This is a genomic window from Flammeovirga pacifica (assembly GCF_000807855.2).
Taxonomy (GTDB): Bacteria; Bacteroidota; Bacteroidia; order Cytophagales; family Flammeovirgaceae; genus Flammeovirga; species Flammeovirga pacifica.
On record NZ_JRYR02000001.1, the window covers coordinates 2,770,628 to 2,828,298 of the forward strand.

Here is a 57,671-nt window from a genome sequence, read left to right on the forward strand (position 1 = left end):
ACCTCTCCGTCTATGACAGCTTTAATAGTTGCCATGTAAACATCTTTTTCATTAGAAGCAATTTTCAGAGAGTCTAAAGACCTTTCCATCTCTATTAGCTTTCTATCAGTTTCACGATAAGCCACTCTTGGATCAAAAATCTTAGACAACAAAGTCGTTGCAAGAAAAAAACTCAATACACCTAAAACAGAAAAAATCATCCCTAATACCAATAGTATCTTTACATAACTAAATCTATATGCGGCCCTTTCTGCGAAGGTTTCTTCATCCCTTACTACTAAAACAAATCGAGTGGTCAGCCACTCCGATAACGTCTTTCCTTGTTTTTTCATTAATTTTTCTTCTTGTTTAAGAAGGATACAAATTGTAAAATTACAATAAATCGTCACTTTATATACATTTTCTATCAACTATTGAATTTTTATAACTTTTTGGATGATAAAAAAATGTAAATTTGATGGTAAGAAGGATTTTTCATAATCCTCACAATATTTCATTTCACATTAAAATTGCACTCGATTTTAATCAACTTCTAGTTTATATAAAAGTAAATTGATGTAAAATGAAAAGAAAGCAAACAAAAAAGCTTTAATAAAAACAATCATAATTATAGATTTTATCTGCTCATCATAATGACGCATATTTTTTCACATAGAGCTTATTTTTTCGTCCTTAAGGTCGTTTTATTTCTGATGCTAGGTGCTACTACCTCTTGTCATTATTATCATAATACTGCCACTCATTACAATTCTTACTTTTTGGCAAGAGAAGGGATGAATAAATTTGAAACAGAACTTTTTCAAGCACATCAAGATGATTATAATGATGTATTATCCATTCTAATCCCGATAGATACAACTGTTACTCTTACCTATAAAGAAGATCTTGATTACGTAATCACTAAAGCTTCACGCCCTATCAAATTTCATAAATCAAGCGATTTTATTGATGAGTGTTATTTATTAGTTGGATGGGTACGTCTGTACAAAGGTGATTACGAAAATGCTTTGACCACTTTTAAGTTTATCAATTCAAAGTTTCAAGATGAAAATAGTCGACATGCTGCATTAAATGCTCTTCTTAGAATGTTTATTGAAACAAAAGAAGAAGCCAATATGAATTTAGTTCTCGACATCATCAAACAGCAGAAAACACCCTACAATAAAGAAAATACAAAAAACTATCATTTAAATCTTGCTCACTATTTTAGAAACAACAACTTCTATCCAGAGGCTATCAAACATTTAAGAGTCGCGGCAGATTTAGAGGATAAAAAAATATACAGGTCTAGATACTACTTTATTCTTGGTCAACTTCATGAAAAAATTGGAGACATAAACAACTCTTATGTCTACTACAGTAAATCAAGGAAAATCTCAAAAACCAATGAATTAGATTTTCAATCAGACATTAGTGCACGTAGTATGCAGCCTGTGAATTTCGATGATCAAAAGCAACAAAAGAAAATTGATAAATACTTCGAGAAAAAACTGAAGGATCACAACTATTGGGACTATCGTGATAAAATTTACTACGAGAAAGCTCAATTCGAAATGAGAAAACCTGATTATGATAAGGCTTTACATTTTTTTAATGAGTCGGTGCAAGTAAGTACTACAAACCAAACACAAAAAGGGCACTCTTATTTAGAGTCAGGGAAGATCTATTATGATCAAAAACAAGATTACATAAAAGCTGCTGCATACTATGATAGTGCTGTGCAGAACTTTAATGAATCGGTGTATGGTTTTGAAGATATTAAAGCTCGTTCAGAAAACCTTCAAGAATTAGCAAAATACACTGCAATAGTTGAAGAAAACGAAAGACTATTAAAGCTATATGATATGAATGAAGAGGAACGTAAAGAGTTCCTTGAAAAAGAAATAGAAGAGGAAAGAGAAGAAATCATTCTAAGGCAACAATATGCTGTAGAAAATGAAAAAAAGAAACAAAAACCTGCCACTTCTTCTTCTGGATCATTTAGTAATCAAGAATCTAAAGAATTTTACTTTTATAATACAAATGCTATTGCTCAAGGTAAAGCTCAATTCTTGAGAAATTGGGGATCAAGACCTCTCGAAGATAATTGGAGACGTTCTAATAAAATGGATTTCAACGACAACCAAGTTAATTTAGGAAATCAGAACGCCAATAATAACAGAAGAAACGCTCAAGGGGAAAAAAATAAAGAAGGTAATGAGGAAGGAGAAAATGAAGGAGACCTATTTGCTGACTTAAAGTCTTTAGATGATAGAATTGCTGAAATTCCAACTTCCGACGATGAATTAGCACAAATAAACACAAAATTAGGTGATGGTGTATTCGGCTTGGGTAAAACCTACTTGTATAGAATGAAAATGAATGACCTCGCTCTAGAGAATTTCTTTAGAATGGTCAAACAACATCCACAACATGAAATGGCTCATGAGGCTGCCTACCTCATTTATGTTATATGTAAAACCGATGATAGCTGCGATGAAAATGTAGCAAAAAATTATCTAATTAGTCATTATCCCGATTGTTTGTATTCTAAGATTTTGGTCAATCCAAACTATATCAAAGAAACCAACGAAAGAGAATTATATATCGAGAAATTATATACTGATGCTTATAAATTTTATAACCAAGGTAATTACAATGAATCAGATATTAAGTTAACTGAACTATTTACTAATTATCCTGAAAGTGATTTCGAAATTAAAGGGCGTTTCTTAAGGGTATTATTGATAGGGAGAACAACAAAATATTACAAAATCTTTAAGAAGGCTTTAGAAGATTATCTTGAAAAATATCCTGATAGCGAATTCGATGAAATAGCGAAAGGTATGTTACAAGAAATTAATGAAACACGACTCAAAAATGGATATATTCCTGGCAGGTATCATGAATATAATATTACTATAGAAGAATAATTTGAAGTTAATCTCTCTAAAAACCATCATTAATTCATAATTTGAGTTTAAATTTAAACGATTTTATCTCAATTTAATTCGTAATAATTCAATTAATAGGTCACTTTTTTTTAATTGATTAAATTGCCGAAAATTTTAAAATTGATAAATATAGACTAGAAAAAGATCTGAACTTTTTAATATATGTACTTAAAAACGATTAAAGCACTCTGGATCCTCTTTATTGTAGGTATTATATCTATTATATTCTTTGGAGTATCTCTTAAAAACAACTGGTTTAACCTTTATGGTAAATTACCTGACCCTAGTGTATTAGAAAACCCTGATCGTAATGAAGCATCAGAATTATACTCTGCGGATGGTGAACTCCTAGGTAAATATTTCCGTGAAAACAGGAAAAAAGTAGAATTTGAAGAATTATCTGAAGATTTGAAAAACGCTTTAGAAGCTTCTGAAGATGTTCGTTTTTATGAACATTCTGGTATCGACTTTAAAGCAACTCTAGCAGTACCTTACTATTTAGGTAAATACATTTTAGCCGGAGGTAAAAAACGTGGTTCATCTACTATCACGCAACAATTGGCTAAAAACCTTTTCAAAATCCGTCGTGATGAAGACCTAGAAGGACGCCTTTCTAATGTTAAAGGTATCAATCTAGTAATCAATAAGTTTAAAGAATGGATTGTTGCTGTAGAATTGGAAACAGCATATACAAAAAGAGAAATCTTAACTATGTATTTAAATACTGTTGATTTCGGATCAAACTCTTTTGGTATTCATACTGCGGCTCAAACATTTTTTGCTACTACTCCTGATAGTCTGAACATTCCCCAGTCAGCTTTATTGGTAGGTATCTTACAAGCTCCTTCGTTTTTTAGCCCTGTATACAATCCAGATCGTGCAATTACTGTTCGTAATAATGTAATTGCTCAGATGGCAAAATATAACTTTATTTCAGAAGCAGACAGAGATAAATATATCATTACAGATTTAAACCTTGAATATAATGTAGAGAACCATAACAAAGGTTTGGCTCCTTACTTTAGAGCAGAGGTTGTAAAAGATATTCAACGTTTCTGTAGAGAAAAAGGACTTGACCTTTACGGTGATGGTCTAAAAATATATTCTACTATTGATTCTAGAGTACAAAGATATGCTGAAGCTGCTATCGAGAAACATATGATCGAGCAGCAAACATTATTTGATGAACACTGGAAAGGAGAAGGTGATCCTTGGAGAGATAGAGAAGGCGAGGTTATTCCTAACTTTTTACCAATGTCTATTCGTAGAACTCCAGTTTATAAATCGTTAAGATCTCAATATGCTGGTGACTCATTAAAAATTGACAAAGCATTAAAGGTGAAGAAGAAAATGAGAGTATTCTCATGGAACAGCCCGAACTACGAAAAAGATACCGTAATGAGTTCGTATGATTCTCTTCGCTATTATAAAATGTTCTTACAAGTAGGTATGATGTCTATGGAACCTAAGACAGGTAATATAAAAGCTTGGGTTGGTGGTATCAATTATAAATACTTTAAGTACGATCACGTTCGTTTAGGTTACAGACAACCTGGTTCTACATTTAAGCCTTTCCTATATGCTAAAGCGTTAGAAGATCGTTTCCAACCTTGTTCTCCTGTTACTGATTTGCCTATCACTTTTACGGCAGAGGAAGCAATGGCTGACAAACCTTGGACACCAAAAAATGCTGATAGCTATAGTGGTAAAACTTATACTTTAAGACAAGCAATGTCTCGTTCTATCAACACTGCTGCAGCTTACTTAGTAAAAGAATTAGGTGCTCCTAACCTGTCAAGATATGCCCGTGATAAATTTGGTTTCAAATTCATTAGAGATAAAATGTTTAATTACATGGTTTCTGATGATGATAGAAAACGAGGAATCACAGGATATGATAAAAAACCAATTGCAGGTGTTCCATCACTTTGTTTAGGAACGGAAGATGTTTCTGTTTACGAAATGGTTACTGCTTATTCTGTCTTCATTAATAAAGGAACTTGGACTGAACCACAATTCTTGACTCGTATAGAAGATAAATACGGTAAGGTATTAAAAGAATTTACTCCTAAAAAAGAAGAAGTGCTTAACGAAAAGACTGCTTGGTTAATGACTTACATGTTAAGAGGTACGTCTGAAGAATCTGGAGGTACAGCTTTACGTTTAAATCGTTATAAATTCAAACACAATAGTCACGTAGCTGGTAAAACAGGTACAACAGCCAATTTCTCAGATGCTTGGTTTATGGGCTTCACTAACGATTTAGTTACTGGTGTTTGGTGTGGAGCTGAAGATCGTTCGGTGCACTTTAGAAGTATTAAATACGGACAAGGAGCTAGACAAGCCTTACCTGCATTTGCCTATTTTATGGAAGATGTATATGAGGATAAAAAATTATGTAAAGAATTAAATTATTATAAAGGATTCTTCCCTGAACCTTCTATGAGTTTAGGTGTAGAATTAGACTGTAGCAAATACAATCCAGATGTTTTTGGAGAGTTTGGAGCAGAACCTGATTCTACTTTAGAAGAACAATACGAAGCTCCTACAGAAGTTGGAGATGGTATTTTGTAATTGAATTCTTTTTCAAAAAGCGAGGCAATCATAAATTGTCCTCGCTTTTTTTTTCTTTTTTTGATGATCAATGTTTAATCATATCAAACAATGGAGTTACGTACGAAAAATAAAATTGATAATAACTTAGAAATTAAAATTGAACCTTTTCGTTCTGGTATAAGAAAAACTAATCCTCATAAACATCATAAATACATGGAAATTGTGTATTTATTTAAAGGAGAAGGAAGCCATACTATTGATTATGATTGTTATCAAATCGATCAACCTATCTTATTTTTTATACAAAAGGATCAGATGCATCATTGGGATTTAAAAAGTGATCCTGAAGGGTTTGTCATCATTATGAAAAAAGGTTTTTTAGATAATAGTACTGATAAAGATTTAATTGATCTAATAGGTGCTTTGAGTCATCACCCTTCCTTGCAAATAAAAGATACGGTTACCATTAATCAACTGTTTGAGCTTTTGACAAAAGAAGTTAAAGCTATTGGTCCATACCAACAAGGAGTGATTGAAGGTCTATTAAAAGCTTTGTTTTCAAAATTTCTGTCCGAATCCTCTCCTAAACTAGAGAATCAATCGAATTACTCTTCTACTTTTATTGTTTTTAAAGAGTTGTTGGAAAGTGGAGAAAAAGTTATCAATAGTGTCAATCACTATGCGGAAGAAATGAACACTACCCCTCAAAATTTAAATACAATAGTAAAGAATGCTTGTGGTATTTCTGCTTCTGCTTTTATAGGTGAATACATCATTAAAGAAGCTAAACGTATGCTTCTTTATACCAATATGACAGCAAGTGAGATCGCCTTTCATTTAAATTTTAAAGACTCTTCTCACTTCACAAGGTACTTTAAAAGGAAAGTGGAAATCACTCCTGTACAGTTTAGAAATGCTTAACAAAAATCAATACGACCCTTACCCTTTCAAAATGTACATTTTTAATCGTGATCTTTTTCAAATGTACAATTAAGCTATCCGTTATTTTCCTCAAATTTGCAATGTGATATTAAAATCATTTATCTATTCAAGTGATTTTGACTACTTAAAATAAACCAATTAAATACTAAACTAATAAAATGAGACTTATCTTATCCTTCATTTTCATGTTTATGAATGTGGCTTTGTATGCTCAAAATTTTCAAATTAACGGTCAACTGATCGATAAAGAGAATAATGAAAGCATCCCTTATGCTACTGTTAAACTGTTAGACGCAAAGAATGAAATTATTACATTCAGTAGCTCCGATTTCGATGGTAATTTTGAACTACCAAAAGTAAAAAAAGGCGATTATCAAATTGAAGTTTCTTTTGTAGGTTATCATACACTAGAAAAATCAATTCAGGTGGATAATAACATCAACATTGGTTCGATATATCTTTCCCCTAATGTTCAAGAATTAGATGAAATTGTAGTAAAAGACCTAAAAGAAACTGTACAAACCAAAATTGATAGAAAAGTCTATGATGCTGCAGATTTTGAAACTGCAAGAAGTGGTACAGCTACTGATATGTTGAATAAACTTCCTCAAATTTCTGTATCTCCTGAAGGAGATGTTTCTGTGCGTGGCACACAAGGATTTATGGTTTATGTCAATGGAAAACCTACACAAATAGATCCTTCTACTCTTCTATCACAAATCTCTGCAAGTTCTATTGAAAATATTGAGGTCATTACTGTACCTTCTGCAAAATATGATGCACAAGGAAAGGCTGGCATTATCAATATCACCGTAAATAAATCCGAATTAGAAGGCACCTCTGTAACTGCTGGTGGTATGATCGGTGGTTCTCCTTGGAGAGATGGTGCAGAACCTGTTCGTGGTGGAGGTAATTTCAATATTACACATCAAAAAGATAAATGGACTTTCAATGCTAGTGCTAATTATTTGAGTAGAAATGTAGATGGTCGCCGTGAAGGTGAATCTGAAATCACTCAAAAAGATGAAAACGGTAACAAAACGGGTACTTACCATATGGATGCTGCAGGTGATCGTCCTGAATGGCATGTTAACTACTCTGCAAACGCTGGTGTAGGGTATGATTTTAACGACAACACATCTCTAAAAGCTTCTTATTTCTACGGACACAAGAGTAATAAACGTACAGCAAATTATGTATATCATAACTATTACAAAGACTTAGATGGTCAGATGATCGACGGGGCTGAAGAATATATTTACAATCCCAATACTCATAATCGTTTTGGTGATTTCCATACAGCGAATTTAGATTTTTTCCATAAGTTTGATAATCAATCAAAATTAAACTTAGGGTTAGTTTATGAACACTCTATCCTTGGTGATGATTTGGATAACAAAAACCAAGTATATGATAAAGGCACAGAAACGCCTCAAGAAACTATACTGACACATTACACTCAAACTACTGATCAGCCATTACATGCCATTCGTTTTTCTTTGGATTACGAAAAGCCAATAAGTGATAATCAAAGTGTCTCTTTTGGTGTACAGCCTCAATTCCTTACTCAAACAGGTAATTATAATTACGACACTTTAAATCTAAGCAATGGAGCATGGGAACAACATCCTTATTCTAATAGCTATGAATTAAAACGTAATATTTATGCGGGTTATGTTGACTACTCAGCTAGTTTCGGGAAACTAAGCTTAAAAGCTGGTCTGCGTTTAGAATATACAGATCAAGTGATGACGGTTGGCAATTATGAAGTCTTCCCAATAGTTGATGTACCTGAACAAGATGAATTTGTTGTTCAACAATTAAATGCCTTTCCATCATTGAACTTAGATTATGAGTTTAATGAAAATAATAGATTAATTTTTGGGGCAAGTAGACGTATCAACCGTCCACCAACAAAAAGTATGGCTCCTTTCCTTTATAGAAGACATTTTGAAGTGTATGAAGTAGGTGACCCGACGCTTCAGCCTGAATTTGTTAACCTAGCTGAAATTACTTTTGATAAGAAAATTGGTAACCAAAACATTGGTTTAACAGCTTTCTATAGAGGAGTAGAAAATGCAGTATTTCGTGTAAATGTAGTCAATGAAGGAGAAAATGTATTGATGCGATCTTATACCAATGCTGGTGATGATCAATCTTTAGGTTTGGAATTAAACTCTAACTTCAATATTGCTAAAAGAGTGAAATTATTTGTTGGAGGATCCTTGTATCACTATGCGATAAATGGTTCTATTTATGGCCAAACAATTGATCAAAGCAGCTTAAACTGGAGCTTAAAGTCTACTCTAAATACTGAGCTATCAAAAACTTTAAGTTTTGTATTTGATATAGATGTTCAATCGGCAACAGTAACAGCTCAAGGACAAAATGATTTATTTTATATGTCAAACATCGCTTTAGTCTACAAACCAACTACAATACCTAATTGGACATTTACAGGTAGAGCGAATGACATATTTCAATCCAATATTAAAGGTTTAGATACTACCGGTAAAGATAGAAACTCAAACGAGAACACATTTTACCAAAGAACAACGTATTATCGATACGGACCGATTGTGGAATTTAGTGTGAATTACACGATGAATGCTAAACCGAAGAAAAAAGGTAAGAAAACAGAATTTGACAAACAGTTCTAATCAAGAAATAATTGAATAAGAACTGAAGTGTTATCATCAGTACATGATGAAAAAAGAAAAGGCTGTCACTATAGAAGTGGCAGCCTTTTTACTGAATTACTTTTCAAACAGGAGAAATAAGTCTACTGTTTAATGAATTTCTTAATATATCGTGATCCGTCTTCCATATCCATTTGAATGATATATAAACCAGGAGTTAAATCACTAATATCTAACTGATTATTAATTAAATCTACTGAAGATTTTACCGATTGCCCCGTTGTTTTCATCAAACTTAATTGACCGATATTCTTTTGAGAAGAAAAATAAAGCATATTCCCATTGTTTGGATTAGGATATAAAATTGGTCCTAAAGATTGTATTTCATCTTCCAAAGAAGTAATTGAAGCGTCTACCCTAACTGCGTTACTAAACTCAGTCTGTACATTCGTTCCTACGGCAAACATCACTATATCTTTACTTCCTTCTTCAGCCCATTCTACTTCATGAGGTCCTTCTCCAAAAATAATTGAAGGAGTGGCATCTCCATCCTCTCCAAAATACCAACCAATTAGAGTACTATCGGTATCAGAGGTATTAGTAAATGTTACAGGAGAGTTTAAGCCTACTTCATTTTTATCAGAAGTATACCTTAAAGCTGTGATTGAAGGTGTATAATCTACTACCCTAAAATCATCCATAGCTAAACCTATACCTCCAGATGAATCTTGATTGGCCCCTACAAAGAATAATCTAAAAGCAATTTGTTCACCTTCAAACCCTGCCAAAGGAATATATTTAGTTACCCATTCATCGTTGGTACTTCCTGTCATCAATGGTAAACCTTCACCTCCCCAGTAATCTTCAGAAGAAAGTTCATTGTGCCATGATGGATCTGTAAAACCTCCTAAGTAACGCCATGAACGTCCAAAATCATTCGAAAATTCTACGTACATACCATCAACTTTATCTTTCACATCTTGTTTCAAATTGAAAGAAAAACGTTGAGTATTAGATGTGGTAGCTGTTGATGCAGGTAAATCAAAAACAGAGGTATATAGATAAAATCCTGATGGTACTCTATAGCCTGCAGTATCTACTCCTAGAACATAAGCTTTACTTCCAGATGTTGTTCCAGATTTTCCTGCAATGGCAGAATTGCCTAATTCTAGATCTGTTCCTGCTAAATTCATTGCATAAAAAAGTAACTCATCTGATTCTAGATCACCACCATCTGCTAGGTCAAATGGAACCGACTTCGTTCCTAAGATTGGAATTGTATCTTTATGATTGTTCATTTGATCACCATTGATGTATAATTCTACTTCAAATTCACCTGTAGTATCAACATAAATATGAGTTGGACTTTGATCTGTAGAAGTATTACCATCTCCAAAATCCCAGTTGTATGATGTTGCTCCACCAGAATTATACACAAATTGAACCGTACGATTAGTGTATTCTACATCAGAAGTAATATTAAAATCTGCAGTTGGATCTACTTTAGTCACTCCAAAGTTTCTCACCATAAAACCATCATCAGTATCTTCTATTTGGAAAGCGGCTTCATATCTGTATACAAATCGGAATCGTACATTATTCCCTGCCAAAAAGGATACATTATATTCTGTAGAGTCATTTTCAAAAATTCCTAACCAACCTGTTTGATCTTCGAAAATAATAGGATGAATAGCACAAGCGTCTTCTGGAGATTTATTGTACCATCCTGTTCCTAGACCATCATTGGCCTCACCAAGTAATTGCCAAGTTCCTCCGTTATCTATGGTATATTGCATCTGACATGCTGCTGGAGCATTACAGTAAGTAATATCCATACTCTTTATGAAATTAATCTTGTATTCTTTAGACTTTTCAGTCATATCAAAAGTAGGCGTATACAGCATGGCTGCATAAGATCTATTCGGTACTCCTCCTTGTGCTGTTGTGATCCACACGGTAGAGTCTCCACTAGATAATTCATCGCCTCTAGCTCTTGCCCATTCCCAAACATCATTTCCAGTTCCTCCATCTAAATAGGCTGTTTCTGTAACAAAACCACCTGTATCAGTTAAAAAGTCTGTCGAGAAAGGTAAAGATTCTAAAGGACCAGCTGGGGGCCCATCGGTCATTCTCAAGCCTCTTCTATATGTATTTGATCTACCATCAGCATCCGTCACTTTTAATGTGATGATATAAGATTCTAACTCTGGTATTTCTGAATAAGTATGTTCTATTGTATCCGCTGATGATGTGCTTATTTGACTATCACCAAAATTCCATTCATAGGTAGCCCCTGTTGCATAAGATAGGTTGACAAACTTAATTCCTTGATTCACTATTCCGTTATCTGATAAAATATCAAAAGCTGCAATTGGTCTACTAGATAATAATGCATCCATAGCTCCATCCATATTAATCCTTCCGGCTCCTAAGCTATTTTGATAATTTGGATTTCTTGGGTTGATATCTGTAGCTGTTCCTTTTAGTAAAGCAGCCATTTGCAAAGGTGAAATCGTAGAGTCTTGAGTTAACAAAAATGCTGCTGCTCCTGCCACCATCGGGCAAGCCATTGATGTACCCGTATAAGGAGCGTAATCTCCAGATGGCGAACCATTATCTGCTGCTACTGTACTAATAATATCTGTACCTGGCGCTGAAATATCAATCCAAGGACCATATTGTGAAGAAGGTGCTTTCACATCATTACTAGTAGTATTAGCTACTGCCATCACATTATCATACCCTGCAGGATAACTTGGTAAGTTGACATTATCATTACCTGCTGCAGCTACAAAGAACATTCCGTAGTCTTCTGTTGCTTCTCGAATCATTCTTGATACTGTTGCAGAATAGAAATAACTGCCATATGACATACTCACAACATTCGCTCTCATTTCTATCGCATACATTAATGCTTCAGTTGCATGAGTAATTAATCGAGCATTAGGAGTATCATCAGAAGTAGCTTTAACAGCTAAAATTTTCACTCTATTATTAGATATTGAAGCTCCCCCAACACCATTATCGGTAACAGCCGCTGAAATACCCGCACAGTGCGTTCCATGAGAAAATATGTATCGACTCGCTTGATCAGAAGGTGGATTAGGATCAGGATCTCCATTAATATATTGATCGCCTGATGCATCCCAACCTTGATAATCATCGATAAATCCATTTAAATCATCGTCTTTTCCGTTGTTAGGAATTTCACCTTCATTTATAAAAATGTTTCCTGCTAAATCTTCATGAGTAATCAGTACACCATCATCAACGATGGCTACTACAATATCATTTTGAGGTGTATTCGGATTGTCTGTTAACTTAGTCCATGCATCAATAGCTCCTACTAGATTAAGATGATATTGTGAACTAGCTAAAGGATCATTTGGATTGTTAAATGATTGAGGTAATGGAACATTTTCTACATATAAAACATTAGGGTCCGCTTTTAACTCTTGCATGTAACGATACAAATCATTCTCATTGTTTAAGGTGATTTGTAATACATCTGAGACAGAATTCTTTAACACCTTCATAGGTTCTAACACAGAAGCAACTCTGCTATCTGTAAGCTGTCTGTATAAATTCCTTTTTGATGCTTCTACGAATATATCTTGGTTGGCCTCCATAAAGGCCATATCAATATCAGTAGGGTTTTTAAGTCTAACAAAAAGTTTATTGGGAGATGAAATTGCCTTATCAGTAATTAACTTTGGCTGAGGTTTCCCTATTTGTTTAATATTTTGTGCCCATCCGTTATGTACTAAAAACAGACAGGAAATAATCACTAAAGAGATGTTTATTTTTTTCATGATGTCTAATTTTTAGTTAAGAATAAAGTCCATTGCCTTGTGGTAATCCCATCTGAAAAAAGGACATCCAAACTTATTTTCCCATCCGATGATGTAGTACCTGAAATTGTAATATAATCATCAGAAGGACCTAAAAATTCACCACATTGATCAATAATCTGAAAAGGTATATCCTGTAAATCTCCTGCTACATTTGATATTTCATACAACCCCCATATGTTATCAGGGTTAGAACTATCTGCTGTTTTTGTTATGGTCACATCGGGAACATCAACAATACCTTCATCTTTTGTAATTTGAGCACTATACGTACCATCCAAATCTGATGGGCAATGAATATCTCTTATCAATAAGTTATATTCCTTCTTAATTCCTCCTTGTCCAACAGTAACCACTGTATTATCGTCTAAGTTTTTTGCTTTAGTAAGTACCACATTAAGCGTCTTACCATTAGGTTTATCAACCCCTTGGACCACTAAAGGAGAAATTTCAATGGTTGCAGTATTTCTGGTGTTCGTAAAACTTTGTTCACCAGATTCATCCTGAGTTTTTTCTCTATTTTTTATAATAAATGTCCCACCGTTTGCCGTTGCAAATTTTTCTACAACAGCAGAAGAATTTGCATCATTTTTTTCGATCGCTTTAGCTGTGAAATCTGTTCCAAATGTTGCGTCTCCTTCAAATTCATAAGTAACTTCTACTCCTCTTGAAGTTTGAATAGCATAAGGCATTTCCACTTCTAAGCTTAATGGAATAGAGTTCTCCCTAACAGAATCGGGAATTGTTGTAGCTGTTTCAAAAGAAACTGTAGAACCGATAAATTCTGCATTTACTTCATCGGCATATGTATCGTATAGTTCACATCCCTGAAAGGATAGACTGATTGATACAATGACTATATATAATAATCTTTTCATGTGCTTTTGTTAGTTTGAGTTCATAAACCACATCGGTGCATCCAATGTTTTCTGACTCGGGTTATTAGGATTTGAACTAATCTCACTTGGAGAATAAGGTAACCTAGTGATATGATCAGATAAAGTTGCGTCTTCTGGAAGAGGTCTATTAGAAGGATATCCTGTTCTTCTAACATAGGTCCATGCATCAATACCTCTTTTAAAAGTCTCAATATACCCTTGCTGATGAACCGCTAAGAGTGCATTTGCATTAGATAAGTTTTGAAGATCTGGTAAGGAATTATTGTAATTTTCAAAGCCTTGTACCGTTACACCTTTCCCTGAAGCTTGAACAGTAGACATATTATTTAAATGAACGATGTTGAGTAATATACCCTCTCTGTAATAATCATTCGCATCTTCGGTTGTTCCATTAATCCAACCTCTTAGTATTGCTTCTGCTCTTAAAAACTTTAATTCTGCAGCAGTTATCCAATAATCTGGGGAGGTTGCTGAAATATAATGCAAGCTTAAAACTGAAGTAACTGTAAATGCTGACCTTGATCCGGGAGCAACTCCTCTATGAGGAACTTGATCTGAAGTACCACTAGGTCTATCATAAAATATATCAATTCTAGGATCATTACTTCCTCTTAATAGATCAATAAAAGGGTTGGATGCATAGAAGAATAAACTCTGACCTCCTGCAAACTGAAAATGTAGTTTGTAAAACTGATTGGCATTAGTTAGATCATCGTAATAATCTAATTTTACTTCGTTGCCTAAATCTTGAACATGAGGTGAATTAAATGCCGTTTCCAATCTAGAACCAGCATAACCTGAATCTTTTTCGGCAAGAACCATTAAAACTTTTATTTTAATTGAATTGGCAAATAGTTTCCACTTATTCATATCACCTTTAAACAATAAATCTTCAGAAGATATTTTGTTAGGATCCCCTTCATTGATACTAGACATCGCATTATCTAACATGGTAACCACTCCTTTTAATATGGTTTGTTGGCTATCACTATTAGGGAATAAAATATCGGTATCTAAAGCCTCAGTAAATGGAACATCCTCAAACATCAATGTTAAATGATAAAAACAAAAGGCTTGAATTATTTTGAATTGTGCAGCGGTATTAACTTCTCCATTTCTATTGGCTAATAATTCTCCTCTACTTGCATTTTTTAATGCACTCACATAAAATGTAGACCATGTATTGGTCTGTGGAAAAGTAGGTACAGAAAAATTATCTGCAGTTGAAAAAACATTTGCTCCTGCACCCACATAATGCTGTGCCCATCGGTTAAACACATCTGTTTCCATCACTTTATCTGATGAAACACCAGTGATTACCGTTGTCATAAGTAAGCCGGGCTGTTCTGCCAGCTGTTCGTCGCCTGCAGCAAAAGGGTCTTTATTAATATCCAAGATGCTGTCGCAACCTCCCATTAGAAAAGTCAGGCATAAGGATAGACCAACAATGTAATTATAGGTTTGAGTCTTTTTCATCTTAGAATACTAATTTTATGTTACCACCAAAACTTCTAGTAGAAGGTAAACTGCCCATTTCAACAGCTCCTGAAGCATCACTAGCTGATTGGAATAAACTTGTTTCTGGATCTATATGAGGTATTTTACTATAGATCAACCAAAGGTTTCTTGCTTCAAACCCTAAGGATACCGTTTTTATAAATCCTGACTTTTGAACAATGGAAGAAGGTAAAGTATAAGCTAAGCTCACTTCTCTCAACTTCACATAAGTTTTATCAAACACCACCCCTTCTGCTATACCACTAGAAGAGTAAGCTTGCCAATAATCTTGATGTGATACTGCAATATCATTAGGTCGAACATTTCCATCACTACTTTGTATGTAAGCGTTTCTATCTATAAAAGATTGTTCTCTATTGACTGCTGTCTCTTCTGCAAGACCATCAAACCTCAAATCACCTACTGTTCTTGAAATCATTTTTCCACCTTGATTCCAATCAATTAAAAAGTTTAAAGTAACTCCTTTATAAGTAAAGCTGTTTTGGAAGCCTAATAAGAAATCTGGTTGTATTTCACCAAATGTTTCTTCATCACCTTGCATTCTTAAACCAGTATTAGGGTCGACAAGTATCTCTCCTGAATCGGCTCTTTTAAAGCCTACACCTTGTAATTGTAAAGATTCTCCAGGAACTGCTTGTACAGAAACGCCATTAAACCCAGAGGCAATTTGAAGCTTATCCAACCCTTCTATCAACTCTGTGACTTTATTTTGATTTCGTGTAAAGTTGATGAGAGAGTTCCATTCAAAAGCACTTGTTTTTAAAGGAACAAAAGATAGTAGTAACTCAATACCTTTATTTTGTACCGCTCCTGCATTTACTCTTTTGGTATTATACCCTGTTGATTCTGGTGTTGGCACTGCCAATATTTGATTTTTTGTCTCTATCTGATAGTAAGTAAAATCTACTCCAATTTTACCATTAAAGAAACTCAATTCAGTACCAATCTCCCATGAATTTTGTCTTTCCGGAATCAAGTTTTCTGGTGGAATCACATTGGTTGCACCATAAGCTGTTTGTCCGTTAAAAGGATAATTATTAGAAGTACCATATTGACCAAAGTAGGACGATCTAGGATAGTAGTAATAATCTAATTGATAAGGGCTTGTATCGTTACCTACTTGTGCCGCTGATAACCTCAACTTACCATAAGAGAAGAAATCATTATGAATTTCAAATGCTTCAGAAAAGATAAATGATAAACTTGCTGAAGGATAAAAATAAGAGCGATTGTCCTTAGGTAATGTAGAGGACCAATCATTCCTCATTGTCATATTTAAGGTCAAGTAATTGTTGTATGTAAGTGATATATCACCATACAGTCCTAGTAATCTTTGCTCGACAAAGTCTGTAGTACTTATAGTATTTTTAGCATTGGTAGGTGTATATAAATCCGAAACAGACAATTCTGAAGCAGACAATGTATTTCTTTTAAAGACTCTTTGGTTGTATTCGTGACCAATAATTGCCGTGAGCTTAAACTTCTCTCCAAAATCTTTCTGAATAGTAGCCATCAATGATGTTGTCAATTCAGTTCTTTCCATATCATCATTCGAGAAAGAACCATTGATCGCTCCTAATGTTCCTTTTGCTGATTTTGTAAATCGTTTATCCACTCTGTAATCTAAACCTGCACGACCTCTAAAGGTTAACCAATCTGTTGCTTTGGCTTCTAACATACCAAAACCAAAGAAACGATTTACATTTACATCATTACCATTTTTTTCTGCGACCCAATAAGGAGAATTTGAAAAACGTCCGATGGGATTTTGTTCTCCATCTACTAATTGTAGTCTTTCGAGAGGAGTTGTTCTTGGTATACCATTAATAATTGATGTAAGAACGTTTGGTGAATTACCTCCTTGAGATACCGAACCTCTGATCTGAGATTGTACGTAATTCATACCTACTCTCGAACTGATTACCTTATTTAGTTTATGTCCAGCGTTTACTGCAAAAGTATAACGGTCTAGACCTGCTCCAGGTACAATACCCTTTTGATTCATTGATGTAAAACCTAAACGGTAATCCCCTTGTTCTGTTGCCGAAGAAACATCTATTGAATTAATAAATAATGAACCTGTTTGATAAAAATCTTTTACATTATCAGGATAAGCAGACAATGTTTGAAGAGGCCATTGGCTTTCAGGCAAATTGGCTGTATCCGAGTAAAAATCATACATCGGAACTACTTGTCCATTTATAATGGGACCCCAACCATTTTCTGAGTTCTTATCATATTTACCATGAAAACCTTGAGCATATTTATTTTGGAAAGAAGGAAGTCTATTGGGTTTTTCAAAACGAACACTGGAGTTTATACTTACTTTAGGTCCATCATTTGATTTACCTCGTTTAGTGGTAATAATAATCGCCCCATTGGCTGCTCGTGATCCATACAACGCCGCAGCTGATGCTCCTTTTAATACTGTTACAGAAGCAATATCTGCGGGATTTATTTCACCTGCACCATTTCCTGCGTCAAAAGCACCTTGAATACCACTACCTGTAGAAACATTCGTATTACTCACAGGAATACCGTCTACAACAATTAATGGCTGATTACCGCCACTTAATGAGTTTGTACCTCTAATCACAATTCTTGTTGAACCTCCAGGATTAGAAGAAGCTTGAGAAATCTGTACACCCGGTACTTTACCAGATAATGAATTTAAGAAGTTTGTAGATTTTACTCTATCTACTTCCTCTCCATCTACAGATGTTACGGCGTACCCTAAAGTTCTTTTTTCCCTTTCGATGGCATTTGCAGTAACTACAACTTCATCGAGTTGTTCGGTATTTTCTTTCATGGTTACATTCAAACTGGTTTGATTACCAATTTCAACCAATTGAGATCGCATCCCGATAAAATTAAATTCTAGTTTTTTATCGTCGGCTTGAAGGGAAATTTTAAAATTACCGTCGATATCAGATACAGCCCCTCTTCTTGTCCCTTGTACTACAATAGTGACCCCCGGTAAAGGTTTCACTCCATCAGTAACAGTACCCGAAAGTATTCTTTCTTGTGCGTTCAGATGAGTTAAAGAGATAATAGAAAGTAGTATAAACCAAAGAGTCTTAGTTAATCTCATTCGTTTTATGATATTTTTTGTTTTAGTTTATTCACTGCCAGAAAATTATAGTGATAAGAATTTAGAAAGAGTCAGTTATTAGGGCATTCGCTAGATTCAAAGTTTAGAAAGAGTTGCGATCGCATATTTGTTGTTAAATCACTAAATCTTATGTGATTACTCTCAGTTCATTTTTTGGCAATGAAGAAAAAACTAATTTTCTTCTATAATATTACGTATAATAATTCTTTTTTCGAACTGTTTTATAAAGAAAAAATTATATTATTTTAAGAATATTGAACTTTCAGAGACATCTATCTGTTTAAGTAAATTGTTATAAAAAAAGTCCTTGCTAATTAATTTAACAAGGACTTAGAAGTAGTGTCTTTATTTAAAAGATACTATTATAGAATATATTGAGATAAATCTCTGTTTTTCACAAGACCTGATAATCTTTCGTTCACCATTTCTTTAGTAACTACTATCTGAGCATTAGCTCCAATTACATCAGGAACATCAAATAATAAATCATTTAATAAATGAGACATTACTGTATGTAACCTTCTTGCACCAATATTTTCTACTTCCATATTGATCTCATGAGCGATTACTGCAATTTCATCTAAAGCATCATCATTAAATGATAATTGTACGTCTTCTGCTCCTAATAATGCTTCATACTGTTTTGTAAGTGCATTTTTCGGTTGACGCAAAATTACTTTAAAGTCCTTGTCAGTTAAGCTTTGTAATTCCACTCTGATTGGAAAACGACCTTGAAGCTCTGGAATCAAATCACTTGGTTTTGATAAGTGGAATGCACCAGCTGCAATAAATAAGATATGATCCGTTTTTACTACACCATGTTTTGTATTCACAGCAGAGCCTTCAACTATTGGAAGTAAATCTCTTTGTACACCTTCTCTAGAAACGTCGGCTCCTTGTTTAGAACCTCCGCTAGCTACTTTATCAATTTCATCGATGAAAATAATACCTGAGTTCTCTGCTAATTTCACAGCCTCATCTTTCACTTCATCCATATCGATTAGTTTTGCACTCTCTTGATCTACCAAGATCTTACGAGCATCCTCAATCGACATTTTACGCTTCTTACTTTTCTTATTAGGCATCATACCGTTGATCATCTCTTGGATGTTCATCATTGATCCCTCATCTATAGGAGAACCACCTATAAAACCAAGGTTACCAGAGTTTTTATCTACAGTAACATCAATTTTTCTATCTTCTAATTCTCCTGCTCTTAATTTTTCTCTGAAACGCTCACGAGTTTTTTCATTCAACTCATGATCAGAATTGATATATTCTCCTGCATTATTTGTTGTAGGTGCAGATTTTAATGGTGGAATCAATGCATCAAGAATTGCATCTTCTACAGCTTGAGCTGTTTTTTCTTCTACCAATGCTTTTTTCAACTCCTTGATCATGCTAATCGATTGTTCTACCAAATCTCTTACCATGCTTTCCACATCACGACCTACATAACCAACCTCAGTAAATTTAGATGCTTCGACCTTTACAAAAGGAGCTCTAGCTACTTTTGCTAATCGACGTGCGATTTCTGTTTTACCCACACCTGTAGAACCGATCATAAGAATATTGTTAGGCATAATCTCTTTTCCAAGATCTCCTTTAACATTCATTCTTCTCCATCTATTTCTCAAGGCAATAGATACATTTTTCTTCGCATCGTTCTGACCGATAATATATTTATCTAATTCTGCTACAATTTCTCTTGGGGTTAAGTAATTTGAGCTCTCTAGCATAATTTCTTGATTTTTTAAGTTAATATTTAATCGATAACAGTTTTCTTTCTCTTATCCCAACCTGTTGTTGCTACCGATAAGCTCAAACTATTGGTCGGACCTGCTACATGGTACCAAGCCACACTGTAACCGAAATCTATGTGTTTTTTAATCTTTAATGCCGCTCCTAAAGACATGCCTGCAAGACCTTTTACATTCTGTGCTACCATCTCTTTTCGTCTCATGACGTTATAGCCGGCTCTAATGTTCAACACTTTGCCTAATACAAATTCACCTCCAAAGGCGAAATGCCGTGACAATTTGTCAGTAAATGAAGGTTCTTTATACAGATCATTACCAAAAGCGTCTTTTTCTCCTTTTAAAGAAGTGTCTGTATAAGTAATATCAAATTGATGAATGTGATGATAAGTCAAAGAGAAACGTAAAGGCATACGATCTGGCTTAAATGATATTCCTAGTTGGGTGTCAAATGGTAATTCACTTTCATCATTTGGTTGATATTGTTTCATAACAAAACCTGCATTTTTCATCACCAAACCTACCACTAAATCTTTAGTAGGATGAATAAAAGCTCCATTCAAATCCATCATTAATGCATTAGCAGAAAAGCTTTCAATTCTTGAGGCTGCAAACTTTAAATTTGCTGCCATAGAGAACACTCCTACTTTATGGGTATAACTTCCTTGAAACCAATAATCATTTGCTGTGTAAGTGCCATTATAATTTCCATTTTGGTCGAAACCATCAAATTGTCCGTAGCCCATGTAAGACATACCTACACCAACAATTCCATCACCTACTTTTTTAGCATAACCTAAAGAAGTCATTCCTGCTGTCATATGATAATCATAATAGTTTAGAAATGCTTTCTGAGTAGATTTTTCTGACAGTAATGCCGAATTGTAGAACATTGCATTTGGATCATCAGTACCTGAAGAAACCAAAAAACCTCCTAATCCTACTTGCCTCGCATTATTCGGAACATTCAAAAAATTAAAAGCTTGATGCCCTCCTAATTGAGCAAATAGTGGAGAAGAAAAAAATAATATGCTTATGAATAGACGAAGGTGTAATTTCATTATTTAGATGACTTATAAAAAAGTGTGGAGCATCTCTCTTGAGTTAGTATTGATTTTGCTTTATTCATCACATCATCAAGTTGAACATTTCTAAGTAATTCTTCTTCTTCATTAATTAAGTTGGGATTACCTAAAAGTGCACCAAAAGCAATAGACATAGCTCTAGGTAATATTTCAGTTTTACCATAGGTCATTGAAAACTCTGCTAGATTTTTCACTTTACGCATGTTTTCTTCTTTAAACTCAGCTGCTTTAAAATCTTCAATTACTTGATTTAATCCTTGGTTTGCTTCTTCAAGCGATACACCATCTGAAAGCTTACCGGTAATACATAACAAACCTGGGTCGAAAGATCCTGTAATATAAGCATTCACCCCAGAGAAAAGTTTTTCTTCTTTCACTAACTTTTGAAATAAAATCGAAGATTTTCCTCTACCTAGTAAATCGCTTACTAAATCTGTTGTATAATATTCTTTATCCGTTCTTCCTTCCATATGCCATACTTTATATAACATATCGATGGGAACATCTTTTTCTACTTGTTGAAACCTTGCTTCTGTTTGCATTGGCTCTACAGGGATCTTCCTAATAGGTTTAATTCCTGCAGGAATTGGTCCAAACCACTTCTCACTCAGACGCTTAATTTCTTCGGTTTTTACATTACCTGCAACAACCATTACAGCATTTGAAGGTACATAATATTTATGAAAAAATGCTTTCACATCATCCATAGTAGCATCTTCAATATGGCTTATTTCTTTACCTATTGTTGGCCATTTATAACTGTGTTTTTTATAAGCAAGCTTTCTAAGTAAATGCCAAACATCTCCGTAAGGTTGATTAATATAACGTTGCTTATATTCTTCGATGACCACTTTGCGCTGTACTTCCAATACTTTAGGATCGAAAGATAGACTTAACATTCTATCTGATTCTAACCAAAAAGCAGTTTCTATATTTTGTGCCGGTAATGTCACATAATAGTTGGTAATATCAGGTGATGTAAATGCATTGTTTGACCCTCCTACATTCTGTATAGGTGTATCAAAAGAAGGAACATTTACAGAACCTCCGAACATTAAATGTTCAAAGAGGTGAGCAAAGCCAGTTTTCTCTGGGTCCTCATCTTTCGAGCCAACATCATACATTATATTGACAACAGCTGAAGCTACTGTTTGGTCTTCCAATACAAAAACCTTCAGTCCATTATCAAGGACAAACTCATTAAAGTGAATCATTCTATATTTTTTAATTGACAGATAAAGTTAGCATACCATAACCACAATAAAAAGCTTAAAACAATTTACTACCTTTGTTTTCTATAGAATTTAGGATATGCGAGAAGACTATTTAAACGGCGACAATTCTGGTTTCTCTGATTCGGATAGAGATATCGAAAGAGCATTAAGACCTTTATCTTTTGATGACTTTACAGGTCAAGATAAAATTGTCGAAAATTTAAAAATATTTGTGCTAGCAGCAAAGAAGAGAGGTGAGCCTCTTGATCATGTTTTGCTACACGGACCTCCAGGCTTAGGAAAAACTACCCTTTCCAATATTATAGCTAATGAAATGGAGGCTGAAATTAAAATCACTTCTGGTCCAGTATTGGAAAAACCGAGCGATTTAGCTGGTCTTTTAACCAATTTGGAAGAAAATGACGTCTTATTTATTGATGAAATTCATCGTCTAAATCCAGTCGTAGAAGAATATTTATATTCTGCGATGGAGGATTTTAGAATTGATATCATGTTAGATTCTGGTCCTAGTGCGAGAACAATTCAAATTGATCTTAACCCTTTTACTTTGATAGGTGCTACGACTCGATCTGGATTATTAACTGCTCCTTTAAGAGCTCGTTTTGGTATCAATGCTCGTTTACAATATTATGATTCGAATCTTCTTTGTAAAATTGTCAAACGTTCATCAGCTATCTTGACAACTCCTATTAATGATGATGCTGCTTTTGAAATTGCAAGAAGAAGCCGAGGAACTCCAAGGATTTCAAATAACCTGTTACGAAGAACCCGTGATTTTGCTGAGATTAAGGGGAACGGAACTATCGACCTTGAAATTTCAAAAATGGCTCTAGGTGCATTAAATGTAGACCAAGGCGGACTAGATGAAATGGACAATAGAATCCTGACAACAATCATAGAAAAATTTAAAGGCGGTCCTGTAGGAATCAATACTATTGCGACTGCTTGTGGTGATGAAGCCGAGACAATTGAAGAGGTCTATGAACCTTTCTTAATTCAAGAAGGATTTATCAAAAGAACATCAAGAGGTAGAGAAGTGACTCAAAAAGCCTACGAACATTTAGGTATAATACCTCCTTCTGAGGGTAATCAAAGCACTTTGTTTTAAGAAATGGTAAAGGATTGGTCTAAATTAAGATCAATCCTTTATTTTTGTATAAATAAATTAACACAACTTCTACTTTTAAGTGTATTGAAATATTTATTTCAAATAAGCATTGCTATTATTTGCTTAATAATTGCAACAAGCTGTACTAACGAAACACCACCATTATCAGAACAAGTTGAAATAATTGAACATAATAATTATTTAGAACTCGACTCTGTTAACAATGAAATTGTTCGTCTTTTTAACGAAAGACGATACGATTCTTCTATAATACTTTCTCACATCGGTTTACAGATTGCTCGAGAAAATAATTTAAAGAAGGAGTTAGGTATTTTTTACCATTTTTTAACAAAGAGTTTATATAAAAATAAGCAATACAAAAAAGGTCAAACAGAAGGGCTTAAAGCTATTAAATGGCTTAAAAAGCAAAAAGACATCCCCTATTCTGGAGATATTTACATTACATTAGCTAGAAATTCAAGGTATTTAAATCAATATGATTCAGCCATTTATTTTTATAAAGAATCAATCAAATATTTAGAAATCAATGATGATTTCATAGGTATGTCGATTGCTTATAATAATATTGGTGCTACTTATAAAATAAAGGGAGATTATACTGAGGCGCTTACCTATTATTTAAAAGACCTTGAATTAAATAAATTACATAATCAAAAACTTGATCAGGCCATTGCTTCTAACAACATTGGGCAGATTATGTTAATCAATCGAGATTACGATAAAGCTTTAAATTATTTTAATCAAGCAGAAGAAATCAATCGGGAATTAAATAACCCAAAAGGGATTGCCTTAGCGAATAGTAATATCGGTTCTGTTTATCATTTAATGGAAAAGTTTGATGAATCGTTACAGTTCTTCTTTACTGCATTAACCACTTATGATACATTAGACAGATCTGACTATAGAATAGCAGAGACTATGACTAATATTGGTAATGCTTATCTTCAAAAGAATGACTTAAGTAATGCTATTATTTATATTGATAAAGCCTTAAAAATCAACAAGAAAATAAAAAATACTAGAGGAGAAATGAAATCCTTGTATTTAAAAGGGGAATGTTTATTTCATACAAAAAAGTATTCAAGTGCGTTATCATTACTTTATAGAGCAGAAAAGTATTATAGCCAAAGTTCACACTATAAAATTGAACATTTAAATACCTTAAGTTTAATACATAAGTGTCTATCAGCATCCAAAAATTTCAGGTTAGCCTATCATTACCAATCTAATTGGAATGAATTGTATAAAGAAATCAATGGAAATAAAAATAGAGCAAAAATTGCTGACTTAAACCAAAAGTATGAAACGTCAGAAAAAGAACTACTTATAGAAAAGCTTCATAAAGATCAATTGATTAAAGAGCAAAAAATTCGTTATCAAAATAAAATATCTATTTTCCTTCTTTTGCTTTCTATAATATTATTCACCTTCATTATTTTCATTGTTTTCATTCAAAAGAAAAAGAAAAAGACACATAATTTAATCAAAGAACAAAATATAGAAATCACATCAATCCACACCGAATTATTAGATAGCTTGAGATTAGCAAGACGTATTCAATACTCATTAATTTCAATATCAGATAAAGTAAAAGAAGTGATTCCTGAGCATTTTATTTTTTGGCACCCTATGCATGAGGTTAGTGGAGATGTCTATCATTTTGAATACAAAGATAATCGACTTTATGTGACCTTAATGGATTGTACCGGACATGGTGCCCCTGCTTCATTAATGGCCACTTTATGTATAAAAACACTTAATGATATTATTACTGATGGTGCTATTCATCCGGATACTATTTTAGAAGAACTAGACTATAGAATGAAAGATGAAAATAGTCTAGAACAAAGTTTATCAGGGGTTGATGCAAGTATTATTATTTATAATTTTGATACAGAAACAATAGAATTTTCTGGAGCAAGAAGACCTGTCTATTTCATTGACAATGAAGGCAGAAATCACATAAAAGGTACAAAAAGATCAATATGTGATACTTTGATTAATGATGCGATTCCGTTTGAAAGACATACTAAAAAATTAACTTCAGATACAAGAGTTTACCTTTACTCTGATGGTTTTGCTGATCAATTTGGAGGACCTAACAATAAAAAGTTCAAAGAACCAAAACTAAGAAATAAGCTTTTTGAAATTAATGAGTTGCCTTTAGAACAGCAACAAGACCTACTGACCGATACTTATTGGTCTTGGAGAAAGCCTAGCAATAAAAAAGAAAACAGAGCTACAGATGATACTTTAGTATTAGGTTTTAACTTTAAAATTAACTCTTAAACTTAGTAAGTAAACACTAAAGCTATTCAAAATACATCTGGTAAAAAGACTATTTTTATTATATTAGTATAATTTGATATACAAATAATATTGAACTATACTGAAATGAAATTATCTGATCAATATATACTCTCTTTAGATCAAGGAACAACTAGCTCTAGAGCCATAATATTTAATCAAAAAGGTGAAGTAATTTCTCTTGCTCAAAAAGAATTTAAACAAATCTACCCCAAAAGAGGATGGGTAGAACATAATCCCAACGAAATTTGGGCTACACAAGTATCCGTGGCTGCTGAAGCAATTGCTGAAGGTGGTTTAACAGGATTAGATATTGCAGGAATTGGCATCACCAATCAAAGAGAAACTACTATTGTCTGGGAAACAGAAACTGGTAGACCTGTATACAATGCTATTGTGTGGCAGGACAGACGTACCTCTAAATATTGTGATCAATTAAAAAAGAAATACTCGAAAGTAATCCGAGATAAAACAGGCCTCATTATCGATGCTTATTTTTCTGCTAGTAAAATAAATTGGATTCTCGATAATGTTGAAGGAGCTCGAGAGAAAGCTGAAAAAGGTAAACTTAAATTTGGGACGGTTGATAGTTGGTTAATTTGGAAATTAACTAGAGGAAAAGTACACGTTACTGATGTAAGTAATGCTAGTAGAACTATGCTATTCAATATCCATAAACTAAAATGGGACAAAAACCTTTTAGAAATATTTGATATCCCTAAAGCTATGCTTCCTGAAGTGAAATCAAGTAGTGAAGTTTATGCGAATACTGCTACAACACTTTTTGCGAGTAAAATCCCTATTGCAGGTATAGCAGGAGACCAACAAGCGGCTTTATTTGGTCAACTATGTCTTAAAAAAGGTATGGCTAAAAATACTTACGGCACAGGTTGTTTTATTGTGATGAACACGGGTAACAAACCTGTGGAATCAAAAAATAAATTACTTACTACAATTGCATGGAAAATTGGAGACGAAGTCAACTATGCTTTAGAAGGAAGTGTCTTTATTGGCGGAGCTGCAATACAGTGGTTAAGAGATGGACTTGGCATCTTAAAGAAGGCTAAACATACTGAAAGAATCGCTAAAGAAGTTGAGGATAATGGAGGGATTGTTTTTGTGCCTGCTTTAGCTGGTCTTGGTGCTCCTTATTGGGATCAATATGCTAGAGGAACAATTCTAGGAATCACAAGAGGAACAAAAAAAGGGCACATTGTGCGTGCAACTTTAGAGGCCATTGCATTCCAGTCATATGACGTTTTGAAGGCAATGGAAGCAGATACAAAAAGGCCGACACAAGAATTAAGAGTGGATGGTGGAGCGTCTGCAAATAATTTATTAATGCAGATTCAAAGTGACATTTCGTCGACAAAAGTTGTCCGCCCCAATACTATGGAAACTACTGCACTTGGTGCCGCTTATTTAGCAGGACTAGCAGTTGGATATTGGGATTCTTTAGATGATATCAAAGAAATTTGGACTGAGGAAAGAGAATTTACACCTAATACCTCTAGTAAATCACAAAAATCTGCCTATAGATTATGGAAAAAAGGCATAAAAAGAAGTTTTTCTTGGGAAGAAGAATAATGATTTACAAATATTCTATAAATTTGCACTTGAGGAATAATTCCCTCTTAATTAGTTTTTTTAATTCATATAATCTGCTTTTTAACTACACTTCTATAATACATCCCTAATAAGATCTGCTGTGTTGCGAAAAAGACCTTTATTGAATTGATAAATGCTCGTAAAAATACAGGTATTTATAATCCTATATTTTTAAAGCTCAAACTGAAAGAAATTTACAATTTAACTACACAACCTAACATAATGACATCTAATTTCTTTAGAGCCGTTTTAAAACTTATTTCACTGGTTTTAATAACAAATGTTTTGATTAGCTGTGGTGGAGAACAACAGCAAAAAGCTACACTCCCCCAAGTCGAAATCCCTGTTACTGAAGTTACAGTGCAAGACGTTCCCATTACAAAAGATTTCGTAGGTCAAGTTTACGGAACAAAAGACATCCCGATCAGATCAAGAGTTGAAGGATATCTTGAAGGTATTCACTTCAAAGAAGGTAGCAAAGTAAGGAAAGGACAAATGCTATATACAGTAGATCCTCAATCTTATTCTGCTGAAGTAGCCATGCTAAAAAGTAAACTTGCAGAGGCAGAAGTGACCTTAATTAGAGCAAAAAATGATTTAGCTAGAATTAAACCTCTAGCTGAAAAAAATGCAGTCTCTAAATCTGATTTAGATGCTGCCCAAGCTGAAAAAGATGCTGCTGAATCTATGGTTGCTGCAGCAAAAGCGAATTTAAGAATGTCTCAAATTGAATTGGGATACACTCAAATTAAATCTCCTATCTCAGGTATTATTGGTAGAACTGAAGCTAAAGTTGGTGAATTTGTTGGTAGAGACCCTAACCCAGTTATCCTAAATACAGTATCAAGAATTGATTCTATAAATGTTCGTTTTTATATCAATGAAAATGACTACTTAAGGTTAGCAAGGTACTCAATCAATAACCCTAAAGAAGAAAGTTCAGATGACGAAAAAGTAGATAAGTTAGACTTAATCTTCTCTGATAATACCATTTACAATCATAAAGGTCATTACGATTTCTTAGATAGAAATGTAGACTCTAATACTGGTGCTATCCTTATTCAAGCTACCTTCCCTAATAATGAAGGGTTAATTAGACCAGGTCAATTTGCAAAAGTAAGATCAGTGATTGAAATCGTTTCTGACGGTGTTCTTGTTCCACAAAGAGCAGTAATAGAGTTCCAAGGTAGATACTCTGTTTTTGTTGTTGATAAAGAAGGAAAAGTATCTCAAAGAGCCATCAAGTTAGCTAGACACACTTACAAAGATTATTATTTAGTAAATGAGGGTCTAAAAAAAGGAGAAAAAATTGTACTTGAAGGACTTCAAAAAGTTCGTGAAGGGCAAACTATCAAATTTAAAGTAGTTCAATTCGAATCACAGTACGAAGGAGTGTAATGAGTAAAGAACAAATCAAATCAAACTTTTTTGTTAGGCGCCCTATCGTTGCCATGGTAATTGCAATTATCATGACCATCGTAGGTGGTGTTTCGATTTTAGGACTTCCTATCGAACAGTATCCTAACCTTACTCCTCCAATTGTAAAAATTTCTGCAACATATACAGGAGCGAGTGCATTAAACGTAGAGCAATCTGTTGCTACACCTCTTGAACAAGAGATTAATGGTGTAGAAAACATGATCTATATGAAGTCTATCAACTCTAATGATGGTACACTTCAAATTCAAACATCTTTTGAAATCGGAACTGATCCAGATATGAGTACAGTATTTACACAAAACCGTGTAGCTACTGCCACTCCTAAACTTCCAGATGCCGTAAAAAGAACAGGTGTTAAAACTGAAAAATCACTTCCAAACATTCTAATGTTGATCACATTAACCTCTCCTGATGGTAGATATGATCAAAACTTCTTAGGTAACTACTCTTTAATTAACGTTAAAGATGTACTAGCAAGAACTAAAGGTATTGGTAGTGTTCAAGTATTAGGTACTTCAGATTATTCGATGCGTATTTGGGTTAAACCAGATCGATTAGCTAAACTAAATCTAACAATTCCTGAAATTACTACTGCAGTAAACAATCAAAACGTTATTGTTCCTGGTGGTAAATTTGGTGCTGAACCTGCCCCAAAAGGAACAGAGTTTACTTATACTGTACTTCTTCCAGATCGTTTACAATCTGAAGAAGAATTTGGTAACATTGTCGTTAGAACGAATAAAGATGGTAGCCAGGTATTATTAAGTGATGTAGCAAGAATCGAATTAGGTGTTGAAACTTACTCAGCATTTACTCGATTAAATGGCGATAACTGTGCTGTAATTGCGATCTATCAAGCTCCAGGATCAAATGCCGTAGCTTTGGCAGAAGAAATGATCTCAAAAATGGATGCCCTTAAGGAAGATTTCCCTAATGGTATTGATTACGAAGTATCATTAGATTCAACTAAACCAATTACTGCTGGTATCAATGAAATTATCGAAACACTATTTATAGCATTATTACTAGTTGTATTCGTTGTATACATATTCATTCAAGATTGGAGAGCTACTTTAGTTCCTACTTTGGCCATTCCTGTGTCATTAGTAGCTGCATTTATGCTTTTCCCTCTACTTGGATTTACTATTAACGTATTATCACTTCTCGGTCTCGTACTCGCCATTGGTATTGTAGTGGATGACGCTATTGTAGTAGTGGATGCTGTTCAGGTTTATCTAGAAGAAGGATATAGTCCAAAAGACGCTACTAATAAAGCCATGGGTGAAGTTACAGCCCCGGTAATTGCAACAACTTTAGTACTTGTAGCGGTATTTATTCCTGTAGCTGCAATGGCAGGTATTACAGGTCGATTATATCAACAATTTGCGATTACAGTTGCGGTATCGGTATGTTTTTCTTCATTGAACGCCTTAACACTATCACCTGCACTTTGTGGATTAATTCTAAGAAAGTCTGAACCTATCGGTGGACCTCTTGGAGCATTCTTCAACGCTTTTAATAACGTTTTTGATCGATCGACAAAATCATACTTAAGTGTCACAAAAATAGCTACTCGTAAAATATTAATGAGTTCAGCATTTATTGGTGTCACACTTTTAGCAGCTGGATGGTTAGGTGTAAAAGTACCTGTAGGCTTTATTCCTGAAGAGGATCAAGGTTATATTTATATCAATGCTCAATTACCTGTAGCCTCTTCGTTACAAAGAACCAATGATCTTGCTTTTAAGATCGAAAAAATTGTTTCTCAAGTACCAGAAATTGATATGAACACTACTGTAGCAGGTTATTCACTTCTATCAAGTAGTATGTCTACTAACTCTGCCTTCTTCTTTGTTACATTAAAAGATTGGGGAGAAAGAGAGTTAACAGCAAAACAAGTAGTCAATAAATTAAATTACTTATTTGCTACTCAGATTAACGAAGCAAAAATATTTGCCTTTGGACCTCCAGCCATTCCTGGTTTGGGTAACGGTTCTGGTTTTAGTATTATGATTCAGGATAAAGGAGGTAATACCCCAGAATATCTTGCTAATTATACCAACGAATTTATTAAAGCTGCCACTGCAAGACCTGAAATCGGCATGGCCTTTACTACTTTCGAATCTAGTGTACCTCAACGTTTTATTGATATTAATAAAGATAAGATCTTAAAACTAGGGGTCAACTTAAATGATGTATATACTACGTTTGCCGCTTTCCTTGGTGGTTCATATATCAATGACTTTAACAGATTTGGTCGTTTATATAGAGCCTATGTACAAGCTGAACCTGAATACAGGAACAATGAAAAGCAACTAGATATGTTCTATGTGAAATCTAGTAATGGTTCTAAAGTTCCTTTATCTACATTAGTAAATGTGGAGAAAATAAGTGGACCAGAATTCACCAACAGATTTAACTTATTACGTTCTGTAGAAGTAACAGGATCTCCAGGAAAAGGATTCAGTTCAGGGCAAGCAATGGATGCATTAGAAGAAGTCGCTAAAGAAGTACTTCCTGATAACATGACTTTCTCTTGGAATGGTATGTCTTACCAAGAGAAAAAATCTTCGGGGTCAGTATTTATAATCTTTGCTTTCTCTTTACTATTTGTATTCTTAATTCTTGCTGCTCAGTACGAATCATGGTCTATGCCTTTCAGTATTTTGTTAGGTACACCTTTCGCTATCTTTGGTGCATTCTTCCTTTTATGGGTAGCTAGATTCTTTAGTGAAAGTTATGAAAACAACATATTTGCTCAGATTTCCTTAGTAATGTTGATCGCCATGGCTGCAAAGAATGCCATCCTTATTGTTGAATTTGCGAAACTAAAATTTGATGAAGGATTGTCGTTATTTGATGCAGCTTTAGAATCTGCAAAACTAAGATTTAGACCAATCCTAATGACTGCCTTCTCATTTATTCTTGGTGTTTTACCATTAGTAATTGCTACAGGTTCCGGTGCAGAAGCTCGTAAAGTTATGGGTATGGCACTTCTTGGAGGTATGGGTATGGCTACTATTTTAGGTCTATTCCTTTATCCTATGTTATTCGTTCTTGTAGGTAAAATTGCAGGTTACGAAAAAGACAGAGAAAAATCATCCACTTCTGAAGCATAGAATTATGAAAGTAATAAGAAATATAAATTTCAAACAAATCTTCATTCTCCTCTTTGCTTCTCAAGTAATGTGGAGTTGTAAAATGGGGGAAAATTACCAAGCCCCTGAAATTATTTCTCCTGCAGATTATCGTTTCGGTACAGATACATTAGTAACTACTGAAACAGATACAATTGCATGGTGGGAAATCATAGAAGATCCTATCTTGGATTCTTTAATTGTTAAAGCACTCGTCAATAACCAAGATGTAGAAGTTGCATTACAAAGAATTCAAGAAGCAGAGAAACTGTACAGAATGCAAAAAGTTGAAACAAGACCTAGTTTATCATATACTGGAAATGTAGGATATGGTAATTACAGTGGTTTTGTTAATCCTAACGGAGGAAATTTCACCTACTCTGGTGGTGCTCAATTAAATTGGGAAATTGACCTTTGGGGTAAAAACAGGAGACTATCTGAGGCTGCAATGGCTGATTATACAGGTACGATACATGGTTTAAGAGCTGTTCAACTATCCGTTATTGCAAAAGTTACTGAGGGATATGTGACACTTTTAGAGAATAAAGCTAGTTTAAAGGTTGCTGAAGAAACATTAGCTTCAAGAGATAGCTCTATTCTAATCATGAATGATCGATATGAAATTGGTTATATTCCTGAAATTGATTTAAACCAAGCTCAAATTCAACAAGCAATTGCTGCTGCGTCTGTTCCAAAATACAAAAGAGGGATCGCTTTATCAGAAAATGCTTTATCATTATTAATTGGTGAAAATCCTAGAGCTTTTATCACTGATCTGAATTTAGACCAGCAAAAGCGTCCTCCAATTATTCCTGCGGGTATTCCTTCTGATCTTTTAAAAAGAAGACCAGACCTGTTAAGAGCTGAAAACGCTATTATATCACAAAATGCAAAAGTAGGTTCTGCTATTGCACAACGTTTCCCTACAATTAGTTTAACTGGATTTGGGGGTGTTGCTACAGATGTATTAAGTGGTACTAATGCTGCTGTTGGTGCTTGGAACATTGGTGCAGGTATTGTTGGTCCACTTTTCCAATGGGGTAAGAATAAAAGACGTGTTGAGGTTGAAAAAGCTAGATTAGAGGCTTCTATTGCTGAGTACGAACGTAGTGTTATCATTGCTTTCAAAGAAGTTGAAGATGCTTTAGCGTCAGTTCAATTCTATAGAGAAGAATTAATTGCTAGAGAGATGCACGTGAAAGCTGCAGTAAATGCTGAGCGTTTATCAAAAGAACGTTATGACAGAGGTGTAACAAGTTACTTAGAATACTTGGAGCAACAACGTCAAGCTTTTGAAGCTGAACTTAATCTTATCAACTTGAAAAGTAAAATTCTAGTTTCTTATGTTCAACTTTATAAATCACTTGGTGGTGGTTGGATCACAAGAGAAGAGAAAGAACAAGCAGAGCAAGAACAAAGTCAAAACTAATAAAGTTACACTTTATTCCATTTGATGAACATATAAAAAACGGCTAACCTTAATTTAAAGGTTAGCCGTTTTTTCTTGATTTTATACCGCCTTGCGATCTAACAATTCAACCACTTACTTTACTACATTTGCCTTTACAGAAATAATAGTAACAGGATCAGTTGGATCATTGGTAAATAAAGTAAATGATCTTATTTCTTTACCTGTTCTTGCCGTTTCTAAAAATCGTAAATTAATGTTTGATGATTCTAAAGGTTGGATATCTTCATCTTCAACACTCAATAACTCTAGACCATGATTGGCTTCAACTTTCAATATTTTGAGAGGTATTTCACCTGTATTCATTACCGAAAGAGATATTATTTTAAGACCGTCATTTTTGACATTTCCTAAATTGATGTATGTGCTTGACAGGTTCATTTTAGGTTTTGGACCATCCCCTTGAGACTCCGGATAATGAATTGATGCTGAAACAATAAATTCACTTGTCACCTCTTCTTTTGTTCCTTTTGACAACAATAAATTGATCGTATCTTGAGCATATCCAAATTCTATTCTATCCTCTGGCTTAATAAATAACTCAAAAGATCCTTCCGATTTAGGTTTTACACTATATCTAGTACTATCGATTAATATACCTAAGTGATCAGGAAGTAAAGATGGTTTTTCAAAAAATAAAGTATCCTCAGTATCATTATAAAAGTAGACTGTTTTTGAGGTAATACCTTGTGCCGTTAAGTTGCCAAAACTTACTTTTTTATGTCCCCAACGAATTCCTCCATTTTCATAAGGATAAAGTTGCTTCGCAGATAATTTATATGGTCGAATAAACCCAGCCAACTTCACTGTCTGTGTTATTTTTCTGCTTTTAAATTTGATCGTCACTTCTTTAGAAAACGGTCCTGCTTTGTAGGGCATAAAAGAGATTTTTATTTCGCCTTTTTGACCCTTTTTTATCTCATTAGTCGGATAAGTTGGAATCAAACATCCACAGTCAGTGATGACCGTATCTATCTGTATACTTGAAGCTCCATCCACTTTAAAGGGAAACGTATGCTCTATTGTATCTTCTGTGTATGAAAGCTTACCAAGAAAAACACTATCCGCATCAAAATGTATGTATTGAGCATTAGATGATAGGGTTAATCCACAGATTAAAAGTAAGGTAACAAATAAGTTCTTTATCATATTATGGGGAAACAAAGTCTAAGTATCAAATATAAGTCTTTAGGAAGAAGTGATGAAGTATTTATGTTTATTTTACGCAGTATTCATTAAATCAATGATGAAACCTTAATTATCTCTAACACAAAAAAAGCATGATAATTCCGTAGAACTATCATGCTTTCTAATATTAATATTGATTGGAGATGTTTCTCTCCAATTAACCTAAAATTTCAATTTTGATATAACTAATAAAAAACCAAACAGTCAAAGTCCATATACTTATTAAGAAGTAACTTTGTTTTTTTAGTTTACTACTTTTTACCAAATAAAAAGTAGGTAACATCAAAATCACACCACCTAATAATTCAAGGATATGATACCCCCACTCTTTCACTTTAGGAATAATACCATTCTTTTCTAAAAGAATAATACTTACACCTATGATGTTTATTAGTATTAAATATATAAGTAAGAATCCCATAAAATCTAGTTGTTGATCTTACTGATATATACCTAAACCGATAACTTATTGTTTTATATATACGTTTTTGTTTGGTTAATTTTTTTTAAAAGAGTCCCTACTCTTTTTTTCTAAAATTTACTCTTTAGGCTTACCATCTCTTATCAAGATACGCTTTTGTTCACCAGACCACTTCATTTTAATTTTTAAAATCTTAGTCGAAGCATCATAACCCATATCGCATTCTTCTGCAGGCATTTTTTTCTTATCAATTCCTACACTTTTAGGATATGTAGGAACATTATGTATTTCTAATGTGATATTTCTGTTGGATGGTGCTCTATCATAATCTCCTGATTTAGACAATGTGATATCTATCCCTTTTTTGGAGTAATTACATAAAACATCAATTAATTGATAATTCTTCTTTTCTATATTACCGAAAGTTTTCCCATCATCAGCATACATTGTGATACTATGATTGTCTACATCTGCATCTCGCCAAATTTGAAAAGTCAAATCTTTACTATCATACTGCTCCGTACTTTGTAATGCTTTTGTTGATAATGGAATAATACTTCCTGCCTTCACAAAAACGGGTAATTCATCTAAAGGTGCATCAATGGTAATTTTCTGTCCTCCATCATATTTTTTACCACTCCACAAGTGGTACCATCCTTCTCCTTCAGGTAAGTAAAGACTTCTTTCTCTAGCTCCTTTTTGTGTTATTGGTGCAACGAGATAATCATCTCCCCACATATAGGTTTCAGATTCATTTATCAGTTCTTTATTCCCTTCTTCTTCCATAAATAATGGACGTAAAAGAGGCATGCCTGTGGTGCTATTTTTATAAGCCAAAGTGTAATTATAAGGCAACATTTTATATCGGTACTCAATATATTTTTTGACAATATCAAATGCTTTTCCTTTATAATGAATCACTTCAGATGGAATTTGTTCTTGAGCATGTGGACGGTAAACAGGTTGAAATACTCCATATTGAAGCCATCTGATATATAATTCCGTAACATCTTCCTGAGTATAATCCCAATTGACAAATCCACCCAAATCAGAGTGCATATAAGGAACACCACTCAATCCCATCGTCATACTAATCTGAGGTTGAGGAGTCAATCCGCCGAATGTTCTATTCACATCTCCTGACCAAGGAATTAAACCATACCTTTGAGAACCAACATATCCTGAACGCATCAAAATAAATGGTCTCTCATTAGGAAAATCTTTACGATAACCATCATATATTAATTTTGCCCATTGATGCCCGTAAATATTATGTACCTCATCTGCAGTGCCATTTACATGATGTAATTCCGTAGGATGTACTTCAGGCTCACCAAGGTCTCCCCACCATCCAGCGACACCCTGATTATTCAATCCTTTATATATGCCCCAAAACCAATCTTGTGCTTCGGGCTTAAATACATCTACAAGCCCTGTTTCTCCAAAGAAAAATTCATATACATAAGGCTTTCCTAAATGATCTGTACCTAATACTTTATTGTCTTTTGCTTCGTCCCATTTCTTCGAAGTAGTTGTTATAAAAGGCTCTGTAATTAGAATTGTTTTTACCTCTTGATCTTTTAAAGTAGCAATCATTTTCTCTGGTTCCGGGAAATTAGGTTTATACCAATCCAATGTTCCCATATCACCTTTCACTTCTGGGCCAAACCAATATAAATCAAGAATAATCGCATCTACAGGTACTTCTTTTTCTCTAAATTGATGAATGGTTGAAAGTACTTCCTCTTGAGAATGATAGCCAAATCGAGAAGAAAAATTACCAAACATCCATAAAGGAGGTAACGGTTGTTTCCCTGTTAAGTCGGTAAAGTGATTCAACATTTCTGGATAATCTTTTCCCGCAACAATTACATATGCAGATCGACCTCCAATAGTTTCAAAAGACAGCTCATTTTCTTTTGTTTTTCCTACATCAATAAAGCCAATAGGAGCATTATCGTAGAGTAAGGCATATTTTTTTGATGAGATCATTAAAGGCATCCCAAAATTCATTTGAGGAGCAAATTCCTCATTCGAATAAGCTGCCCTATTATAAAGTGGTAAGCGATACCCTTTTCTATCTAAAGGCAAAGCTCTTTCTCCTCCTCCATATAAAGCTTCTCCATCTTGGATTTCAAACTTAAACCCTTTTAAAGTATCAGCATCAAAATAGCCTTCTGACTCTCTTAATAGAAGTTCTTTCTCTAAAAAATAAGAAATATGAAAAGGTGACTTTGTGATTTCTGCTTGAATACCATCTTCTAATGAAAAATAGATCACATTATCCTTTTCTTTCACTTCAGGCATCAATTTACTTGGTGCTAAAACTACTGCTTCCGATAATGGAAGAGTTTTTACTCCTTTCGGATAAAACTGAGTTTCTAATATTTTAGGCTGAAACGGTCTAAGCATTACTTCCCCATCACTTACATTAATGACTAAATTTTGGCCATCTAAATGATGCCCTTGATACTTTCTTTGGGCATTTGCAGGAGTAGAAAAGCATAAAATTAAAAAACAAAATAAGCTAAAATAAGCTGGAAATAGATTTGTATATTTTATTCTAAACATTCATCAAGTACTTCTAGTGGAAATTATTCTCTATGAAATTTAATCAAAAAAAAGATAGATCTTGAGGTTGATAATATTTTTCCTTCAAAATAAATTCTACAATCAATAAAATCAGTATCATTTCAAAAGAAAATTTAGTAAATAGGCAATCCAAATTATCCTCATAACAATATTATTATTCAGCTATGACCAAAATTTTAATTATCGATAAATTACATGACGCTATCTTTAAGATGTTTGATGAAGTAGGTATAGAATATTCTTATCAACCAGAAATATCTCCTGCTGAAGTCCCAAACGTAATTCCTTCATACGATGGATTAATCTTAAGAAGTAAGATGAAAGTGGGGATTGATCTACTAGATTTAGCACCAAAATTAAAATTTATCGCAAGAGCTGGTGCAGGTGTTGACGAGATCGATGCCTCTTACCTAAAACGTAGAAATATCACTTTACTCAATGCTCCTGAAGGAAATATGGATGCTGTAGGTGAACATACTATTGCGATGTTACTATGTTTAATGAATTACCTACATATTGGTAATTATGAGGTAAGAAAAAAATTATGGCAAAGAGAGGAAAATCGTGGGCACGAACTCTCTACGAGAACCGTGGGTATCATTGGATACGGAAACATGGGGCAAGCTTTTGCTAAACGCCTCATTGGTTTTGGATGTAAAGTTTTAGCTTACGACAATGGTAAATCTAATTATGGTGACGAATATGCTCAAGAAGCTTCTTTAGAAGAAATTCAAGCACAAGCAGATGTGTTAAGCTTTCATATTCCTTTAAATGATCATAATAAACACCTAGTTTCTCAAGACTACCTTGGTGGATTTAAAAAGCCAATTTATTTACTAAATTTAGCTAGAGGAGAAGTGATTCCTTTCTCTACTATAGAATGGGGATTGGACAACAATAAAATTATCGCTGCCGGTTTAGACGTATTAGAAAATGAAAAACTACATACGTTAACGGAAGAACAAAATCGAATATTTCAAAAAATAGTCAATGACGATAGAGTCATTTTCACCCCTCATGTAGGTGGATGGTCTTTTGAGTCGTATGAAAAAATTAGTACCGTTTTAGGAAGAAAAATAATCAACCTACTTCAATTATGAACAACTATCAAAAAGAATTCAACGCCAATAAGGAACAATGGAACGCTAGAGTCGACAGTCACGTAGCTTCTAAAATGTATGATGTTCCTGGTTTTATCAAGGGAGATACTTCTTTAAAAAAGATTGAACTTACAGAACTTCAAAAATTAGAAGGTAAGAAAATATTGCACTTACAATGTCACTTTGGATTGGATTCTCTGTCATTGGCCAGAAAAGGTGCAGAAGTAACTGCTCTAGATATCTCTGATAAAGCTATTGATAAGGCTAAAGAATTGAACGATCAACTTGGATTGGATGCTGAGTTTATTTGTGCCAATCTCTACGATATCGATCAACACCTTACTCCAGAAGCACAATTTGATATGGTGTTTGTATCCTATGGTGCTATATGTTGGCTTCCTGATCTTAAAAAGTGGGCATCGCTTATTGCTTCTTACCTTAAACCTGGTGGAGAGTTTTACATGGTGGAAATGCACCCTTATATCTACACTTTAAACTGGGATACTTTTGTACCTGAATATCACTATTATAACAAAGGAGTTTATAAAGAAGAAGTGAGTTCAAGCTATGCCGGGGATACCCCAATGAACCTAACAGAATATTTTTGGGTACATTCAGTCGATGAAATATTAAACGCTCTATTTGATAATGGTTTAAGCTTAACCAAATTTAAAGAACACGATTATCAGACCTACAACTGTTTTGATAATATGATTGAAAGAGCAAAGGATGAGTTCATTTTCAAAGATGTCAAAGTAGATATTCCATATATCCTTGAAGTAAAATTCAAAAAATAGGTTAAAAGCCATCTAAGAATGCGATATTATGAAAAATGATATCGCATTTTTTGGCTAATACCTGTTAATTTTACGGACGAAAACTTTTTTACTGCGTTATTGTAGTTGAATTAGTAGTTCAAGTTCTAACAATGAGAAAATTCTTATCACATAAAATTACCATTCAGGTCTTCATTTCGATGATGGCATTTCATTTACTTAACGTAAGTGTAAATGTTAATGACGATTTGTTGCCTAATGATATGGATAATGAAATTGAAAGTATTTTCGAATTAGTATCCGTGTATGCTTTCGATTCTGATGGTAATTACCCTGATAGCCCGTTAGAAGATGAACACCAAACTGTAGTAGGCACAATCAATATTACTTGGTTTATGTCACCTACTTACCTTATCCCATCTAACCCGTTGGATTTGGACGAACTTCCAATTGATCAATCTTTACCGATCGCTCGTCCATTATTTTACTCTAATCCAACATTCTCAATTGATACCCCTCCACCAAAATTAAGCTAAGTGTAGGTAACATGTAATTCTATTTCAAGTCTTTGATACTACTTAGTATTATCAATAGATACTTTGTTTTACAGCCTTTTCCTACATTCCTCCTTTTGTTTGGATGATAATATTTGATCGACTTTTATGATCATAATATTGTAAGCCATAGTGCTTCACATCCACAATAATTCATCATTTATTGTTTATATCTACATCAAAAGACACTTTGATATAATCTTTTATATCTCTTCTTTCGATGTACATTTCCTAGTAACAATGCAAAAGGTACTATTAGGGCTTATCATTTTGTGCTTACAATTCACAACAGCATACGCTCAAGAAAAACAAAACCAATTGTCCTTGACAATCTCTCAAGGTGAAGAAATATTTTTAGAAAATAACTTAACATTAATAGCGGATCGTCATAATATAGATATCGCTAAAGCGGAAATCATACAAGCTAAAGCATGGCCTAACCCAGAAGTAGCTTTTGAGTTAGCGATGTACGACAACCAAGATAATATTTGGTTTAGAACTGATTCAGAAGCACAAAGGGTTTTCGAAATCTCTCAATTAATTGAAATGGGAGGCAAACGAAAAAAACGTACTGAGATTGCTAAAAAAGAAGCAGAAATAGCTGAATATGAATTTTATACCACACTTAGAGATCTTCGTACAGACTTAAGAGCTTTGATGGTTGAATTACATTATTTACAAGAAAAATCTAAGAGCTATAAAAATGTAATTGAGCCTCTAGAGAAGCTTATTACGGTATACAAAGAGCAATCTGAAAAAGGTAACATTGCTAAAGCTGAAGTAGTCCGTTTAAAGGCATTATTATTAGATGCTAAAAAAGGGTGGTTAGACATTGAACAAGAAGCAACTGATGTTTCTTCACAATTAAAAGTACTACTTAACCTCCAACCTCAAGTCGCACTAAACATCACTTTACCTACTCTAAATTATGGAGAACAATTAGCAGATCCTGAATTATGGGTAAATGAAGCTCAAGAACATAGATTGGATTATCGAATTGAACAACTGAGACTGCAACAAGTAGGTGAATCTTTAGCTTTAGAAAAAGCTGAAAATATTCCAGATATAGAATTAGGAACAATGTACGATCGTAGAGGTGCACACCAAAGTGATTATTGGGCTCTTCAAATTGCATTTGATCTTCCTGTTTGGAATAGAAATAAAGGGGGAATTCAGGCGGCCAAAATAGCTCAAGAACAACAACAAATTAAGGTAACTCAGGTAGAAAATCAATTACAAATTGATGTTTACAATGCCGCTCAAAAGTTGAATCAAATTACTAGAATGTATGAGAGTCTTGATCCTGAGTTATCCGAAGAAATGAAAGCTGTCATGGAATCTGTCACTAAAAGTTATCAAAGACACGAAATTAGTTTAATAGAGTTCATCGATTTCTTCGAAAGTTACAAAGAGAATTTAAGTCAATTATTCGATACAGAATATGCTTTATTTTCTGCCTTAGAGCTTATCAATTACACTGTTGGAAAAGACATCTATCCTATTCAATAATCAACTCACTTATTCTTAAGATATAATACCATGAAAAATATATATAAATTCTTCCTACCACTTTTTAGTATTTTCTTCATTATCGGATTGGTTTTAAAATACGATATTCTAAAAGCAAAAAATCCATCAAAAAAAGTAGAAACTACCTCTGTTTATTTAACAGAGAGTATGAAGAAAATGATTAAGACCGTCAAGATCAAATCTGACTTTATGCAACATATCACGCAACTTACAGGTAATGTAGAAGCGGTTCCTAATCAAGAAATTTCAGTCCCTGCCATCGTAACAGGTAGAGTAACTAACGTGCTAGTCGACTTAGGAGATCAGGTTAAAAAAGGACAAGTATTAGCTAAGATTTACTCTTCGGACATGGCTGAAATCCAACAAGAATTAATTGAGGCCAAAGCCAATGTAGACAGAGAAACAAAAGAACATGAGGTGGCTCAATCTCTTTTTGATGCCGGTTTAAGTTCAACCTTAGAAATCCAACAAGCAAAAAGTGAGTTGGAAGCAGCAAATGCACAGCTAAAAAAAGTAAATCAAAAAATAAAATTGATGGGAAGTACCAATGGTGCTACTCATATTGTGAGAGCGCCTATTTCTGGTACAATTACAGAAAAGACCATTTCTCCAAACATGATTATTAAAGAGGACTATGATGAATCTTTATTTACGGTAGTCAATCTTAGTAACGTTTGGGTGAAAATGAATGTATTTGAATCTGATATACAATACATCGAATTAGGTGCTGACATTGAAGCATCTGCGTTGGCTTATCCTAACCGTACTTTTAATGGTAAAGTAGAAAAAATATCTAGGTTTATTGATCCAGAAACTAAAGTAATGCACGCTAGAGTGGCCATTTCTAATAAAGATGGACTTTTAATGCCTAATATGGCTATGAACATTAGCGTAATTCAAAAAACAAACGAGGAAGTATTTGCCATCAATGATAATGCTGTAGTTTTTTATAACAATAAAGACTTTATTGTCAAAAAGAATGAAGACAGCTACAGTATTCAACAAATACAGGTGATGGGTAAAAATCAATATGGCGAAACTCTTATTAAAGGTGATTTAGTACACGATGAAGAGGTCGTTACAGAGAAAGCTTTATTGTTATTTAATGACTTAATCAAACTTTAATACCTCCCATCATGAAGAAATTTATTGAGAATATTATCAGCTTTTCGCTACGAAATCGATTCTTCGTCTTTTTCATGACATTGATTATGATTGTAGCAGGTGTAATCAGTTATAAAAACACACCTATTGAAGCATTTCCGGATGTGACTAACCCACGAGTAAGAATTATCTCACAATGGGAAGGTAGAAGTGCAGAGGAAATGGAAAAATTTGTGACTTTACCCATAGAGGTAGAAGTAAACTCCACTCCGGGTAAAACCGAAGTTCGTTCTATCTCTTTGTTTGGACTATCTGTAGTTACCATCGCTTTTGATGATGGTGTTGACGAATTTAAAGCAAGGCAACTTGTGGCAAATCGTATCATGAACGTTGACTTACCAGAGGGAGTAGATTCAGAAATGGAACCTTCCTCTGGCCCTACGGGTGAGGTGTATAGATACACGCTATCTTCTGATCATCAATCGGTAAGGGAGTTAAAAACGCTTCAAGATTGGACGATCGAAAGAAAGCTTAGAGCGGTTCCTGGCGTTGCCGATGTGGTAAGTTTTGGTGGTGAAGTAAAAATTTATGAAGTATCTGCAGACCCGCATTTAATGTCACAATATGGCATCACTTCTCTAGAGTTATACGAAGCTTTAGAAAAGAGTAATGTAAATGTTGGTGGAGATGTTATAGAGAAAAGAAATCAGGCATATGTGGTAAGAGGTATCGGTTTACTGAATAATAAAGAGGAAATCGAAAATGTGATTATTGAGAGAAATAACAATACCACAATTCTAGTTAAAAATGTAGCCAAAGTAATAGAAACACATGCTCCCAAATTAGGTATAGTTGGTTTAAATAATAAATCAGATATTGTTGAGGGTATAGTGGTAATTCGTCGTGGAGAAAATCCAAGTGAAGTCATTGAAAGGTTAAAAGATAAAATTGAGGAACTGAATGATAGAGTACTTCCTGAAGGTACTAGCATAGATCCTTTCTATGATCGTTCTGAATTAATTGAATTTACTACCAATACAGTGACAAAAAACTTAGCCGAAGGAATTTTCTTTGTCGTCATTTTTGTATTGCTTTTCATGGCCGATTGGAGAACTACTTTCATTGTCTCCATCATTATCCCACTTTCATTGTTATTTGCTTTGATATGTATGCGTATGAAGGGAATGTCTGCCAACTTACTTTCTTTAGGTGCGATAGATTTTGGTATTATCATCGATGGTGCTGTGGTAATGGTAGAAGGGTTATTTGTTGTTCTGGATAGAAAGGCAAAATCTTTAGGTATGGACCGCTTTAATAAACTTTCTAAGTTAGGTTTAATTAAAGAAACTGGTAGTAAATTAGGGGCCAACCTGTTCTCATCTCAGTTAATCACAATCCTTGCATTAGTTCCCATCTTCGCTTTCCAAAAAGTAGAGGGGAAAATGTTTTCACCTTTGGCATTTACATTTGGTTTTGCGCTTTTAGGTGCACTCATCATGTCTTTAACTTTGGTACCTGTTTTAGTAAGTGTTTTACTAAAGAAAAATGTTAAAGAGAAAGAGAATTTCTTTACCAGATTTGTTCAAAAGGTATTTTATGGAGCATTTTCATGGGCTTATGCTCGTAAAAAAATCACTTTAATGATCTCCGGAGCCGTATTGTCGGTGGGCTTATTTATGGGAAGTCAATTAGGTACAGAGTTTTTGCCTCAATTAAACGAAGGTGCTATTTATATTAGAGCCTTTATGCCTATCAGCGTAAGCTTAAATGAATCTCATGATATGACAAAAAAATTGAGAAATGAGATCAAAAAAATACCTGAAGTAAGAGGTGTACTGTCACAAACAGGACGACCAAATGATGGTACCGATCCTACCGGATTCTTTAATATTGAGTTTCATGTTGATCTCTACCCTCAGGAAGAATGGGAAAGAGGATTTAGTAAGGAACAAATTATTGAAGAACTAGAAAATAAATTAAGTGATTATCAAGGTGTTTCTTTTAACTTCTCTCAACCTATCATGGATAATGTAGAAGAAGCTGTAACAGGCGTAAAAGGAGCCTTGGCATTAAAAATTTATGGTAAAGATCTTTATCAGTTGGAAGAGTTAGCAGAACAAGCTACTGAGGCCATGGGAGATATTGATGGTATTGCCGATCTAAACATCATCAAGTTAATTGGTCAGCCGGAGTTATATATTGACCTTAATCAAGTAAAAATGGCTCAATATGGAGTAGCAACTGCTGATGCCCAATCTGTTATTGAAATGGCTATTGGAGGTAAAGCTGCTACCCAACTTTATGAGGAAGAGCGTCGATTTGATATCAGAATAAGATATCCTGAAAATTATAGAAATGATACACAAGCCATCGGAAAAATAAAAGTTCCTACTTTAGATGGAAGTAGTGTTCAATTAAAAGAGATAGCTGATATATCGACTAAAACAGGGCCTGCTTTTGTCTACAGAAGCGATGGAGAACGTTTTGTTGCGATTACTTTTTCTGTTAGAGGAAGAGACCTTGGTAGTACTGTAGCTGAAGCCCAAGAAAAAGTAAATGCTGCCTTATCATTAGACAAAGGAATGTATTTGTCTTGGGATGGTGAATTTAAAAATATGGAACGTGCTCAACAGCGTTTAATGGAAGTGGTTCCGATTGTTATGGTGCTAATTTTCTTAGTACTACTAACCACTTTCAACAATATAAAAGATGCGAGTTTGGTTATGATTAATGTACCCTTTGCCTTAGTAGGTGGTATTTTAGGACTTTCCTTCTTCACTATTAATTTCGGAATATCTGCAGGAGTTGGTTTTATTGCTTTGTTTGGTATCTGTGTTCAGAATGGTGTATTACTTGTCTCTAAATTTAAAAGTAATATCAGTGAAGGAATGGAATTAGATGACGCTGTAAAAAGTGGTGTAAAATCTAGAATTCGCCCTGTTTTAATGACGGCTGTAACTGATTTTGTAGGATTATTACCTGCTTCTATGTCAACAGGTATAGGTTCAGAATCGCAGAAACCATTAGCTATAGTTATAGTTTGGGGTATTTTAACGGCTACAATTTTAACGCTTGTCGTTTTCCCTGTGATATTCAGTATTTTCTACCGAAAAAAAAATCAACTGATAACAATTTGACAGTAAAATGTCCTATTGAATTTTAAATTTATACCCAAATTTTTATAAAAGTAAAAAGTCAGGAATTTAATTTTTCCTGACTTTTTTTATTAATCCACTTTTTTGTTCACCAAACCAATTAGGAAATATACTCCATAAATTAGGGATGATTATTTTAAATGTACTCCCTTCATTAATTACAGACTCAACAGATATTTCTCCTCCTAATTTTTTTACAGCTTCTTGTACGATGTATAAGCCTAATCCAGAACCATAATTAATATCGGTAGCTCTATAGAACATATCAAAAACTTTATCTATATATTCTTTTTTTATACCAATACCATTATCCCTGACGATTAAGATAAAATCAGCAGGTTCAACTACTGCTTTTATTTCTATCATAGGCTTGTAGGACTTACAAGTGAACTTAAATGCATTGGAAATAATATTATTTATAATGACTTGTAATCTTGCTTGATCGCAATACAAAGGATTATTTTCTTCGACTTCAATATCAACAGACACTCTCTCAAACTCATTAATAAACTTATATTGATCAAGTGTACTTTGTAAGAGCTCTTTAATGTTTACTTCGCTTGGTTTAAGCTCCATTCTATTGTTTCTAGAATAGTTTAGAATATCATGAATAAAGTTATCTAACTTAGTTAAACTTCTGTGTTGAAGTTTTAAATATTCTTTGACCTCTTCAAAAGTAGAGTCCAAACTTAATTCTATTAAACCTAATGCAGAAGTAATAGGTGCTCTCAAATCATGAGAAACTCTGTATACAAAATTATCAAGTTCTTTATTTGCTTTACTTAGCGCCTCATTCTTTTTAATTAGCTTTTCCTCGTCTTCTTTTCTATGAGTGATATTTTTTATAATACATAAATAGCCGATTGGATCATCAAAGGCATCTACTAAGAATGTTGTTCTCAGTTCCACCCATATTTTTTGATCGTCTTTATCCAATATTTGTAATTCAAACAAATTATCTTTTTTCATCAAATCATTTACTGAAATAGAATCTGAACTCAATCCTTTTTTGTCTTTAAAAATCAGATCAAACGTGCTATTCAATAAATAATTTTTAGGATATCCTGTTAAGTTAATCACCGCCTGATTAACGTAAGATATGTTACCTTCTAAATTCACAACAAGTACACTATCTTGTACACCACTTAGAATATTAGATTGGAAGAATAATTTCTCATGATTAGAATGTTGTAAAGTAATGTCTCTACCGATGCTATAAATAAATCCATTTTCTTTATTTCTAGAAATATCCCATTCAATATATCGATACTCCCCCCATTTTGTGCGGTATCTATTGATGTATGATTTTACAATTTTACCTTCATAAACATCTTGAAAAATCTTTAAGGATTCATTTACATCATCTACATGTAACCAATTCACAAAAGAATAAGATTTTAATTCTACAGTAGAATACCCTAAAATTCTTTCCCAACTTTTATTTAAGAACATATATTCCCACGACCCTGGATCAACTATAGCACATAAACTAATGGCATCTCTAAAAAAGGGTTTAAAAGTAACTTCATCTTCATCTATATAACCTTTCTTTATAGTACCTGGATTGTTATAGAGTCTTGTTGTGATTTTTTTCGGATTAATTAATGACTCTGCCATTAATTTTATTTGTTGAGATGCATTGACATCTAACTCAATTCCGTTTTTAGGTATTAGTATAGATATGACACAGAATACTTCATTGGTTTGTGTATTTGCAACTGGTATACTGATTTGTCCTAATTGATTATTGGTAATATTTTTAGTTTTGTAAGCTCGGTGTATTAAAGAATCAAAATCAGGAACAGTTACATTCTTTTTTGAAAAACGGTTAACGCAATCATTAATATTTAATTGATTATCAATTCTACAAACCATTCCATAATATGCTTGCTGATATTCCATATAAATACTCAGAAGGTCTTCCATAATTTCTTTTGTATCCAAATTATGGTTATTACTTCTGATATTCAATCGTAATAAGTTATTATAGAATTTATCTTTATTAGTCATTCAAAGGTTTGATTATTAGAAATATGATCACCAATCTTAACAATTTATAAAATACTCACCTCAAATCAAAAAGACTATTTCAGTTCCTTACATTTCATAAAACCTAATATAACTTATTTAAGTTCATCCAAACTCTTTCTTAAAGGCTTTTGATTCATCGATTTAAAATTAGAAGGAGTCAAGCCAGTTGATTGTTTAAATTTTGAAGAAAGGTATTGTGAACTGCTATACCCTAAAATATCGGCTATCTGAGCAATTGTCAATTCATCATAAGATAAAAATTCTTTCACCTTTTCAATTTTTTGATGGTTCAAATATTTTTCAATCGTTATCCCTTCAACAGAAGAAAATAGAGTAGAAATTTTAGAGTAATCCATTCCTATTTCTTTTTGTAATTCAACTGATAAATTATTTTTCCATATATCTTGATCAAGATGTTCAAATTTATGATGAATTACATTTTTCACTTTTTCAACAATTATTGATTGCTTATTGTCCAATAACTCAAAACCTAAATCTTGCAAATCTTTTATAACAATTTCCTTTTGATTTGGTTGTAGAGGGAGTTGTAAATACGCTACACCAAGTTCAACTCTATCAAGCATTACATCATTTTTTTCAAAAATATTCCATACTGCTTGGATACATCGGTTACACACCATGTTTTTGATTCTTAGGGTCAAGAGGTCGATCATTTGTGAATAATTATTGATTTAAATACTGATTACAAACACTATTACATTGATAATCACAGAATAAAGGTAAGCTATTTCACGAAAAAAATTGATTACTGATAATTTTCATCGTATTTTTGCAAACCGAATTTTAAAATAAACGAAAAGTGGAGCATAAATTTACAAAACCTGCAACAAAACGTCCAGTAGAACTAATGGCGCCTGCAGGCGGATTTGACTCAATGATGGCTGCCATCCAAGGCGGTGCTGACTCTATATATTTTGGGGTAGAACAGCTCAATATGAGAGCTCGTGCCTCTATGAACTTTACTCTTGATGATCTTGAGGAAGTAGCGCGTATCTGTACTGAAAATGGTGTAAGATCATACCTTACTTTAAACACAATTATCTATGAGCACGATTTATCTATCATGCGTAGAGTAGTTGATCGTGTAAAAGAATCAGGTATTACTGCTATCATCGCTTCTGATCAAGCTGTAATTGCTTATGCTTTTAGAGTAGGTGTTGAAGTACACATCTCAACGCAAGTAAACATTACAAACGCTGAAACTGTACGTTTCTACGCCACTTTTGCCGATGTAATGGTACTATCAAGAGAGCTTTCAATGGTTCAAATGAAAACGATTTGTGATACTATCAAAAATGAAAATATCACTGGTCCTTCAGGAGAGTTAGTAGAAGTAGAAGTATTTGCTCACGGTGCATTGTGTATGGCTGTTTCTGGTAAGTGTTACTTATCATTACATACGCAAAACTCTTCTGCCAATAGAGGTGCTTGTGTTCAAAACTGTAGAAGAAAATATAAAGTAATCGATATCGAAGACGGTCACGAATTAGAAATCGATAACGAATACATCATGTCTCCTGAAGATTTATGTACTATTGACTTCTTGGATCAATTACTTGATACAGGTGTAAAAGTATTAAAAATCGAAGGACGTGGTAAAGGCCCTGAATACGTAAAAACTGTTGCTCAATGCTACAGAGAAGCTATTGATAGCTACTTTGAAGGGACTTACACTAAAGAAAAAGGCGAACAGTGGAAAGAACGTATGACAGAAGTTTACAACCGTGGATTCTGGGGTGGTTACTACCTTGGTCAAGAAATGGGTAAATGGACTGATCAGCACGGATCGAAAGCCAAGACTAGAAAAGTATTCTTAGGAAATGGTCGTCGTTACTTCAAAAATATTCAGGTAGCAGAATTCCAGTTGGAAACTCAGAAAGTAAAAGTAGGTGATAAACTTTTAATTACTGGACCAACTACTGGAGTTGTTGAAACTGTTGTTGAAGAACTACATGTAAATGATGAAGGTAAAAAAGATGTAGCCGTAAAAGGCGATATTTTCAGTATCAAATTGGATACACAAATCCGTCCTTCAGATAAGTTATATAAACTAGTGGATGCAGAAACTGTAGAAGCTTAATTCGTCAAAAACGATTATGAGTAAAATTACAATTACGCATCAACGAAATAAATGCATTGGATGTAACTACTGTGTGGAGTTTGCTCCTGACAGATGGGTGATGTCTAAAAGAGATGGTAAAGCTACTTTAGTGGGTGGAGTTAATAAAAAAGGCTTCTACTCTACAAAAGTTAGCCCCATTGAACTTGATGAAAACATAAAGGCGGCAGAAGCTTGTCCTGTTAAAATCATAAAAGTCAAAGAGTTTTAATCATTACTTATTGACAATTTAAAAAGGTGAATATCTTATGGATATTCACCTTTTTTATTAACATCTTATTTTTAATCGGTATATACTTAATAAGTTACTTCCATATAAATACTTTAGGTTCTAATTGAAGAACACTTGCTTCTGTACCAAATTGTTCTTTCATATTTGAATGGATTTGACGAACAGATTCATCAAATTTTATTTCACTTATATATCTAGAATTTTGAAGGTCCAATTGCCTTAAAGTACTATTCCTTTTAGTGCTATTCATCTCTTTTTTTAGTAGATCTACAGCTTTCAGCCCTCCTCTATTATTTTTATTATTATAAGAATATAACTCCTTTGAGAATTTAGACATCTGGGTATAACTTGTTTCTAAAGTAATCTCTTTTGCTAATGTTCTTTCTTTTGATGAAGCTGAAATAACATCTTGTGCATTACTTTTGAAAGTACAAACTACAAGCAATAATGAGAATAGGAATAAGTTTTTCATTTTATGTAATTATTAGATTGAAAATTGATATGTTTTTTACTCTTATTAGTATGTTACAAATATCATGAATGGGCACTCAAATCATTTACATAATATTGTTGAGTATTTGTACATTATGATCAAAATTAAAAATCAAACTTTGTCATAAGCTGTATTCTATTTGCTACCCCAAAACTACTATTTGCAGTTCTTTGAGAACCTCGCATATATTCTATACCTGTAGAAAAATATTTAAGTGGCTGCCAAATTAGATTGACATGTGTTATACCTCCTGCTTTCAAAGCAAATGGATCTCTCGAATCAGGAATATCCATCAGCCAGCCATATGCATAAGATAAATTCGACGACCATTTTTCATTCCAATTATGGGTGTAACCTACCAAAGCCGAAAATGATTTCATAGCCACCAATTGGCCTTCTTGGTTAAGAACTGCATTGGCATTACTTCCTATAAATGCCAAAATATTTTCTCCTGAACCTATACCGTAATTCACATTCCAAGAAATTCTATTTTTTCTATCAATTTGTTGAACACCACCAAAAACAACATCTAATTGTGGTGTAGAAGCACTCACTCCCTCAGGACCACCTGTCCAATTTAATTGAGCTGCACTTGCTCCAAAAAACAGTTTTGTATCTTTTTTATTGTAAGCAAACTTTAGAGAAATTAAAGGAAGTTGTGCTTGAGCTACTCCATTTAATTCATTGGGATTTTCGATACCCATGTTTTCTAAATACTCTATACTAGCACCGAACATCCAATGCTTATTAATATTTTTTTCATACCTAATTTGATTAGAACGTCCTCCAAATAAAGCGTCGCCAGCGGCAAAATCTATAATAAAAGGTAGTGTTTCTAAAAACGTAAGGTTTGTCCAAGTTTGTCCAAAAGTGAAATTACCTACTTTAACATAAGCATGTCTCATTCTAAATTGAGTACCTGTGGCAGAGAAAAAGTCTCCTTCTACAAACATTTGTACAGGGGTATTATTCACTTTACTTCTAACATCTAAATTAATTCGAGTTTCTTTAGAGAAAAAGCTCACATACCCCGTACTTCCATAATCAGCTTCCCCTTGTACAGGAATTGTGGACATTAAGAATTGGGTTTTATCTCTTGTTCCATTCATATCATAGACGAAATCATTTTTCATGTATCCCCCAATTTTCATCCTAACATTTCCTTTTCCTGTCATAGGCCAAGAACCTGGAAAAGTAGGATCTTCCATTTTGGTTTCACTATCACCATTATTTTTAGAAACCTGATCTGAAATAAAACCTTGAGCAAATAAATTCCCTGCCATCATCAAAAAAGCAAGGATGAATAGTTGAGTAGTTTTCATAAAATAGCATTTAAATATTTCTGTAATCGAGTTGTAAGGATATTAGAAGGTGAAAACAGCACACCCTTTTTAAATATCACATTACAAAACTACATAGAACACGCCTCAAACATTTGCACATTATTATTTAAGAATGGCACAAAAAGTTCATTTCTATTTTAAAGGATTTTTCAAAAATCAGATCATAAAAAAAGAGGCTTCATCCTAGTACAAATACTAGAACAAAACCTCTTGTGTGTTCCTATTTCAATTTTAAAATCACTTTTATTCTACCACTTCATACAAACCAGAATTAGCAATCTGACGTGCATATCTATGAATTAAAGCATCAGAAACATTGGCAGAGAAAAAGACAATCACCAAATCTTTTTTTAGGAGAAACATAAAACCCTCGACTTTGTAAACCTGATTTCCAGAAATCCTCATCAGGAAATACTGCATCCCACTGTCTTGCATTGGAAATTACATTATCAACTCCCAATTGATCAATGAATATTGGATCATCAAAACCTTTTGATCTTGCTCCTATTTGAATTAGATTATTAATTTCAGTGAAAACCTGCTTTTGGGTAAAAGAGAATTCCTTGATCTGAGTTCTGTAATAATCTCCTTTTGTTTCATGGATATTCGTTCCTTGTGCATAAACTTGTGCCATAACTGATCCGGCTAACAATAATGATATAATTATTTTTTTCATTTTAATTTTCAAAAGATGAATGTTATATCCTTTGCTTGATTACTCGAATAATCCTGAATCAGCAATTGTACGAACAAAACGATGTAATGAGTGATCTTGAACTGCAGTTGACATATATACAATTACAAGGTCTTTAGAAGGTGATACATAAAGTCCCTGCGTCTGCATTCCACCTTTCCACATATCACCGTCAGGCCATATCACATCCCATTGACGAGAGTTTCCTAAGAAAGTAGGTTGACCTCCTTCAAGCCAATCAGCGAATACAGGACCATCTTCTCCAGCCATCAAAAACTCATGTGATCTCATATCTTCATGAATACGGTTTAAAGTTTCGTCTGTCACAATTTGCTCATCAGAAACCTTGTCCCAGCTTGGTGTGTATAACATTCCAAATCTAGCCATATCTCTCATTCTACTACCAAGTACACCATGAGCAAGTGCTACACCATCAGGTGTTGTTTGTACTTGCATCGGTCCTTCTACTCCCATTTTTGACCATACCATTTTATCAAACAGTTGACTCCATCTTTCGCCTGTTACCGCTTCAACTAAGAAAACTAAAGCTTCAGTATGTGCAGAGGCATACACAAACTTTTTACCTGATCCTTCTCCTGGATTGGCACTTGCTAATACATCAATTAATTTTTCAACCTTACCGTTGTACTCCTGACCAAATTCAGCCATATACAGACGGTGTGCATGGGAATTAGGTTCTGGGCGAGTGGCTGCAGTGTCATCAATATCAAGACCTGAATCCATATGTAATACTTGTTTTACAGTCACATTTTCCCAAGATGAACCTTTAAATTCTTCAACATAATCGGAAATAGGACGTGTATCGTCAATTTTACCTTGGTTGATCAATAATTCTACAAGAAGTGCTGCTGTTGGTTTGGCACAAGACATCCAAGCGTGGCTATCAGATGGTCGCATTCCTGGGTAAGATTCATAAACAATGTTTCCTTTATGGATAACTAAATATCCTTGTGATCGAAATTCAGGTTCAGCTAAAAACTGATCAAGCGTCTTTTTACCAGAAGAAATAGTTTCAGCTTCAATTGCTCCAATTTCTGGCATTAATGATTCTTCCAAAGGTTTTGTTGTCTTACGTCTAGGAATAATTGCTGTTGGTAAGAATTCTGAAGTTCTCATTTGGAAATAAAGTGATTCATCTCCACCCATCAACCATGTATTAAATGGTGTCGAAATTGCGTGTTCAGCATCTTCTTTTGGAAATCCATTAACTCGTTCAACGATAGGTGTTTTTTTAATTTCCTCGAAAGGTTTTGCGTCTTGAGCTTGTGATTGTAAAAGAGTAGAACCTAATAACAATGATGATAATAATAGCTTTTTCATTTTGATTAATTTGTATTTAATTAGATTGATTATTAGCGAGTTGTATTACTCACTGTTGATGATACAAATATCATGGATCGCTACTCTAATCATTGGCACAAAACAACAACGAATTTGCATGATCTTATCAAATAGCTTTTTACTACTTTTTAGAGCGTTAGAATCTTTTGGATTATAAAAAAAGCCATTGCATTCTATAAAATGCAATGGCTTTTAATCTATATTTTTGATGATCTAGTATAAAGTACCTCTAATAGATGATGGAGCAAAACCGAATTGTTTTTTAAATGTTCTACTTAAATGACCTACATGACTATACCCCAAATCATCTGCAATTTCTGTCAAGCTTTTATCTGAATACTTTACCATTCGATACGTTTCTTCAATACGATGTTGATTAAAGTACTGTAATATGGGTAATTGATATACCGCTTTAAAATTTCTATTTAATTTAGAAATACTCATCCCTAGTTCACGGCTTAAATCATTTAAATTAGGTGGTTGTGTAAAATCAAATAATATCTGATCTTTTAAGAGTACCATACTATTAAAATCGTCTGGATGTATTTTTATATTTGAGGATGTTAATTGATCCTTTTCAAGTTTTTCTTTTAATGATGCTAAAATATCAAGAGCACGAGCGAAAAAAGATATTTTCCGTGTAATCTTATTGTCTTCAACTTTTATCATTTCATTGATATAGCCTTCTATCTCGGGATCTAAAGTATAATAATGAAAAAATGGCTCATCATTATTTAGCAGTTTGTCAAATTTAGACTCAATTCCTTGGTCAAAAAATTCAAGTACTTCTAAAGAAAAACGAATGGTGATCCATTGGCTATTTACTTGATAAGGGTATTCAATATTAAAAGGTTGATTGGTATTATAGATAAATATACCATCATGATTAAACCTCCTATAGTCTTTATTATCAGAATATGCTCCTGAATAACCAATGCGTATAATAATAAATTTTTTATTCTCCTTTAGTGCATTTTTAAAAGTTAATTCAGTATTACTATACATATTCAAGTGAGCCACTTGCATACCATTCATGTACTCAAAAGAAGTAATAAATAATTTTAAGTAATCATTATCAATATTTAAACGTACACCATCCCAGGTACCTTCAAAGTCAGAAGCAATTTTAGCGTAACCTTCATGAGGGGCAACTTCATTAGATATAATCTGATATTTTTTCACAATAACTTTAGCTAAAATGTTTTTGAAGAGTAAACTAACTATTATCCTTTTTAAAAGTAATAATTATTGAAAATAATAAAGTAGATACTTTTGTACAATGTAAAACTCTAATTAAATAGAAGGATACATAAAATTGGAAGTAATTTGTGTTATTATACTCAAGTATATGCATCTGTACTTTTACATCAGGGTTCTTCTCAAAGGAAAAAAAGAATACAAAAAAAAGTCACCTCTGATACTGAAGTGACTTTTTCTATTTCTTAAATATTGATATTCTATCCTACTAATGCTGTTTTTTCTCCCACAGTAGTAGATTTCTTTTCTTTTGTCTGCTTCAATTTAATCACACCTACTTTATCCAATACTACAATGATTAAATAAGTAGGATCAATCTCGTGCCAACGGATCCCCCCAAAATTAGCTCTTGAGCCTCTAGCGTGATGATTATTATGATAAGATTCACCCATCATTAAAAAGTCGAAAGGTAAGAAGTTAGTTGATGTATCACTTACTTCAAAATTTCTATATCCGTAGATATGAGCAAACCAGTTAATAATAGCACCGTGAACTGGAGCCATTAAAAAGTGAATAGGAAGTAATAAGAAGAACCAAGGACTCATACCTAAATTCATGTAAGCATATACATAAACAGCTACATATACTAATCCCCAACCAATTCTTGAAACCCAATTACTGGCAAACTTATCAAATGAGTGCCATTCAGGCATATTTTTAGTGAATTTAGCATCCACTTCAATTTTTCCTTTACAGATATCTGTATAGATATTTTTTGTTGACCACATCATTGAGAATAATGATGGAGAATATTTTGGTGAATGTGGATCATCTTCAGTATCTGCAAAAGCATGGTGCATTCTGTGCATAATACCGTAGCCATAAGCACTTAGATAGTTTGAACCTTGAAAAATGTAGGTTAAAACGAAGAAAATTCTCTCCCATCCTTTCGACATTGTAAACATTTGATGTGCTGCATATCTATGCAGAAAAAATGTTTGAAAAAACAACGACGAATACCAATGAATAATAAAAAAGGCGATGATTAAATACATAAGATTGTATAGTATATAAAGCAAAAGCTTTGTTGAAACTCAACCTTAAAACCTCTAAGACTTCGTTTTTGTGACAAAAAACAATAATATTTTTTACAAATATTTACTAAACACTTAATTATCAACCAAAAAAAAGCTGTACCGGTTAAAGTACAGCTTCTTAATATTCAATATTTTAAATCACTTTCTGTAACAATTTTAATTTTTCATCATTGCAGAATATGACTCTTGGAATCTAGATTGAGCCAATTTAAAGTTCTCAGCATACACTTTTCGAAGCGTTTGTAACTCCTCTAGTGATTTACCTTCAAGATCTGCACTACCAGCCTCTAGATTTTTAATTCTAGCATCTACATCTTTCACGTTAGCTTGGAAGATTTGGAAAAGTTGCTGTAAAGTAATTAACGATCTACGAGCTACTGTTTCTGTACCCATTCCAGTCTCTGCATAATAATTTACATTTTCTGCATCACGTCTTACCAATGTATTGAAAATAGTATTTGCACTTTCAATATCACCTAAACGATAGTATAAATCCATATATTTAGGAGCATAGAAACTATAAGGGATAGTATTATCAGGAACCATAGTTAAAATCCAATCTAATGTTTCTTTAGACTGTTTCAACTTTTGAGGGTTATCTTCAATTAATCCATCATAATATAACGTTTCTGCCAATCGGTAGATATTGTTTCTTGTATTTGCTCCAAACTTACGGTATTCATCATCATAATAAACACTTTCGTCTTGAAGACCTCTAAAGGCAAACTTCTTGATGTTTTCCAACATTACTTCTGTGTTGACCTCTCCAACATCTCCAGAACTTTCTTCAGTAACTACAGGAATTAATCGATACGTCATACCTTCTAAGTATAAATATCTTCTTAAATCCATATTAATAGTATTTGCAGAAGTATTGTTAAAGTAGATCGGACGTTTCCAGTTATTGGTAGAAATTAGATCAAGTAATGCCAATTCATTTTTAAAGATATGACCTTTTGAAGCTTTAAGTTCCCATACCATTTTAGGACGAACAAATTGTTCTTTTCCTTTAGGAATGATTCCTTGATTGATTACTGCTGCACTGT

General features: G+C 33.6%; 38 protein-coding genes (2 of these 38 running past the window's edge). 18 read left to right on the top strand and 20 right to left on the bottom strand.

What is annotated here, in order from left to right; all coding sequences use genetic code 11:
- A protein-coding gene (locus NH26_RS10825; RefSeq protein WP_044223158.1) for a M23 family metallopeptidase crosses the window boundary here: on the bottom strand, positions 1-332 show its 5' portion. The gene continues 541 nt to the left of window position 1, outside the view; only the first 332 of its 873 coding nucleotides appear in the window; its start codon is at positions 330-332; its stop codon lies beyond the left edge, outside the window.
- 300 nt (positions 333-632) lie between these two features.
- Here NH26_RS10825 and porW point away from each other — a divergent pair, with 300 nt between their 5' ends.
- The 4 genes from porW to NH26_RS10845 all read left to right on the top strand — a co-directional run bounded on the left by porW (position 633) and on the right by NH26_RS10845 (position 9,091).
- Entirely contained in the window at positions 633-2,912 is a 2,280-nt protein-coding gene (gene porW, locus NH26_RS10830) for a type IX secretion system periplasmic lipoprotein PorW/SprE (protein ID WP_139263010.1), read from the top strand.
- Positions 2,913-3,095: 183 nt separating this feature from the next.
- Entirely contained in the window at positions 3,096-5,507 is a 2,412-nt protein-coding gene (locus NH26_RS10835; protein WP_044222850.1) for a transglycosylase domain-containing protein, read from the top strand.
- A gap of 90 nt (positions 5,508-5,597) precedes the next feature.
- Entirely contained in the window at positions 5,598-6,410 is an 813-nt protein-coding gene (locus NH26_RS10840; protein ID WP_044222855.1) for an AraC family transcriptional regulator, read from the top strand.
- A gap of 179 nt (positions 6,411-6,589) precedes the next feature.
- A complete protein-coding gene (locus NH26_RS10845; RefSeq protein WP_084812137.1) occupies positions 6,590-9,091 on the top strand; it encodes a TonB-dependent receptor domain-containing protein in 2,502 nt (833 codons plus the stop codon).
- A gap of 122 nt (positions 9,092-9,213) precedes the next feature.
- Here the strand turns inward: NH26_RS10845 and NH26_RS10850 are convergent, their stop codons facing one another.
- The 7 genes from NH26_RS10850 to NH26_RS10880 all read right to left on the bottom strand — a co-directional run bounded on the left by NH26_RS10850 (position 9,214) and on the right by NH26_RS10880 (position 22,506).
- Positions 9,214-12,882: a S8 family serine peptidase gene (locus tag NH26_RS10850; protein WP_044222860.1), complete on the bottom strand. Its 3,669-nt coding sequence runs from the start codon at positions 12,880-12,882 to the stop codon at positions 9,214-9,216.
- Positions 12,883-12,887: 5 nt separating this feature from the next.
- Positions 12,888-13,799 (bottom strand): hypothetical protein, encoded by a 912-nt coding sequence (locus NH26_RS10855; RefSeq protein WP_044222868.1) that lies wholly within the window; start codon positions 13,797-13,799, stop codon positions 12,888-12,890.
- Between the two features lie 9 nt (positions 13,800-13,808).
- Positions 13,809-15,296: a SusD/RagB family nutrient-binding outer membrane lipoprotein gene (locus tag NH26_RS10860; RefSeq protein ID WP_084812138.1), complete on the bottom strand. Its 1,488-nt coding sequence runs from the start codon at positions 15,294-15,296 to the stop codon at positions 13,809-13,811.
- 1 nt (position 15,297) lies between these two features.
- Positions 15,298-18,429 carry a SusC/RagA family TonB-linked outer membrane protein gene (locus NH26_RS10865; protein WP_052431977.1) on the bottom strand — a complete coding sequence of 1,044 codons (3,132 nt, stop codon included), beginning with the start codon at positions 18,427-18,429 and terminating at the stop codon, positions 15,298-15,300.
- A 383-nt stretch (positions 18,430-18,812) separates the two neighbouring features.
- A complete protein-coding gene (gene hslU, locus NH26_RS10870; protein WP_044222884.1) occupies positions 18,813-20,189 on the bottom strand; it encodes an ATP-dependent protease ATPase subunit HslU in 1,377 nt (458 codons plus the stop codon).
- Positions 20,190-20,215: 26 nt separating this feature from the next.
- Positions 20,216-21,268, bottom strand: coding sequence for a type IX secretion system protein PorQ (gene porQ / locus NH26_RS10875; RefSeq protein WP_044222887.1), 1,053 nt, complete (start codon positions 21,266-21,268; stop codon positions 20,216-20,218).
- Positions 21,268-22,506 (bottom strand): M16 family metallopeptidase, encoded by a 1,239-nt coding sequence (locus NH26_RS10880; protein WP_044222890.1) that lies wholly within the window; start codon positions 22,504-22,506, stop codon positions 21,268-21,270. The genes porQ and NH26_RS10880 overlap by 1 nt, the downstream gene beginning before the upstream one ends.
- A 97-nt stretch (positions 22,507-22,603) precedes the next feature.
- Between NH26_RS10880 and ruvB the strand changes: the two genes are divergently transcribed.
- The 6 genes from ruvB (at position 22,604) to NH26_RS10910 (ending at position 33,577) form a co-directional block, all read left to right on the top strand.
- Entirely contained in the window at positions 22,604-23,635 is a 1,032-nt protein-coding gene (ruvB, locus tag NH26_RS10885) for a Holliday junction branch migration DNA helicase RuvB (protein ID WP_044222893.1), read from the top strand.
- A gap of 84 nt (positions 23,636-23,719) precedes the next feature.
- Positions 23,720-25,945 (top strand): tetratricopeptide repeat protein, encoded by a 2,226-nt coding sequence (locus NH26_RS10890; RefSeq protein ID WP_158021930.1) that lies wholly within the window; start codon positions 23,720-23,722, stop codon positions 25,943-25,945.
- A gap of 105 nt (positions 25,946-26,050) precedes the next feature.
- Positions 26,051-27,550, top strand: a complete 1,500-nt coding sequence (gene glpK, locus NH26_RS10895; protein WP_044222896.1) for a glycerol kinase GlpK — start codon at positions 26,051-26,053, stop codon at positions 27,548-27,550.
- Positions 27,551-27,793: 243 nt separating this feature from the next.
- The gene (locus NH26_RS10900) at positions 27,794-28,969 is read left to right on the top strand and encodes an efflux RND transporter periplasmic adaptor subunit (protein WP_044222900.1); all 1,176 of its coding nucleotides are present in this window, start codon (positions 27,794-27,796) and stop codon (positions 28,967-28,969) included.
- Complete coding sequence (locus NH26_RS10905) at positions 28,969-32,130, top strand: efflux RND transporter permease subunit (protein WP_044222903.1); 3,162 nt, start codon at positions 28,969-28,971, stop codon at positions 32,128-32,130. Before NH26_RS10900 ends, NH26_RS10905 begins: the two co-directional genes overlap by 1 nt.
- Before the next feature lie 4 nt (positions 32,131-32,134).
- On the top strand, positions 32,135-33,577 hold the full coding sequence (locus NH26_RS10910) for an efflux transporter outer membrane subunit (RefSeq protein ID WP_071397147.1): 1,443 nt from the start codon (positions 32,135-32,137) through the stop codon (positions 33,575-33,577).
- 114 nt (positions 33,578-33,691) lie between these two features.
- On the opposite strand, the gene NH26_RS10915 is transcribed toward NH26_RS10910, so the two are convergent.
- The 3 genes from NH26_RS10915 to NH26_RS10925 form a co-directional block, all read right to left on the bottom strand.
- Positions 33,692-34,765: a DUF1573 domain-containing protein gene (locus NH26_RS10915; RefSeq protein ID WP_044222908.1), complete on the bottom strand. Its 1,074-nt coding sequence runs from the start codon at positions 34,763-34,765 to the stop codon at positions 33,692-33,694.
- Positions 34,766-34,961: 196 nt separating this feature from the next.
- The gene (locus NH26_RS10920; RefSeq protein WP_044222911.1) at positions 34,962-35,225 is read right to left on the bottom strand and encodes a hypothetical protein; all 264 of its coding nucleotides are present in this window, start codon (positions 35,223-35,225) and stop codon (positions 34,962-34,964) included.
- A 117-nt stretch (positions 35,226-35,342) separates the two neighbouring features.
- Positions 35,343-37,796: a glycoside hydrolase family 31 protein gene (locus NH26_RS10925; RefSeq protein ID WP_052431978.1), complete on the bottom strand. Its 2,454-nt coding sequence runs from the start codon at positions 37,794-37,796 to the stop codon at positions 35,343-35,345.
- Between the two features lie 185 nt (positions 37,797-37,981).
- On the opposite strand from NH26_RS10925, the gene NH26_RS10930 reads away from it, so the two are divergent.
- The 6 genes from NH26_RS10930 to NH26_RS10955 all read left to right on the top strand — a co-directional run bounded on the left by NH26_RS10930 (position 37,982) and on the right by NH26_RS10955 (position 46,018).
- Positions 37,982-38,917, top strand: coding sequence for an NAD(P)-dependent oxidoreductase (locus NH26_RS10930; RefSeq protein WP_044222913.1), 936 nt, complete (start codon positions 37,982-37,984; stop codon positions 38,915-38,917).
- Positions 38,914-39,714, top strand: coding sequence for a class I SAM-dependent methyltransferase (locus NH26_RS10935; protein WP_044222914.1), 801 nt, complete (start codon positions 38,914-38,916; stop codon positions 39,712-39,714). The genes NH26_RS10930 and NH26_RS10935 overlap by 4 nt, the downstream gene beginning before the upstream one ends.
- A 131-nt stretch (positions 39,715-39,845) precedes the next feature.
- On the top strand, positions 39,846-40,229 hold the full coding sequence (locus NH26_RS10940) for a hypothetical protein (protein ID WP_044222917.1): 384 nt from the start codon (positions 39,846-39,848) through the stop codon (positions 40,227-40,229).
- 258 nt (positions 40,230-40,487) lie between these two features.
- Positions 40,488-41,756, top strand: coding sequence for a TolC family protein (locus tag NH26_RS10945; RefSeq protein ID WP_044222920.1), 1,269 nt, complete (start codon positions 40,488-40,490; stop codon positions 41,754-41,756).
- Positions 41,757-41,786: 30 nt separating this feature from the next.
- Positions 41,787-42,902, top strand: coding sequence for an efflux RND transporter periplasmic adaptor subunit (locus NH26_RS10950; protein WP_044222924.1), 1,116 nt, complete (start codon positions 41,787-41,789; stop codon positions 42,900-42,902).
- 11 nt (positions 42,903-42,913) lie between these two features.
- Positions 42,914-46,018, top strand: a complete 3,105-nt coding sequence (locus NH26_RS10955; RefSeq protein ID WP_044222925.1) for an efflux RND transporter permease subunit — start codon at positions 42,914-42,916, stop codon at positions 46,016-46,018.
- Between the two features lie 66 nt (positions 46,019-46,084).
- Here the strand turns inward: NH26_RS10955 and NH26_RS10960 are convergent, their stop codons facing one another.
- Together NH26_RS10960 and NH26_RS10965 are read right to left on the bottom strand one after the other, a co-directional pair.
- Entirely contained in the window at positions 46,085-48,046 is a 1,962-nt protein-coding gene (locus NH26_RS10960) for a PAS domain-containing sensor histidine kinase (protein WP_052431979.1), read from the bottom strand.
- A gap of 113 nt (positions 48,047-48,159) precedes the next feature.
- Positions 48,160-48,741, bottom strand: a complete 582-nt coding sequence (locus NH26_RS10965) for a helix-turn-helix domain-containing protein (protein WP_044222927.1) — start codon at positions 48,739-48,741, stop codon at positions 48,160-48,162.
- 146 nt (positions 48,742-48,887) lie between these two features.
- Between NH26_RS10965 and NH26_RS10970 the strand changes: the two genes are divergently transcribed.
- Both NH26_RS10970 and NH26_RS10975 read left to right on the top strand, forming a co-directional pair.
- Positions 48,888-50,168 carry a peptidase U32 family protein gene (locus tag NH26_RS10970; RefSeq protein WP_242427320.1) on the top strand — a complete coding sequence of 427 codons (1,281 nt, stop codon included), beginning with the start codon at positions 48,888-48,890 and terminating at the stop codon, positions 50,166-50,168.
- A 16-nt stretch (positions 50,169-50,184) separates the two neighbouring features.
- Positions 50,185-50,418, top strand: coding sequence for a ferredoxin (locus NH26_RS10975; protein ID WP_044222929.1), 234 nt, complete (start codon positions 50,185-50,187; stop codon positions 50,416-50,418).
- A gap of 94 nt (positions 50,419-50,512) precedes the next feature.
- Here NH26_RS10975 and NH26_RS10980 read toward each other — a convergent pair whose 3' ends face one another.
- The 7 genes from NH26_RS10980 to NH26_RS11010 form a co-directional block, all read right to left on the bottom strand.
- The gene (locus tag NH26_RS10980; RefSeq protein ID WP_044222931.1) at positions 50,513-50,911 is read right to left on the bottom strand and encodes a hypothetical protein; all 399 of its coding nucleotides are present in this window, start codon (positions 50,909-50,911) and stop codon (positions 50,513-50,515) included.
- A gap of 125 nt (positions 50,912-51,036) precedes the next feature.
- Positions 51,037-52,254, bottom strand: coding sequence for a DcaP family trimeric outer membrane transporter (locus tag NH26_RS10985; protein ID WP_044222934.1), 1,218 nt, complete (start codon positions 52,252-52,254; stop codon positions 51,037-51,039).
- Between the two features lie 328 nt (positions 52,255-52,582).
- The gene (locus NH26_RS10990) at positions 52,583-52,951 is read right to left on the bottom strand and encodes a hypothetical protein (protein ID WP_044222936.1); all 369 of its coding nucleotides are present in this window, start codon (positions 52,949-52,951) and stop codon (positions 52,583-52,585) included.
- Between the two features lie 39 nt (positions 52,952-52,990).
- Positions 52,991-54,310 (bottom strand): serine hydrolase domain-containing protein, encoded by a 1,320-nt coding sequence (locus NH26_RS10995; protein WP_052431980.1) that lies wholly within the window; start codon positions 54,308-54,310, stop codon positions 52,991-52,993.
- Positions 54,311-54,544: 234 nt separating this feature from the next.
- Positions 54,545-55,513, bottom strand: a complete 969-nt coding sequence (locus NH26_RS11000) for a helix-turn-helix domain-containing protein (protein WP_044222938.1) — start codon at positions 55,511-55,513, stop codon at positions 54,545-54,547.
- A 275-nt stretch (positions 55,514-55,788) separates the two neighbouring features.
- Positions 55,789-56,583 carry an acyl-CoA desaturase gene (locus tag NH26_RS11005; RefSeq protein ID WP_044222940.1) on the bottom strand — a complete coding sequence of 265 codons (795 nt, stop codon included), beginning with the start codon at positions 56,581-56,583 and terminating at the stop codon, positions 55,789-55,791.
- Between the two features lie 198 nt (positions 56,584-56,781).
- Positions 56,782-57,671 carry the 3' portion of a glycosyltransferase family 117 protein gene (locus NH26_RS11010; RefSeq protein ID WP_044222942.1) on the bottom strand. It continues 2,203 nt past the right edge of the window, so 890 of the gene's 3,093 nt are visible here — the last part of the coding sequence; the start codon falls outside the window, past its right edge — the gene reads right to left on this strand; the stop codon is at positions 56,782-56,784.

Coding starts and splice junctions, on each gene's coding strand:
- NH26_RS10965 (WP_044222927.1), bottom strand. CDS start 48,741: ATGATCGACCTCTTGACCCTAAGAATCAAAAACATGGTGTGTAACCGA.
- ruvB (WP_044222893.1), top strand. CDS start 22,604: ATGCGAGAAGACTATTTAAACGGCGACAATTCTGGTTTCTCTGATTCG.
- NH26_RS10865 (WP_052431977.1), bottom strand. CDS start 18,429: ATGAGATTAACTAAGACTCTTTGGTTTATACTACTTTCTATTATCTCT.
- NH26_RS10845 (WP_084812137.1), top strand. CDS start 6,590: ATGAGACTTATCTTATCCTTCATTTTCATGTTTATGAATGTGGCTTTG.
- NH26_RS10880 (WP_044222890.1), bottom strand. CDS start 22,506: ATGATTCACTTTAATGAGTTTGTCCTTGATAATGGACTGAAGGTTTTT.
- porQ (WP_044222887.1), bottom strand. CDS start 21,268: ATGAAATTACACCTTCGTCTATTCATAAGCATATTATTTTTTTCTTCT.
- porW (WP_139263010.1), top strand. CDS start 633: ATGACGCATATTTTTTCACATAGAGCTTATTTTTTCGTCCTTAAGGTC.
- NH26_RS10855 (WP_044222868.1), bottom strand. CDS start 13,799: ATGAAAAGATTATTATATATAGTCATTGTATCAATCAGTCTATCCTTT.
- NH26_RS10945 (WP_044222920.1), top strand. CDS start 40,488: ATGCAAAAGGTACTATTAGGGCTTATCATTTTGTGCTTACAATTCACA.
- NH26_RS10850 (WP_044222860.1), bottom strand. CDS start 12,882: ATGAAAAAAATAAACATCTCTTTAGTGATTATTTCCTGTCTGTTTTTA.
- NH26_RS10985 (WP_044222934.1), bottom strand. CDS start 52,254: ATGAAAACTACTCAACTATTCATCCTTGCTTTTTTGATGATGGCAGGG.
- NH26_RS10900 (WP_044222900.1), top strand. CDS start 27,794: ATGACATCTAATTTCTTTAGAGCCGTTTTAAAACTTATTTCACTGGTT.
- hslU (WP_044222884.1), bottom strand. CDS start 20,189: ATGCTAGAGAGCTCAAATTACTTAACCCCAAGAGAAATTGTAGCAGAA.
- NH26_RS10920 (WP_044222911.1), bottom strand. CDS start 35,225: ATGGGATTCTTACTTATATATTTAATACTAATAAACATCATAGGTGTA.
- NH26_RS10925 (WP_052431978.1), bottom strand. CDS start 37,796: ATGTTTAGAATAAAATATACAAATCTATTTCCAGCTTATTTTAGCTTA.
- NH26_RS10940 (WP_044222917.1), top strand. CDS start 39,846: ATGAGAAAATTCTTATCACATAAAATTACCATTCAGGTCTTCATTTCG.
- NH26_RS10910 (WP_071397147.1), top strand. CDS start 32,135: ATGAAAGTAATAAGAAATATAAATTTCAAACAAATCTTCATTCTCCTC.
- NH26_RS10930 (WP_044222913.1), top strand. CDS start 37,982: ATGACCAAAATTTTAATTATCGATAAATTACATGACGCTATCTTTAAG.
- glpK (WP_044222896.1), top strand. CDS start 26,051: ATGAAATTATCTGATCAATATATACTCTCTTTAGATCAAGGAACAACT.
- NH26_RS10995 (WP_052431980.1), bottom strand. CDS start 54,310: ATGAAAAAGCTATTATTATCATCATTGTTATTAGGTTCTACTCTTTTA.
- NH26_RS10860 (WP_084812138.1), bottom strand. CDS start 15,296: ATGAAAAAGACTCAAACCTATAATTACATTGTTGGTCTATCCTTATGC.
- NH26_RS10915 (WP_044222908.1), bottom strand. CDS start 34,765: ATGATAAAGAACTTATTTGTTACCTTACTTTTAATCTGTGGATTAACC.
- NH26_RS10905 (WP_044222903.1), top strand. CDS start 28,969: ATGAGTAAAGAACAAATCAAATCAAACTTTTTTGTTAGGCGCCCTATC.
- NH26_RS10955 (WP_044222925.1), top strand. CDS start 42,914: ATGAAGAAATTTATTGAGAATATTATCAGCTTTTCGCTACGAAATCGA.
- NH26_RS10980 (WP_044222931.1), bottom strand. CDS start 50,911: ATGAAAAACTTATTCCTATTCTCATTATTGCTTGTAGTTTGTACTTTC.
- NH26_RS10960 (WP_052431979.1), bottom strand. CDS start 48,046: ATGACTAATAAAGATAAATTCTATAATAACTTATTACGATTGAATATC.
- NH26_RS10835 (WP_044222850.1), top strand. CDS start 3,096: ATGTACTTAAAAACGATTAAAGCACTCTGGATCCTCTTTATTGTAGGT.
- NH26_RS10950 (WP_044222924.1), top strand. CDS start 41,787: ATGAAAAATATATATAAATTCTTCCTACCACTTTTTAGTATTTTCTTC.
- NH26_RS11005 (WP_044222940.1), bottom strand. CDS start 56,583: ATGTATTTAATCATCGCCTTTTTTATTATTCATTGGTATTCGTCGTTG.
- NH26_RS10840 (WP_044222855.1), top strand. CDS start 5,598: ATGGAGTTACGTACGAAAAATAAAATTGATAATAACTTAGAAATTAAA.
- NH26_RS10975 (WP_044222929.1), top strand. CDS start 50,185: ATGAGTAAAATTACAATTACGCATCAACGAAATAAATGCATTGGATGT.
- NH26_RS10935 (WP_044222914.1), top strand. CDS start 38,914: ATGAACAACTATCAAAAAGAATTCAACGCCAATAAGGAACAATGGAAC.
- NH26_RS10990 (WP_044222936.1), bottom strand. CDS start 52,951: ATGAAAAAAATAATTATATCATTATTGTTAGCCGGATCAGTTATGGCA.